The organism is Polyangium sorediatum, from assembly GCF_029946465.1.
Classification (GTDB): Bacteria; Myxococcota_A; Polyangia; order Polyangiales; family Polyangiaceae; genus Polyangium; species Polyangium fumosum.
On sequence record NZ_JARZHI010000073.1, the window covers coordinates 1 to 54,729 of the forward strand.

Sequence of the window (54,729 nt, forward strand, 5' to 3'; positions counted from 1 at the left end):
GGGGGGTTGGCCCCCCCCGGGCCCGGGGGGGGGGGGGGGGGGGGGGGGGGGGGGGGGGGGGGGGGGGGGGGGGGACCCGTTGTCTGAGCGAGCCACGCCCTACCTCCCGGAAACCCCACGCCCCATCCGTCACCCACGTGACCTAGCCGGTGGGCGACATCCATCCCCTCCCGGGTCTTGCCAAAACCTCGACCCCCTTCCACTCCGTCCGGCGTGGCTCGCGAGTTCGGGGGGGGCCCCCAGCCCCCCCGACCTCACGCCGCCCGGCGCCCCCTCCGCGCCCCCCGCGCACACTCCCACCTCGACAAAACCTCTCCCCCATCGAATCGTAATCCCCATGCCTCCGCTTCCCGTTCCCCAGCCTCGCCCCCAGCGTCCCCTCCTCCTCTCTGGACTCATGGGATCTGGCAAGTCCACCATTGGGCCCCTCGTCGCGGCCCAAGCGGCTGTCCCCTTCCTCGACCTCGACGCCGTCATCACGCAGACCACCGGCCGCTCCGTACCGGCCCTCTTTGCGGAGCCTGGCGGCGAACCGGCCTTCCGCGCCCTCGAAGCCGACACCCTTCGTCGACTCCTCGCCTCCTCGGAACCTCGCATCATCTCGCTCGGCGGCGGCACCCTCCTCGACCCGGACCTCCGCGCGTTTGCCCTTGCCCACGCGCACGTCGTCACCCTCACGGCGCGACCCGACACCCTCGCCGCGCGCACGGCGGCTCCTGGTCGACCCCTCCTCGACGAAGCCCCCGACCGCCTCCAGCGCCTCCGCGGCCTCCTCGCCTCCCGCGCGGCCGTCTACGCCGAGGCCCATGCCCACATTCGCACCGACGATCGCTCCCCCGATGACGTCGCCGATGCCGTCCTCCGCGCTTGGCTCGACCCCACCCTCGTCGTCCCGCTCGGCGCTCGGTCCTACCCGGTCCGCCTGACCCAGGACGCCCCGCGCACCCTCGCCGAGGTCGCGCGGAACCTTGCGCCTTCCGCCGTCTTCGTCGTCACGGATGAGAACGTCGCGCCGCTCGCGCTCGAACCGGTCCTCGCGTCCCTCCGTACCGCGGGCCTTCGCGTCCCGGCCACGGTCGTCCTTCCGCCCGGCGAACCGCACAAGCAGCTCCCGGCGGTCGAGCGCATCCTCGCGGCCCTCGTCGAGTCGGGCGCGGACCGGGAGTGCCTCGTCGTTGCCCTCGGCGGCGGGGTCGTCTCCGATGTCGCCGGGTTTGCCGCATCCCTTTTGCTTCGGGGCGTCCGGTGGGTCGCGATGCCCACGACCTTGCTCTCGATGGTCGATGCTGCCGTTGGGGGAAAGACCGGCGTCGACCTCGGGGTCGCCAAGAATGCCGTTGGCACGTTCCACCAGCCCTCGGCCGTGCTCATCGACCCGGCGCGCGTGCAGAGCGAGTCCCCCCGGGCCTACGTCTCCGGCTTGGCCGAGGTCGTCAAGGCGGCGGCCATCGCCGACCTCTCCCTCTTCGACCTCGTCGGCCGAGAGCGCACGCGTGTCCTCGCGCGTGACCTCGACCTCGTTCGGGAGATGGTCCTCGGCGCGGTCCGGGTGAAGACGGAGATCGTCACCCGTGACGAGCGAGAGGCCGGCGATCGGGTGCTGCTCAACTTCGGCCACACGATCGGGCATGGCCTGGAGGCGGCTGGCGCGTACACCCGACTTACACACGGCGAAGCCGTCGCGCTCGGCATGGTCGCCATCTTGCGGGTTGGCCGCGCCCTCGGCGTCACCGACCCCGAGGCAGCGGCGCGTATCGAGCGTCTCCTCGTCGACCTCGGCTTGCCCACCGACCTCTCGCGCGAGCCCCTCGACGAGGCCATCCGCCTGGCCGCGCTCGACAAGAAGCGCACTGTGGCGGGCATTCGTGTCGTCCTCCTCGAAGGCCTCGGGCGACCTCGCATCGAGCTCCTTTCGCTCGACGCGCTGGGGCGCCTCCTTCATGCGGGCATGCAGAGCGCTTCCGTCTGAACCCTGCGGATCTTTGCCGGCGTGGCGCCTTTCCCGATACACTGACGGTTGACCTCAGGCGTCGAGGGAGGCTCCTCCACCATGAAGATCCAGCGAAGGCATGTCGGCAGTGTAGCCGCGCTTCTGGCGTTCGGCGGTTTGCTCGGTGGGGGGTGCGCGGAGAACCGCAGCAGCCTCTTCGTCCGTGGCGCGCTTGCGGTTCCCCTCGAGAGCTGCGAGGTCTCAAACGAGCCTTCGTCTCCGATGACCTTCCGTGGCACCCTCGATGTGGCGTTCGCGACCGAGTACAGCGTGCCGCTCCTCGTGGGCAACCAGTTGGTCCGGCGGGGCAATGCGGCCACGCTTCGCACCGAGACCTCTCGGGTGGTCTTTGAGAGCGTCGATGTCCACACGTTCGACTCGTCGGGCAACGAGCTTGGCGCCTTCACCGCTCCGGCGACCGGGTTCGCCGACCCGTCAACGGGCGTCGAGCCGGGGTATGGAATCGTGCACGTCGTGATGGTCGACTCGGGCACCTCCGCCTTGGCCGTTGGTGGCGCGATGGGGGGGCGTGCCTCCCCCGTCGAAGTGACGGCCAGCGTGATCATCCGAGGGCGGACTCTGGGTGGAGAGGAGATCGCTACCGGCGAGTGGCAGTTCCCCGTCGACGTGTGCCGCGGCTGCCTCGTGTACTACGCGCCAGAGGCTGACGATCCGCTCACGGTCGAGCGGGATTGCTCCCTCACGGCCGACGCGCCGGCCGGCCTTTGTCGACCCGGGCTCGACAACCCGGTGGACTGCCGGCTCTGCTCGAAGATTGAGCCGATCTGTGATGATCCGAGCTTTTGAGCTTCCGCCCGCGCCCTCCTGCGGGTGAGGGTCGACCGCCCCCAACGTTTCACGTGAAACATCCCCCCGGACCCGTCACCGCACGGGTCTCGTATCCCGCGACCCTCCGCGCACCGCGTTGAAGAGGAGCTGGAACGGCAAGCTCAACGCCACCAGGTCGAGCTGCGCGCCGATGACGATCGAGGTTTCCCGCGAGGGGCCGAGCCCATACCGGAACTGCGCGAGCAGCCCGAAGGCCATGACGTACGAGGCGTGGAAGTTGTAGCTGCGGCTCCCCCAGAACAGCGCCCCCGCCACCCCCGGTTCGAGCCCCTGCATCGGCGCGTACCGCCCGTACCCGCCCACCGAGGCCACGAGGGGCAGCGCTTGCAGCACGGGGAACAACGTCGACACCCCAGCGCCAAACTGCACCTCGTCGAAGGCGTGCGTCATCACCTCGGCATAGGGTCCTACGCCGAAGTCGGTCACCTTGCTCCGACCGAACAACACGTCCCCCCGCAGCCCCAGGTGGAAGACTGTCTGGTCCCAAATCTTTCGATCGAGCCCTCGCCCGGCTGCACCGATCGTCAGCCCGACCGTCCCTTGTGGCTCGGCACGCGCCTCCGCCCCGACCGCCAGGCACCCCGCCAGCACGGCCCCACCCACCAGCGCCCTACCCAACCCAAACCCTCGCAAGCACGCCCGCCTGCTTTCCATCTTCTTCCCATCGCCCACCCTCCCCCACCCCGTCAAGCAAGCCCCCACGTTTCACGTGAAACATCCCCTCCCCCTCTCCACAAGGATCGACGCACGAGGGAGTTCGGCGGGGGTGGCCACCCGGAGGGGCACGAAAGAGAACCGAGCGAGGTACCTTCACCTACAAGCCTCGCGAGGCGGTCTGGTGCCAGGGGCCACCCCGCCTCCGGACGCCCCTACCCGAGCGAGACGTGCGGGCGCCCTCCCGCAAAAAACCCCACCCGTCCAAATCCAACCAGAACATCCCCGAGTGCCCCTCCGGGTGGCCACCCCCGCCGAGCTCCCTCCCCGCCTCGCATCCTGGCCCCCCTCATGGTACCGTCCCCCCGCCATGGGTGGCCGTCAGGTCCAGCTCCGCATCAGCGGTCAGACATACCGGGTCGTCACCTCCGCGTCCGACGACGAGCTTCACCGCCTCACCCTCATGGTGGAGGAGAAGCTCACCCAGGTCGCTGGTCCGGGTCGCATGGTCAACCCCCAGGCCCTCCTCCTTGCCGCCCTCGCTCTTGCTCACGACCTCGAAGAGGAGCGCGCTCGGCATACCGACCAGATGGCCCGCACCCGCATTGCGTTCGGTCGCATGCTCGAACGTGTGGATGCTGCCCTCGGCGCCCTCGAACCCGGCGCCGATACCCCCGACGAGGACGACCGATGACGGACCTCGGCGCCCTTCGCCATCTCGCGGCGGAGATCACGGCGCTCGAACAGGCTGGACTGCTCCGCAAGCCGAGCGCGCCTCCGCCCGCGGGATGCCTCGTCCTCTGCTCGAACGACTATCTCGGGTACGGCACCGATCCCTGGCCTGCGCCCGTGGAGGCGCCTTCCGGTGCTGGGGCGTCACGCCTCGTCAGCGGGCACCATGCCGAGCATGCGCTCGCCGAGCAGACGATCGCCACCTGGCTCGGCTTTGAAGCCGCGCTCCTCTTCTCGTCCGGGTATGCGGCGAACGTGGGTACCCTCTCGGCCCTCGCTCGGCCCGGGGACGTCATCGTCTCGGATGCGTTGAACCACGCCTCCATCATTGATGGCTGCCGCCTCTCCGGGGCCAAGGTCGTCGTCGTTCCTCATCGGGACGTGGCTGCCGCCGAGGCTGCGCTCGAGCAGGCGCAGGGGGCGCCACGACGGTGGCTCGTGACCGAATCGTACTTCAGCATGGATGGCGATTCGCCCGACCTCGTGCGGCTCCGGGCTGCGTGTGACCGGTGGGATGCGGCGCTCATCGTGGATGAGGCCCACGCGGTCGGGAGCCTCGGACCTGAAGGGCGCGGGCTCGCGGCGCGGGCTGGGGTTCGACCGGATGTCCTCGTGGGGGCGCTCGGGAAGGCGCTCGGGCTTCAGGGTGCGTTCGTGGCCGGGCCGATGGTCCTTCGCACCTGGCTCTGGAATCGTGCTCGCAGCTTCGTGTTCTCGACGGGCATCAGCCCTGCGCTCGCCGCGGCCATCCGGCATCGGGTCCTCCGCGTCGCGGCCGATGACGAAGCGCGGGCTCGACTCGACCGGGTTACCAGCCGCTTGCGTGCCGACCTCACCTCCGTCGTCGGGGATGCGCTCCTCCCCTCGCATGGACCCATCCTCCCTTGTTTCGTGGGTCCTCCCGAGGAGGCCATTCGGATCTCCCTCCGCCTCCGCGAGCGCGGAATTCTCGTGCAGGCCATTCGCCCGCCGACTGTGCCGCCGGGCACCTCGCGCCTTCGCGTCACCGCCCACGCGCGCCTCACCGACGCGGACCTCTCTCGGGTCGTCGCTGCCTTCGCGGAGAGCTGGAAGCCATGAGCCGCATCGTCGTCATCGGAACCGGCACCGGGGTCGGCAAGACCCATGCGGGTGTCGCCCTCGTCTCAGCCCTCGCCTCGGCCCGCGTCTCGGTCGCGGGCCTCAAGCCCATCGAGTCCGGCGTCCCTGCCACGCCCTCGCCCGCGATCACGACCGACGCCTCCGCGCTTGCCGCGTTCAGCACGTTTCACGTGAAACATCCCCCGCCCTACGCGCTGCCGGATCCGGTCTCGCCGCATCTCGCCGCGCGCCGGTTGGGGATGGGCATCGACCTGGGGCGCGTGACCGAGTGGGTCGACGCGCATGCGTGCGCGGAGGTGCTGGTCATCGAGACGGCGGGGGCGTTGCTGTCGCCGCTCGGGTCGGGGCTCTTCAACCTGGACCTCGCGCGCGCGCTGCGACCCGACCACCTCCTGCTCGTGGCTTCGGATCGGCTGGGCGTGCTCCATGATGTCGCGGTCACACTGCACGCGATGCGCACGATGGCCCCGGACCCGCCGGCGCCGCTCCTCGTGCTCCAGCCGCCGGCCGTGGCGGATGCGTCCACCGGGACGAATGCGGAGGAGCTCGTGGAGTTGAAGATCGTTCCAGGGCTGGTCGTGTTCCCCCGGGCCGAACCGACGGCCGAGGAGACGAGGGCGGCGGCGAAGCTGGTGCTCTCGACGCTCGCCCTCCAAGGCGAGACTCAAAAGGCGTAGAGCACGCTGCCGCCGAACCCGGGTCCCCCCGAGGTCGACCTTCGCGCCTGGTAGCCGCCGCGAAGCTGCACCGAGAACCCACGCCCGAGCGCGATGCCCACCTCGCCGAGCAGACGCACGCCGTAGGATTCCGCGTTGGGCATGTCCGTCACCTCGACGATCGGCGAGACCAGCACGCGGTCGCCGGCGACCAGGTCGAGCCGGCTGTAGAACCGGTTCCCAAACGGAGCGCTGTCACCGAGGCCGATCGACTCGAACCCGAGGATGAGCTTCGAGCCGTACGGGTCGCCGATCAACGTCGACGCCCCGAAGCCGACCGAGAAGCCGATCTCCGTGACGCTCGTCAGGAGCTCCGTCTCCAGGTGCCAGAGGTCGAGCAGCCGGAAGCGGATCCGGGCCGAGCCGAAGTTCAGGCCGACCTTGTACCGCTCCTCGTTGAACTCCGAGAGCGACACGAGCGACCAACCGCGCACGAGGCCCAGCCGGAACCCGAACTCCGACACCGTGCGCAGCGGCCGGTACGTGTAGCTCGCCTCCACCCGGTAGTACTGCTCGTCGACCGACGGCAACACCTCTTCGCCTGCTTGGCAGGTCGGTTGGCCCGCCGCGCATGGGATCGGTGTCGTGCCCGTCGTGTTGCCGAAGCCCACGTATTCGCCCGACACCGCGACGACCGATCGACGCCCGCCGAGCCGGCTCAACGCCGCGCGCTCCTTTGCGTCGGTCCGGTCCTCGATCACGCTGACCGGGTGGAGCTGCTTCCGGGAGGCGAACGCCGAGACCCGCGTCCCGTTCGTCTGCTCGACCTCGATCGTGTAGCCGATGCCCGGCGCCTTCATCGCCTCGCCTGGGATGACGGCGATGTAGCCTCGTTCGCCGCCTCGTTGGAACGGCACGGCCTTCATCTCGCCGAGCGACGTCTGGTAGACGACGAGCACGTTCCGGATGAGCTCCGCGTGCTCGAACGACGCCTCCAGCACGAGCTTCGTGCCCGGCTCCGCGCTGGCGATCGGCGCGTGATGGATGCGCGGTGTCGTGGGTTTCGGCGCCTCGCCGGCCGGAATGTCCGCGGCTTGTTGGGCCGCAGCGTCGCGCGGCGTGAGCGACAGGGACAACGTGGCCGCGCTCAGCACGGCCAGGGTCTTCGCGAAGGTTCGCGTCACCATTCGTACCCCACGGCTCCGCCGAAGCCCGGCCCTGCATGGTTGATGGTTCGGCCCTGGAACGACACCCGCGCCGCGACGACCAGCCCAGGCGTGAGCCGGTAGCCCACCTGCACGATCCCACGTGCGCCGACCTCGCCTTCCTGGGTCGACTCCGTCGGCTGCCCGTTCTCGCTCGGGGGCCTGAAGCGGCTCGATCCGGCTGGCTGGTTCGTCACCTCGGTCCGGACCAGGATGGGCACCCGCTTGAAGGTGTTCAGCTCGAGCTGGGTGAAGCCACGCAGACCCACGCCGCCGAGCAGCTCGCCGCCGAGGACCAGGTTCGTCTCGCGGTCGTTGCCGATGCGGAAGAGGATCTGCCCGCCGCCCGAGATGCCGTCGTCGAGCAGCCCGATCGCCACCCTGCCGATCACGCCGAACAGCCGGTGGAAGCCGACCTCCGTTTCGAGGTACCCGTAGGTCAGCCCCACGGGCCGGCCCGAGAGGTTCAACGTGTCGAGGTCGTTCAGCGACCCGCCGACGCCGCGGTAGACGCCGAACCCCGAGCGCAGCGCGCGCACGCCCGTGTCGCCGTACCGAAGGCCAAACGTGCCTTCGGTTTGCCAGACCCGATCGTTGCCCTTGAGCCCGTTGTAATCGGCGAAGTCCGTGAGCAACATCGCTGATGCGATACGCTTTTCCGGTTTCGCGATCTTAGGCGCGTCCTGGATCTGGATCCGCTCGGGCGAACCGGGCATGCCGACGACGGCCTTCGCGTCGCCGTTCGCCATCGTCGCCTCGATGAAGTACTCGATCTCCGAGGACACGAGCCGGTCGCCGGGCACGGTCGCGGCCCAGTATCCGAGGCCAGCGCTCGCCATGACGAGTGGCGTGTACGTCTGTTTCCCTCGCGTCCGTACGTGCAGGATCGCGCCCGTGGCCAGGTCGTCGAGCTCCACCGCGAGTTCGAGCGGGGTGCCTTCGACGGCCGCCGTCGGGGGTTTGAAGCTCACGAGGGAGGGCTCGGTCCGCGTCCTCTGGCCTTTCGCGGGTGCTTTTGCGCTGGGTTTGCCCTCGGCTTCGAGCAGCCGGCGCAGCGACGCGGCTTCTTCGTAGAGCACGCGCGCATACCGGCCGTTCGGTTTCTCCCGGACGTAATCCTCGTAGGCTTTGATGCGTGTCACGAGGTCGGCGCCCTTGAGCTTGTCGAACATCGTGGCGATCACGACGGCCTCGGGGTCGGCGCTTGGCGCGTCGCCTTGGCCGCCGGGCTTGTCCGGCGCTTCGGTCGGGCCTCCGGCGTCGGGCTTCGTGGGGGCCGCGGGCGCGGGTTTGCCGGGGGCCGAGGCGGCTTTGCGCAGGATCACGAGATCGCCCTTTTCGGGGGTCCGTGTGAGCGTGCCGGTCGCCTTGGCGATCGACATCGAGGGCCGCACCTGCCCAAGCGCCAGCGTTCCGATCCGGAATCGATCGGAAATCACCTTGCCGGTCACGGGGTGTTTGAGCTTCAGCGGGCGCCAGATTTCGACCGTCGCCCCCTCCGTCGCTCCTTGGCTGCCACCGAGGTCCAGGATCAGCTCCTCGCCTTCCTCTTCGAGCGCGAGCACCGTCCCCGTGACCTCGATGGGCGCTGCGTCCGAGGCAGACGTCTTCGTCTGCGCCCCGGCGCCCGTCGCGATTCCGAGAAAGCAGAGCGCGGCCAGCACCGCAACGAGGCGCGCCCCCGTGCTCCCCCGGTTCAATACAGTTTCTGGATCGAACACGCTGCGATCGATCCTTATCGAATCAAATCAAAAAAGAAAAGCAAATACCGGCCGACGGAAATTCGACACACCGTGGACGTTCGTGGGTTTCGCGCGAATATGAATTCGCGTTCATGGTCACCGCGCATTCGCGGCGACGACCCATTGCGTCTTTTTTGCGACAGTGCCTCAACCGGTCACTGCTTCGACCACGCGACCCCGATCGAGCACGAGGCGCGCGCCGGCCCGCTCGCGGAAGAGCTCTGGCTCGTGCGAGACGACGACCACGGCCGCGCCCCGCGCGACCTCCTCGTCCACCACCGCGAGCAGGCGCGAGACGCCCGCCTTGTCGAGGCCCGTCGTCGGTTCGTCGAGCAGGACCAGCGAAGGCTCGTGCGTGAGCGCCCGCGCGAGCGCGATACGTTGCCGCTGCCCACGCGAGTACGTTCGCACCGGCCGCTCGGCAAAGGGCCCAAGCTCGAACCGCGTCGCCGCCCGCTTCCACGCCTCGTCCGCGTCGAGCCCCACGAGCCGCGCCGCGAGCTCGACGTTCTTCCGCCCCGACAGGTCCGGATACGCCATCGTCTCGTGCGACACCCAGCCGATTTCGGCGCGCACCGCGAGCAGGTCGTCCCCGAGCGGTTCGTACACGACCGTGCCCGCCGTCGGCTTGATCACGGTGCCGAGGATGCCGAGCAGCGTGGACTTGCCCGATCCGTTCGCGCCCTCGATGACGAGCAGCTTGCCGAGATCGATCGTGAGGCTGACGCCCCGCAAAGCCACGGTGGGGCCATAGGACTTGATGAGGCCCTTGCCGACGATCCGCGAGAGGCGTGGGGTTCGGCTCATCCGACGCGACCTTCGCCGCTCACGACCCCTTCCCGGGTACGGGCGGCGCCGGGAACGGGCGCACGAGCGTCGGCCGGTCGTCGGAGACCGAGGGCCGGTCGCGGTCGTCGTTGAACGTGGGCGGGTCGACGAGCGTGCGCTCCTCGTCGTCGGCGTCGGTCACGGGACGCGCCGGCGGGACCGGGCGCGGCGGAGGCGGCGGCAAGGGAGCCGCGGCATGGACCGGGATGGGCACCGGCGCAGGCAGCGGCGGCGGCGCGGAGGGCGGCGGCAGCGGCGCGGGCGGAGGCGGCAGCCACGCCTGACGACCGCTGCCCACGCCCATGCTGGCGAGCTGCCCCGCCGGCATGGTCGACGGCGGGCCCCCCGAGGCGCTGGACGCTTGGGAGGCTTGCTGCGCGGAAGGGTGCGCCGGCGGCGGCAGCGGCGCCGGCGGCGGCGGCAAGGGAGGCGGCAGCGGCGCCGGGACGTGCGGTGCGGTGACGGTCGTGGGCGGGGCTGCGCGGCTCGACGGCGGGCCTGCGTTTCCGGTGCCCTGGCGCGACGAGCGCGGCGGCGCCATGGGCAGGCCGAGGTCCTTGCGCGAGAACGAGAGCACCATCGTCTCGTCGTCCTCGTCCTCGGAGAACGACATCCTCGCCGGCGGCAGCGGCGCGCGGCGCGAGGGCGGCGGCGCTTCGGGCTCGAGGGCGCGGCGCATGCTGTCCTGGAACTCGGCGGCGTTCTGGTAGCGGTCCTCGCGCATCTTCGCGAGCGCCTTGTCGACGACACGCTCGAGCCCGCGCGTCACGCCGGGACGCACCTCGGCGACCGCGCGGTGCTTCGAGGTCAGAATCTGCACGAGCAGCGCGTTGTAGTTTCGTGCGACGAACGGGCGCCGGCCCGTGAGCGACTCGTAGAGGATCACGCCCGCGGCCCACAGGTCGACGCGGTGGTCGAGCCCGCGGTCGCCGCGCGCCTGCTCGGGCGCCATGTAGTACGGCGTGCCCATGACGATGCCGGGCATCGTGAGCTCGGTGGATGTGTCCTCGTCGATCGTCTTGGAGATGCCGAAGTCGAGGAGCTTGGCGATGGGCGGTGTGCCGGCCTTGCGGACGAGGAACACGTTCTCCGGCTTGAGGTCGCGATGGATGATGGCTTTCGCGTGCGCGGCCATGAGCGCGGAGAGGACCTGGTGCATCACGTCCGCGACGTCACGCTCGGGCAGCGCGCCGTCGCGCTTGATGCGCTGGTCGAGCGTCTCGCCGATGAGCCGCTCCATCACGAGGTAGGGCGTGCCGTCTTCGAGGCGGCCGAGGTCGTGAATCTCGCAGATGTTCGGGTGCCCGATCGAGCCGGCGATGCGCGCCTCGTGCCGCAGCCGCGCGACCGAGTCGGACTGCTGCGCGTGCTTCGGGTGCAGCACCTTCACCGCGACGATGCGGCCGATGGCCAGGTGCTCGGCCTCGTAGACCGCGCCCATGCCGCCCTCGCCGAGCAGCGCCTTGACGCGGTACTTGTCGCCGATGACGTGGCCCACGAAGTCGCGCCGCTCGCTCCTGCGCGCGCCTTGCGAGGGGGGACCGTCCTTGCGGCTCGGGACGGCGCCGGGGGGCGCCGGGCGAGCGGGCGCGGCGGGCGTGGCGACGGGCACGCGCGGCGACGGGATGCCCATCGGCCGCGGGATGCTCGGCGCGGGTGGGATGAACGAACGCGGCGTGTGCATCGCCTGGCGCGGCGGCAGGCTCGAACCTGGCCCGATGGCGAGCCCCGTCGCCGGGCAGATCACGAGTCGTTCGTCGTGCCGGATGCCGCAGTGGCGGCAACGGAGTTCGCTCATCGCGAGAGCCCTACGTTCGGCCATTCCGACGCGGGGGGCCACTGCAAAATCGCTCGGCGATCGCGTTTTCGTTCCCACGACGGAAGCTCACGCCGAACGCGGCACGCACGACCGTGTTCGATCCGCGCGCCGTCTGTCGGGCGAGGCCACGGCGCATACACCCGAGCGGGGGCAAGCTGGGGATAACTTCCGGTGATCCCAGGGTCAGGCTTGGGGACAGAACCGGGCTCGGCCGCCCACCCCTAAAGATCTCCCCGACCCGACCCCGAAGTTTCCCCGAACCTTCCACAGGGGGGTGGCACCGTAAGTCATCGAAATGATGGACCGATCCAGAGTTTTCCCCATCGTCCACAGGCCCTACGATGACGACCTGATCTAGATCTAAAGATCTTCCCTAGATCGGAGGGGAACGCGTGAGCCTGGTCACGTTTGCCTCGGTCCTCTTTTCGACCTTCGCCCCGCCGATAACCCTGCTAAGAGGGACCGACCCGCTGCCTTGAGCCGCGGCGGAGTTGAAGGGCCATGGACCTCGTCATCGCGAAGAAAGATCTGCTGCGCCTCGTCGACCGCTGCCAGGGCGTCGCCGACAAGAAGAGCGCCATGCCGGTGCTCGCCAACGTGCTGCTCGCCGCCGACGGCAACGCGCTGCGCGTCGCCGCGACCGACCTCTACCTCGCGGTGAGTGGTCAGACGGCGGCCGAAATCGTGAGCGCAGGCTCCGTGGCCGTTCCGGCGAAGGACCTGCTCGACCGCGTGAAGGCCATGCCCGACGGGCCCATCCAGGTGACCGCGCGCGAGGGCGCGCAGACCGTCATCAAGGCCGTCGGCTCGCCCCGCCGCTACACGCTGCACGGCATGCCCGGCAGCGAGTTCCCCGCCCTGCCCAAGGCCGCGCCCGACGCGCCCTCGCTCGAGCTGCCGGTCGAGCTGCTCTCGCGGCTCATCGAGCGCACGCACTTCAGCATCTCGACCGACGAGACGCGCGCGCACGTGAACAGCGCGCTCTTCGAGTGGGCCGGCCACCGCGTCCGCATGGTCACGACGGACGGTCACCGGCTGTCCAAGATGGAGGTCACGCTGGAGGGCACGAGCGCGACAGCGACGATGCTCATCCCGCTGAAGGCCATCCACGAGCTGCGTCGGCTCACGAGCGGCGTCGACAAGGAGACGCCCACGGTGCACATCACGCAGAGCGGCCCGAACGCGTTCTTCGGCGTCGGTGGCATGACCTTCTCGGTGAAGCTCGTCGACGCGCAGTTCCCGCCCTACCAGCAGGTCATCCCGAACGTGAGCGACCGGAGCATCCGCGCGCCGCGCGCCCCGCTCGCCGAGGCCCTGCGCGCCGTCTCGCTCGCCGCGAGCGACCGCACGGGCGGCGTGAAGCTCACGGTCACGCAGCGCGCGCTGCGCATCACGAGCGAGAGCCCCGAGAGCGGCAACGGCTTCGACGAGGTGCCGATCGACTACGAGGGCGGCGAGGTGACGATCGGCTTCAACGCGAAGTACTTCCTCGACGTGCTCGCGGGCATCAACGACGACGAGGTCGTCCTCGGCGTGTCGGGCGAGCTCGACCCGGCGGTCATCCGTCCCGCGACGGAGTCGGCGGCCGAGAGTTACGTTTCGGTCATCATGCCGATGCGGATTTGAAACGCGGCCGCGACATGGGGCGCGGGTGCGCACCCGCGCCGTGGCCGAACCTCCCTCACCCCCGACCCCTCTCTCGCTGGGAGAGGGGTGAATCTCGATGAATCGCCTGGAGCTCGAACGGCTCAGCGTGCGCGGCCTGCGCGTCCTCTCGCGGGTGGACATGGAGCCCGCGCCGCGGCTCAACGTCGTGTGGGGCAACAACGGGCACGGCAAGACGAGCGTGCTCGAGGCGATTTACTTCGCGGCGACCTCGAAGAGCTTTCGGGCCTCGCGCGTGGGCGAGCTCGTGCGGCACGGCGAGCAGGCGGCGAGCGTGAAGGCGCGCTTCGTCGAGCGCGGCGGCGCGCTGCCGGCGCTCGCGCGCGAGCAGACGGCCGCGGTGCAGGGCAAGCGCGTCGCCGTGCACATCGATGGCAATCGTCCGCGCTCGCTCGTCGAGTACGCGACGCGCTCGCCCGTCGTCGTGTTTCATCCCGAGGAGCTGACGCTGTCGAGCGGACCCGCGCAGGGCCGGCGCACGTTGCTCGACCGGCTCGCGCTCTTCACGCGGCCCGAGAGCGCGGACGCGCGCGCGCGGTATGCGCATGCGCTCAAAGCGAGGCACGAGCTTTTGCGGCGCGGCGCGGACATGCCTTCGAGTGATACCCGTGAACTCGACGCGTTCGAGGCGCTCTGCGCCGAGCATGGCGCGGCCCTCACGCGGGCGCGCGCGGCGGCGGCCGAGGCGCTCGTGGTCGAGCTCGCGGGGGCGTTCGCGCAAATCGCCGCGCCGGACCTGCGGCTCGAAGCGCGATACGCGCCGGGAGGCTCGGCCGACGTGGAGACCGCGCGCGCCGAGCTCGAGCGGGGCCGAAAGCGGGATGCGTTTCGGGCGTCGGCGGGGTTCGGCCCGCATCGCGACGAGCTCGAGCTACGGCTGGGCGGGCATCCGGCGCGGATCGTCGCGTCGCAGGGGCAACATCGCGCGCTCACGCTCGCGCTGAAGGCGGCCGAGACGGCGACGATCGCCAAAGAGCGGGGCATCGAGCCCTTGCTCTTGCTCGACGATGTTTCGAGCGAGCTCGATCCGGAGCGCACCGGCGCGCTCTTTTCATTCCTCGCGCTCCATCGTGGTCAGATTTTCCTGACGACCACGCGCCCCGAGCTCATCCGCGCCGAAGACATACCGGCCGAGGGACGTCGTGACTTCCGGGTGTTTCGGGGCGAGCTCGACGAGGGCGCGGGCTGACCTCCGGCCGCTACGGAGCGCCTCGGGAGCGAGCATGAGAAACGGGCACCAATCGGGCGTGATTTCCTCACGAAAAGGGCCCCACTTCGCTTGCCCAAGAGGCACAAAAAGGCTAGATTTCCGCGACTCCAAACGGCCCCCGCGCGCGTGACCGGAAAGCGTCCGCGCTCGGCCCGAGGAACCTCTCGACCCGCGCGAACGTGCGGGTCGGAACGAACCGATCGGCCCGACGCTCGGGAGCCGAAAGCACGAGACCGATGACGACCGAACCGACGAGCATCCAGCAAACCGAATCCAAGACGACCGCGGGCCAGGCTTACGACGCGAACAGCATCACGGCGCTCGAAGGCCTCGAAGCTGTCCGCAAGCGCCCGGGAATGTACATCGGTGACGTGCACGACGGCTCGGGGCTGCACCACCTCGTCTGGGAGGCCGTGGACAACGCGGTCGACGAGCACCTCGCGGGGCACTGCACCGAGATTCGCGTCACGGTGCACTTCGACGGCTCGATATCCGTGGAGGACAACGGCCGCGGCATTCCGGTCGGCATGCACGCGAGGGGCGTCTCCGCGGCCGAGGTCGTGATGACCGTGCTCCACGCGGGCGGCAAGTTCGACAACGCGAGTTACAAGGTCAGCGCGGGCCTGCACGGCGTGGGCGTCTCCGCGGTGAACGCCGTCTCCGAGTGGCTGAAGCTCGAGATCAAGCGCGAGGGCAAGGTCTGGTACCAGGAGTACGAGCGCGGCGTTCCGCGCAAGCCCCTGAAGGCCCTCGGCGAGACGGACCGGATGGGCACGAAGGTGTCGTTCAAACCGGACGTGCAGATCTTTTCGGTGACGGAGTTCAATTACAACATCCTCGCCAATCGCCTGCGCGAGCTCGCGTTCTTGAACGCCGGCCTGATCATCAACCTCGAAGACCAGCGCCCGAACGGCCGCAGCGAGGTATTCCACTACAAGGGCGGCATCGCCGAGTTCGTCGCGCTCCTGAACCAGGCGCAGGAGGCGATTCACGACGATGTCATCGCGTTCGTCGTCGAGGGGCAGGCGGAGGCGGCGGGCAACGGCGGCTCGAAGCCCGTGCCGCCCATCACGGTCGAGGTCGCGATGCAGTGGAGCGGCTCGTATACCGAGCAGATCTATTGCTACACCAACAACGTCCACAACAAGGACGGCGGCACGCACCTCGCCGGCATGCGCTCGGCGCTGACGAAGACGATCAATCAGTACGGCAAGGCGCAAAACCTGTTCAAGGAGCTCAAGCAGGAGCTCGCGGGCGAGGACATCCGCGAGGGCCTCACTTGCGTGCTCAGCGTGAAGCACCCGGACCCTTCGTTCGACTCGCAGACGAAGTCGAAGCTCGTGTCGAGCGAGGTGAAGGGCATCGTCGAGCGCGCCGTCACCGACAAGCTCGGCCAGTATTTCGAGGAGCACCCGCAGGGCGCGAGGAAGATCATCGAAAAAGCCGTGCTCGCGGCGCGCGCGCGGGAAGCTGCGCGCAAGGCGCGTGAGGTCATCCGCAAGGGCTCGCTCGACATCACCTCGCTCTCGGGCAAGCTCGCCGATTGCCAGTCGAAGGATCCCGAGAAGAGCGAGGTTTACATCGTCGAGGGCGACAGCGCCGGCGGCAGCGCCAAGATGGGGCGCGACCGCCATTTCCAGGCGATCCTGCCGCTCCGTGGCAAGATCCTGAACGTCGAGCGCGCGCGGCTCGACCGCATGTTGAGCTCGGCCGAGATTGGCACGATCATCACGGCGCTCGGCTGCGGCATCAGCGGCGTGCGGATGGCGCGCGGCGAGGGTGAGGACAAGGATGAAGACGGGATCGAGCTGACCAAGCTCAAGTACCACAAGATCATCCTGATGACCGACGCCGATGTGGACGGGTCGCACATTCGCACGCTGCTGCTCACGTTCTTCTTCCGGCAGATGCGCGAGGTCATCGAGCAAGGCCACCTCTACATTGCGCAGCCGCCGCTCTACCGCGCGCGCAAGGGCAAGAAGGACGTCTACCTCAAGGATCAGGCGGCGCTCGACGAGTACCTCGGCAGCAATGCGGTCGAGGAACTCGCCCTGTCGTCGGAGGGCCGCGCGCCGGTGCCGCCCGCGGTGCTGCCGAGCCTCGCGAAGCGGCTCAAGCAATTCAAGATTGTCCTCGGCAACCTCGACAAACGGTGCGACGCGCGCATCGTGGCCTCGCTCATCCGCGCGACGGGCCTCGCGCAGGAGGACCTGCGCGACGAGGCGAAGGTCGCGTCGGCGCGGGAGAAGCTCCAGGCGTACCTGGAGCGGCGTTATCCCGACATGATGCCGTTCAAGGTCGTCTCGACGTTCGACACGGAGCACGGCGCGTACCGCATCACGGTGACGCCGCGGCCGGGCACGGCGAGCCGCGTGGCCGTGATCGATTGGCAGCTCCTCGGCCTGCCCGAGTACAAGGACGCGCTCGACGTCGAGCGCATGCTCGTGGAGACCGCGGGCCCGGCGCCCTGGACCGCCGTGTCGAAGGGCGGCGCCGAGACCAAGCTCGAGACGAGCGAGGCGCTCATCGAATACCTCGAAGAGCGCGGCAAGAAGGGCATCACGCTCGGCCGCTACAAGGGCCTCGGCGAGATGAACGCGGAAGAGCTCTGGGAGACGACGATGAACCCGGACGTCCGCACGTTGCGCCAGGTGAAGATCGACGACGAGACCGAGGCCGCGCGGCTCTTCGCGATTCTGATGGGAGAGCAGGTCGACGAGCGCCGGCGCTTCATCGAGGTGAATGCGCTGAACGTGAAGAACCTCGACATCTGACGGGGGCAAACCCCCCGAGCACAAAGCCCCCCTCGGCGTTGTTCGAGGGGGGCTTCGTTTTTCGAGGGGTTTTACTTCTTCAGCATGTTGTTCGGGCCGCCCTTGGCCCGGTCCTTGGGCACGGGCCTCTGCCACGACGTGCCGTCGACGTTCATCCACGAGACGACCACCTCGATGGTGACATCGGCCTTCCCGGCGGCCTTGTCGAAGGGACCGACCGTGATCTCGGCGTCCTTCCCGGCCTCGAGCCCTTTCGGGAACTTGCCGCTGATCCTCTCGACGAGCTTATCGTCCTTGCCGTACGCGAACGCGTCGTACTCGAGCATCTTGATGCCTTGCTCGCTCGTGTTCTTCAGCTTGCCGCTGAAGCCCTTGTCGGCGACGGCGCCCTGCTCGAACTTCACCGCATCAGCGATGCCCTCGAGCGCCTCCTTGTCGAGCTTCTTCGGCTCGGCCTTGGCCGGCTCCGCCTCTTTCTTGGGCGCGGCGGTGGCGTCGGCGCCCTTGGCGCTCGCCTCGGCGGCGGGTTTGTCTTGATTGGTTTCGGTCTTGGACTGCCCGCAGCCGGCGAGCAGCAACGCACCGAGGACAACCGGAACAACGAGATGGTTCGTCTTCATTGCGCGGGACTGTAGGCCGGCATCCGCCCGCTTGTCCAGTTTGTCCGATCGCCTCGGGCGTCGCGTCGTCGTGAAAACCGGCTAACCTGTCAGTTCGGTCCGCCCTCACAAACGCCGCTGCCTTGCGCGACGTTGTTGTCGGTCCGGCATTCGTGCCATGCGTGCGGCGGCGATTGATCGTCGACGATCACGAAGATCTTCTTCGACCCGTCGAGCACGCCGGGCGGCGGCGTGGGCAGCGGCAGGCTCACGTCCTCGGCTTCGGCCGGGTACAGCACCTTTGTGGTCATGACGGGGCTGCCCGGTAGCGCCACGCCGCCGTTCGCCGGGTCGTCCAGGTAAAACCCGATGTTCACGCCCGCCGGCACGCTCGCCTCGCCGATGTTGCGCACGCGCGCGATGAGCCCGTACTCCGGTGCGCCGCAGACCGGGAACACCGTGGCAACGAGGTCCGGCGCGGAGAACTCGCCCGAGGGCTGCACGTTTTGCCGGAAGTTGTTGAGCTTCGGTTGCTTGTAGTTCGGCAGCTCCACCTGGGGGATCGTCCCGTCCTCCTCCACGTTCGTCACGTGATAGCCGTGCTGGTTCCACACCCGTCGCGTGCGCACCCAGTTGCCATTCTTATCGCCGAAGATCCGCACGCCCGCCGTCTTCGTGCCGTCCGCGCAGGTGAAGCTCGAATACGAGTTCGACACGACCACGATGTCGGCCTGCCCGTCGCTGTCGACGTCCGCGACCAGCGGATACTCGTAGAGCGTCCCGTTCGTGTTGCACGTCTCGTAGAGCACCGCCCCGTCGGTCCCCGAATAGACGTGGATCATCTTCTCGTCGGCGTAGACGACCTCGGCCTTGCCGTCGCCCTGGAAATCGAAGACCGAGCTGCCCGTCGACGCGGACGAGCAATCCTGCGTTTGTCGGATCCAGAGCAGCGTCTCGGCGTTCGGCACGGCCGGGTCCATGAGCTTCTTGCCGTCGAAGACCGCATATCCGACGCCGCCGGCCATGGCCACGTCGGGCACGCCGTCGCCATTGAAGTCCGCCACCGTGGGCGGGCCGCCGCCTTGCGTGAAGCCCGTGCTGTTCGCGGGGCAGAGCGCGGGGTTCAGCGTGCCGTTGATGTCGACGCCCGTGCGCACGATCTTGAAGCCGCCGGGCTCGTTCGGGTCGACGCGCCAGATCCGCAGCTCGTGGCTGCTATTGTAGATGGCGATGACCTCGGGAATGCCGTCCTTGTCGAGGTCGCCGACGGCGGGGAAGCTCGCGACGAGGCCGGTATCGACGAGCAGCGTGCCGTCGCTCTTGTAAATGCGCCTCGCGCCGACGATGTCGAGCTTGCCGTCGGCGTCCATGTCGGAGACCACGACGTTCGAGGTATTCGCCGGGTTGAACGTGGCGACCGTGGCGCCGGTCTTCCCGTCGAGGATCTGCGAGTCCACGACGACCTCGACGTCGCCGTCCTGATCGAGGTCCGCGAGCGAGGGCATGGTGCACGTCCCGGCCGCGCTGAGCCACAGCTCGGTGCCGGTCGCCGAATAGGCGCGCGCGCGGCCGTCGATCGTGCAGATCACGATCTCGTTGCCCGGCACGCCGTCGATGTTGCCCGCGGCGATCGAGCGGCCCGGGTGGTTCGGGCTCGTCGCGCCCGCGTTCGCGGTCCACTTCTCGACGACCTGGCCATCGACGATCGAAATGGCGTGGAGCGTGCCATTTTCGTTGTACTTGTTCGTCTGGAACGTGGAGAAGACGATCTCCGGGATGTCGCGCTCGTCGACGACGCCGTCGCACGTGTCATCGTCGAGCTGGATCACCACGGGCGCCATCATCACGCTGTCCTGCGTGTTTGGCGCGGCCGGGTTTCCCCAGGTATACTTGAGCACGGGCTCGAACTGGCCGACGGGCGGCTTGTACTCGCATTTCGCGAGGCACGTGATCGGGTCGTTCGGGCCGGGCTCCATGCCGGGCGCGCACTCCGGAGGCTGCGGCAAGCATTTGCCCGTGGCCGGCGTCACGCCGCCCTGGCACGAGCCGCCCCCGCCGCCGCCGGGCATGCCCGGCTCGCCGAGCGCATATTCGCAGTAGGAGTTCTGCGGGCATTCGGTGGCGTCGATGCACGTCGCGCCCGGCGTCACGCATTGCTGGAACGAGCACACCTCCGCGCCGCCGCAACACGCCGTCCCGCAGGCCTTGTCCTGCGTGCAGCACACGTCGCCGACCGTACAGACGCCGCCGTCGCCGCAGGCCTCGCCCGGCGTGCATCCGTTCGTGCCGCTGTCGCCGAAGAGGTCGCCGCCCTCGCCGCCGCCACCCGTGGCGCCGCCGGCCTGGCCGCCCTGGCCGCCGCTGCCGGTCGAGGACGCGCCTGCCGACGCGCCGCTGCCCGTGGTTCCGTCACCACCGCTGCACGAGGCGAGGGCGACCGCGAGGGATGGGACGGCGAGTGCCGTGAAAGCGAGGAAAGAGAGCCGATGTTTTCGCATAAGGGCGCATCTTCGCCGAGGGCGCCCGTCCATGTCGATCGCGAAGAACCCGAAAAGGACCCCCGAGCGTGTGGTCGCTTCGTCGACTTGGCAAGGGCCTTGCTTACCTGGGATCCGGCCTTAGTTTCGGTCGTGCCATGCGGATCGATAGAATGACGACCAAGGCCCAGGAAGCGGTTCGCACCGCCGTCGACCTCGCGAGCCGTCGCGGGAACCCGGAGCTCTATCCGGAGCACCTTTTGCGAGCGATCCTCGCTCAGGAGGATGGGATCGGGGCGCCGCTCCTGGAAAAGGCCGGCGTCGACACGGGGCGCGTTTTGCAGGCCCTCGACGCCAAGATCGATAGCTACCCCCGCGTCAGCGGCGGCGCCGAGCCGAGCTTGTCGCGGCGCGCGCTCGGCCTGCTCCAGCGGGCCGAAGACGAGATGAAGGGCCTCAAGGACGACTTCATCTCCACCGAGCACCTCCTGCTCGCCGCGCTGAAGGGCGACAAGGACACGTCGCAGCTCCTCGAGCGCGCGGGGCTGAACCACGACAAACTGCTCGCGGCCCTCACGCAGGTGCGCGGCAATCAGCGCGTCACCGATCGCGACCCGGAGGGCAAGTTCCAGGCGCTCGACAAGTACACGCGGGACCTCACGGACCTCGCGCGGCGCGGGAAGATGGACCCGGTCATCGGCCGCGACGAGGAGATTCGTCGCACCATCCAGGTGCTCTCGCGCCGGTCGAAGAACAACCCCGTGCTCATCGGCGAGCCGGGCGTCGGCAAGACGGCGATCGTCGAGGGCATCGCGCAGCGCATCGTGGCCGGCGACGTGCCCGAGTCGCTGAAAGACAAGCGGCTCGCGGCGCTCGACCTCGCGGCGATGGTCGCGGGCTCGAAGTTCCGCGGCGAGTTCGAGGACCGGCTCAAGGCCGTCTTGAAGGAGATCGAGGGCGCGCAGGGGGGAATCATCCTGTTCATCGACGAGCTGCACACGCTCGTCGGCGCCGGCGCGGCCGAGGGCGCGATGGATGCGGCGAACATGCTGAAGCCCGCGCTCGCGCGCGGGGAGCTGCGCTGCATCGGCGCGACCACGCTCGACGAGTATCGAAAGCGAATCGAGAAGGACGCGGCGCTCGAGCGCAGGTTCCAGCCCGTCCTCGTGGGTGAGCCGAGCGTCGAGGATACGATCGCGATCCTGCGCGGGCTCAAGGAGCGGTACGAGATTCACCACGGCATCCGCATCCAGGACGCGGCGCTCGTGGCCGCGGCCATGCTCTCGAACCGCTACATCACCGAGCGATTCCTGCCGGACAAGGCGATCGACCTCGTCGACGAGGCCGCGAGCCGCATCCGCATGGAAATCGAGAGCCTGCCGACGCCCATCGACAACGTCGAGCGGCAGCTCGTCAAGCTCGGCATGGAGGAGCAAGCGCTGCAGCGCGAGCCGGACAAGGCGAGCAAGGCGCGGCTCGAGGACCTCAAGCGCGAGATCGCCGAGCTTCAGTCCAAACGCGACGCGATGCGGGCGCAATGGATGCGCGAGAAGGAGCTGCTCACCGACATCAAGAAGACGAAGGAGACGATCGAGCAGCTCCGCCTCGACGAGGAGCGCGAGAAGCGCCGCGGCGACCTCGGCAAGGCGGCCGAGATCCATTACGGCAAGATCCCCGAGGTCGAGAAGAAGCTCGAAGGGCTGCGCGAATCGCTCTCCAAGCTCCAGGAGAAGGGCAGTTACCTCAAGGAGGAGGTCACCGACGAGGACATCGCGGCCATCGTGTCGAAATGGACCGGCATTCCGGTCTCGAAGATGCTCGAGAGCGAGATGCAGAAGCTCCTCCGCCTCGAAGACGAGCTGCGCAGGCGCGTCGTCGGGCAGGACCACGCGCTCGTGTCGGTGGCGAACGCCATCCGCCGCTCGCGCGCGGGGCTCGGCGAGGAGAAGCGGCCCATCGGCTCGTTCATGTTCCTCGGGCCGACGGGCGTCGGCAAAACGGAGCTCGCGCGTGCGCTCGCCGAGTTCCTCTTCGACGACGAGAAGGCGATGGTGCGCATCGACATGAGCGAGTACGGCGAGCGGCACACGGTCGCGCGGCTCATCGGCGCGCCGCCCGGATACGTCGGTTACGAGGAGGGCGGTCAGCTCACGGAGCCCGTGCGGCGCAGGCCGTACACGGTGGTGCTCTTCGACGAGATCGAGAAGGCGCACCCGGACGTGTGGAACGTGCTCTTGCAGGTGCTCGACGACGGCCGATTGACCGACGGTCAGGGGCATACGGTCGACTTCAAGAACACGATCCTCATCCTGACCTCGAACATCGGCACGCCCGCGGCGATGGCCATCGAGGAGCGCGAGGGGCTCGACCCGCGGGACAAGGCCGAGCTCGTGCGGCGCGTGGTGCTCGAAGAGGTGCGCAAGCACTTCCGGCCGGAGTTCTTGAACCGGCTCGACGACATCATCGTGTTCCGGAGGCTCGAGCACGGGGAGATGGAGAAGATCGTCGACATCCAGCTCGCGCAGTTCGAGAAGCGCCTCGCGCGGCGCGGGATCACGATGACGGTGGCGCCCGCGGCGAAGGCCTTCCTCATCGAGCACGGCTGGGATCCGCAGTACGGCGCGCGGCCGCTGAAGCGGGCCATCCAGCGCTACATCGAGGACGAGCTGGCCAAGCGGCTGCTCGGCGGCGAGTTCAAGCCGGGCGATACCATCGCGATTGGACGGTCGGGCGAAGGCCTGACCTTCTCGAAAGTGACGTACAACTAGCGAGCGAGTAGCTGACAGCGGCGGAGGTCTCGGCTAAACCCGGCCCCATGCTGGACCTCCGCCACGTCGTCGATCACATGGACGACGTCCGCGCCGCCTTGGCGCGGCGCTCGCCCGCGGCTGCGGCCGCCCTCGCCCCCATCGCCGAGCTCGGCCAGAAGCGGCGCGAGCTCATCGCGCTCTCCGAGTCCAAGGCTGCCGCGCGCAACCAGGCCAACGAGCAGATGGCCAAGGCGGACAAGAAGTCCGCCGAGTTCGCCGAGCAACGCGAGGCCCTGAAGCGCCTGTCCACGGAGATCAAGGACGCGGAGCAGGCGCTGAAGGACGTCGAGGCGAAGATCCAGGAGCAGCTCGCCCTCGTCCCGAACCTGCCCGACGCGTCGGTCCCCGACGGCAAGGACGAGAACGACAACGTCGTCGTCCGGACCTGGGGCGACAAGCCGTCGTACACGTTCACGCCCAAGTCGCACTGGGACATCGGCGAGGGCCTCGGCGTCCTCGACTTCGCGCGCGGCGCCAAGCTCTCGGGCTCGCGTTTCACCGTGCTCTGGGGCGCGGCGGCGCGGCTCGAACGCGCGCTCATCAACTTCATGCTCGACCTGCACACGCGCGAGCAGGGGTATACCGAGGTTCTCCCGCCCTTTCTGGTGAAGGACTCGGCGCTCTTCGGCACGGGGCAGCTCCCCAAGTTCGCCGACGACCTCTTCAAGACGCACAAGAGCGACCCCGAGCGCGCGTACGACCTGTATCTGATCCCGACGGCGGAGGTGCCCGTCACGAACCTCCACGCCGACGAGATCCTCGAAGCGGACAAGCTGCCGCTCGCCTACACCGCGTACACGCCCTGCTTCCGCGCCGAGGCGGGCAGCCACGGCAAGGACGTGCGTGGGCTCATCCGGCAGCACCAGTTCGACAAGGTCGAGCTCGTTCGTTTCTCGACGCCCGAGACCTCGCCCGAGAACCACGAGACGCTCACGCGGCACGCGGAGGAGGTCCTCAAGCGGCTGAAGCTCCATTACCGCGTGTCGCTGCTCTGCGCGGGCGACATGGGCGGCTCTTCGCAGAAGACGTACGACCTCGAAGTGTGGCTTCCCGGGCAGGGCCTCTATCGCGAGATTTCGAGCTGCTCGAACTTCGGCGACTACCAGGCGCGGCGCGCGGCGATCCGCTACCGGCCCGAGCCCAAGGCGAAGCCGCGGCTCCTGCACACGCAGAACGGCTCTGCGCTCGCGGTCGGTCGGACGGTGATCGCGATCCTGGAGCAGTACCAGCAGGCCGACGGCAGCGTGGTCGTGCCCGAGGTGCTGCGGCCGTTCATGGGGTGCGAGGTCATCAAGGGGGTCTGAGCATCGAGCTCGTTCGAGGAGGCGCGGCGCGCGACGGGTTGTACACACGTCGCGCGCGGCTGAATCGTTGGTAGGCAAAGGAAGAGGCGCGGGGCGGGGCGGCGCTCGCAGTAAGGGCGAGCATTACGCGACGCACAAACGCGGACTTGTTTCGGGAGAGGCAGTACACCGCGGAAGACCGGTGGTTCCTGTTCGGCTGTCTTGCCCCATGCTCATCCGTGTAGACTAAAGAAGGCGAACAGGAACCATGGCGACCGCGGAGCAGCTCAAGGCCCTGCTGAAGAGCTACAGCGAGGGCGACGAAGATCGCTTCTATGCGGTGGCGATGCAGGTCGCTGCGCACGCTGCTCGGCAGGGACATGGCAAACTCGCTCAGGAACTGCGCGAGCTGATCGACGCCGCGAAGGCGAAAGGTCCGTCCTCACGAGGCGCGCGGGCGCCCGTACCGGTCGTGCAGCCACGCGGCGAGCTCGCCGGGCTGCTTGGAGTCAGCTACCCGAAGACGCGTTTGTCGGACATGGTGCTCGAGCCGAGTCTCCGCACGCGGCTCGACCGCATCCTTCTCGAGCAGCGACAATGCGAGAAGCTGCTCGCGCACGGGCTCTCGCCGCGGCGAAAGATCCTCCTCGTCGGGCCGCCTGGAACAGGGAAAACCCTCACGGCCCGCGCGCTCGCGGGGGAGCTTTCGCAGCCGCTTTTCGCCATCCTGCTCGACGGTGTCATCACGAAGTACATGGGCGAGACAGCGGCGAAGCTGCGCCTCGTCTTCGACGCTCTCCAGCGCACGCGCGGCGTTTACCTCTTCGATGAGTTCGACGCGCTCGGGAGCCATCGGACCTCGCCGAACGACGTCGGCGAGATACGTCGTGTGCTCAACTCGTTCCTCCAGTTCCTCGAGCAAGACGAGTCCGAGAGCCTCATCATCGCCGCGACGAACCACCCCGAGCTCCTCGATCGGGCGCTCTTTCGACGCTTCGACGATGTGCTCGAGTACAGCCTCCCGGACGATGCCCTTGCAGAGCGGATGCTTCGCTCGCGGCTCGCGCTGTTTGATACCAACCTCGTGGACTGGAGGCAGGTGGTGAACGCCGCGCGCGGCTCGAGCTACGCGGAGATCGTCAGGACGTGCGAGGATGCGGCCAAGGATGCGGTCCTTTGCGATCGCTCTGAGGTCACGACGCAAGCTGTGTTGGACGCTCTTGCAGCGCGGCACGCGAGTCGGCGGTGAAGCGAAGGGGGGATCGAGGAGGATGGCCCAGCCGCGAAAGAAGCTGCGACATCTGCTCGTGCCGAACACATCTGTGGCTGAGCCCTATGCCTCGCCCGTGATGGGCGGAGGCAAACCACGTCTCCCGCCTGTTGAACGAGCGCGACACGGTGAGCAGTTGCTCGAGCAACTCGAGCGCGCACGTCAGGAGCTTCAGTCACGCGACGCCGATCGTGATGTCCTCGCGTTCGAGGCGCGCCGGGGTCTCTATCTCGAGTTTGCCAGTGCCCCTGGGTTTGAACTCGCCCTCGATCGGCTCGACCTCCCGAGCGCCGGCATCGAGCTGGTAGCAAAACGCGACGTCGGTCCCGTCACCTATGCGGCAGTCTATGTGCCGGAAGGCCAATTTGCGCAGTTTACGAAGAGGGTCGAGGAATACACGTCCGAGGATAGCAAAAGCGGAAAGCCCAAACATCAGCCCTTGGTCGAGAGTATCCACGAGATCCGACTCGCCGTACTCGAGGGCTTCTGGACCGACGACCCCGCGCTTTTTCCACCGACAAAGACGGCGATCTGGTGGGAAGTCTGGCTCCGTGATGATCGCAGCGGCACCACCCTGGAGCGATTCAATGGGTTCGCCGGCATGTCGAACATTCGAGTCGGAGAGCGACACCTGCGTTTTCCAGAACGGATCGTCGTGCTCGCGTGGGGAACCCGGGAACAGATGGCAGGTTCGGTCGAGATCCTCGACGTCATTGCTGAACTGAGGCTCGCCAAAGAGGTCCCTGCATCATTCGCTGAAATGCCTGCACCCGAGCAGGCAGCCTGGGTGAAAGATCTCTCGCGCCGAATCACGCCTCCCCCGCCGGATGGCCCTGCTGTCTGCATCTTGGATACGGGCGTCAATCGTGGGCACCCCCTTCTCGCCCTCGCGCTGGCAGAAGGGAACCTTCATGCGTACAACCGTGAGTGGGGGCTTTCAGATCATCACGGACACGGCACGGAGATGGCTGGAATCGCACTCTATGGCGATCTCGCCCAGATCCTGCCATCGTCCACTCCAGTCCGCCTGACGCATCAGCTCGAGTCCGTGAAAATCCTTCCGCCCCTAGGGCGAAACGATCCGGATCTCTATGGGGTCGTTACGGCTGAGAGCGTCGCCCGCGTGGAGGTCGCTGCTCCCACCCGGAACCGGGCGTTCTCGATGGCGGTTGCGACGACCGAGTTCCGTGATCGCGGGCAGCCATCGTCTTGGTCGGCGGAGATTGATAAACTCAGCTCAGGAGCCGACGACGAACCGCGTCGGCTTTTTCTGATCTGTGCCGGCAACCGGACAGGGAACAACATCGGTCTTTCGTTCCGCAGTGGCAACGAGACCGAAGGGATCCACGACCCCGGACAATCGTGGAATGCCATCACCGTGGGTGCGTACACCGAGCGCTTTCAGATCGATGACCCTTCGCTCGCGGGATGGACACCCGTTGCTGCTCCCGGGGATTTATCCCCGAGCAGCACGACCTCGTGCATCTGGAAAGGACAGTGGCCACGAAAGCCGGACATCGTGATGGAAGGGGGCAACATGGCGTTGAGCCCCAATCGGAAAGAGGCTTATCAGGTCGATTCGCTCGCGTTACTTACAACGCACTCCAGGCCACAGGAGAAGCTACTCGCCACCACGGATGGCACGAGCGCCGCCACCGCCGGTGCTGCACGCCTCGCGGCAGCAATCTGGGCGGAGTATCCGTCGTTCTGGCCTGAGACGATCCGGGCGCTGCTTGTCCACTCGGCGCAGTGGACAGAAGCGATGAAGAAGGAGCTGCGCGAAGCCAAGAAGAAAAAGGGCCATGAGTTCGAGCACCTTCTTCGATGTTATGGCTTCGGAGTTCCCAATCGTGAGCGTGCGCTCTGGAGCGCGAAGAACGCGGCCACGCTTGTGATTCAGGATCAGCTCCAGCCGTTTGAGCGCGATTCAACCAAGGAGATGCACCTCCACACGCTCCCCTGGCCAAAGGAGGCCCTCGCAGACCTTGGCGAAGAAAGAATCCAGCTCTGTATAACCCTATCCTATTTCATTGAACCGAACCCAGCGCGCCGTGGTTGGGTGCGTCGCCATCGATATGCTTCGCACGGGCTCCGCTTCGCTGTCAGCAAACCGACCGAATCCAAGGATGAATTCCGCAAGCGTGTGAACAAAGCGGCACGCGCAGAAGAGGACGGGAAGATCAGCACGAGTGATCGCGGCTGGTTTCTTGGGACGGACTTGCGTAACAAAGGGTCGCTTCACCAAGATTACTGGCTCGGTACGGCCGCAGATCTTGCACGTCGCGACATTCTGGCGGTGTATCCGGTCACCGGATGGTGGCGAGAACGCCCTCATCTGGAGCGCTGGTCGCAGGCAGCACGGTATGCACTCGTGGTGAGTATTCGCACCCGCGCGCAAACCGTAGATATCTATGAGCCTATCGCGAACCAGGTAGAGGTCAAAACGGGTATTCCGGTCTGACACCGGCAGCGTGGGAAACGTTCTGCTGCAAAGGCCCCGCGGCGTTCGTTCGGGTGCGCGGTTCGGCCCCCCGGGCCCCGTCCCACGTGCTTCGTGGTCACCCTCACCGTGTACCCGCCCCGCATGAGGATGGAAAGGTTCGCTCGGGAGCCCGGCGCAAAACTTGGCCGACCTCCCACGAACCCTGTACGAGCGCCCTAGTCACGCCGAGCGTCTGCCTGTCGCCCCAACCCGCGGGGCCTGCGGATGCCTGCGTTTGTCGGGAAGGGGCGTCTCATGCAGGCGTCGTGTGCGTCGTCGTCCATCAAAAGCAGGAGCCCGGAAGACACCATCCCGTCCGTCTTCCAGCCGCGCTCGTCCATGCTCCCGCCCCCCGCGGCGAACGAGGTCGAGACGCAGCCGGCCCCGTTTGCGCGCGAGAGCCACCCGACGATCCCCTACGAGCGCGCGAATCCCAAGTCCTGGTTCGCCAACCACAAGAAGCGCCGCAGGCTCGCGCGGCTCGACCTCGATGAGGAGAGCACCGAGAACGGCCGGCCCATGCCCGAGTGGTGCGTCGAGCACGGCGCCGGCCTGCGGGCCATGACCACGTTCGAGCTCTGGATGGCCCTCGCCAGGGGCGAGATCGAGGCCGACACCTCGGTCTGGCGCGACGGAATGGAGGGCTGGACCCGCATCGAGCAGATCCCCGAGCTCGCGTATGCGCTCGCCGATTCGGTCTCGTTCGACCCGCTCCTCGTGACGCCCGCGCCTCTGCCGGACGTCGCGCTCACGCCGGCGCGTGGCGACGCGAAGACGCCTTTGACCTTCAGCGGGGCCATCGCGCAGACGGGGGATCCGCCGCATGTACGGTCTTTGGAGGGGGACGAGACCCGCTCGGAGCCCATTTCGCTCCCTGTCCGGGCATGGCCCTTCGGTCGCAAAGGTGGGTCCCGACGGTCTCTGGCAGGGCAAGGAGGGTTCTCCTTCCTGCTCGGGTGTGTCGTGGCGGTGACGGCCGTGGGTATCGCGCTCGTGCATCGAGGGATCGCGCCCGTGGTCCTGTCCGGGCAAGCCCCGGGTACGGACCCTCCCGCGCTCGTGGCCGGAGCCTCCGAGCTCGTGTCGAAGGTGGGGCAGAGGACGGCCGCGACCGTGCGGCAGACGGAGGCGACCCCCGTGGCGCCCCCTCCACCCTCGGCGCGCCACCATACCGACCCTGGTCAGAAACGGTCACGACGGGGCGCGCGACGGTAGCGACCCTCGCTCGGGACCCTCGCGACCCTCCTTGGAGAGGGTAACGACCCTCCCCGGAGGGGGGAACGACCCTCCCTGGAGACGGGAGCAACCCTCCCGGAGACCGTAGCGACCACCTTCGCGGCGCGTGCGAAGCGCAAAGAGTCGCGCTATCGTCCCGCCCCTCTGACGCTCCGGGCACGCCCGGGGCTCACTCCGGCGTCGTCTAAGGGCAGGACGGGGGACTTTGAATCCCCTAATCATGGTTCGAATCCATGCGCCGGAACCAGGTCCGCGGGGGGCACGCAGGCGGGCCGCCGGGCCCGTCCGGACCGCGAAGACGACGGGCACGCGAGACAGACTCTAGCGCTGCGCGTGCGAGGGCGTTTACGGTAGCTGCCGAGGGAGCAGCCGGGCGTGACGAGCGACGACGAGACCGAGGAGGCCAGGTTCGTCGCGCGTCTCGTGGCGCGGGACGAGGCAGCCTTCAACGAGCTCGTCGTCGCGTACGAGCGGCGCGTGTTCGCGCTCGTGTTCCGGATGATCGGGCGACGCGAGGAGGCCGAGGACCTCGCGCAAGAGGTCTTCGTCCAGGTCTTCAAGGCGATCGATCAGTTCCGCGGAGAGTCGAAGCTCTCCACGTGGATCTTCCGGATCGCCGTGAACCTCTGCAAGAACAAGGCGAAGTACCTCTCGCGGCGCAAGGTGGGCGAGCAAGAGGACGTCCACGAGATCGCCGATCGCGTGGACGGCGACGCGGGCAAGGGCGTCACGGTGAGCGGGGCGATCAACCGCCCGGACGAGATTCTGGAGGGGATGCAGCTCGAGCGCATCGTGAAGCGCGCGATCGAGCAAGTCGACGCGGACTTCCGTGAGGTGTTGATCCTGCGCGACGTGGAGGACATGTCCTACGACGAGATCGCGGAGGTGACGGGCTTGCCGGAAGGCACGGTGAAGAGCCGCATTTTCCGCGCCCGCGCGCAGCTTCGCGCCCTGGTCGAAAAGGCGCTCGGCGACAAGCTGAGGAGCGAGAAGAAGGCATGAGCGGCGACGCGAAGCGAAAGCCAGAGGCGGACGCGCCGGCCGACGATCGGGATGAGGATCAGCTCGGCGCGGAGGGCGACGTCAGCGACGAGGAGGCCGAGCGCCTCGCGGCCGAAGCAGAGCGCTGGCTCGAAGCCGAAGAGAAGGCCGAGGCGAAGGACGAGACGCGCGGCGCGAAGAAGCACGACGAGGACGAGGACGAAGCGCCGCTCGACGAGGTCGAGGTGCGCGAACTCTTGCGCCGCGCGCTGCGTCCGCCGCCGGGCTCGGTGGCACCGAGCCTGCTCGGAGGCGTGCAGAAGAAGCTGCGCACGCGCTCGCGAGGAAAATTCTACGGCGATGGATGGAGCACGTCGCGCTCGCCGCGCTCGACGTACCTCGTGACGAGCATCCTGATGCTCGTGCTCGTCGCGTTCGTATTTCTGGTGCTCGTTCCGTGGGGCAGCGGCGCGTTGCCTTGAGGATCAGGTAATCTGACAAGCCTTCCAGGAGGGCTTGTCATGTCCAAAGACGACGACGTTCGCATCAACGAGACCATGAAGCAGATCATGGTGCTCTTTCCTGCGGAGGGGCGTGGGCTGAAGGATGCGATCCAGAACGCGCTGATGACGCAGTTCGCAGCCGGACCCGCGCGCGCGAGCCTCAGCAAGGCGTTGTCGATCGGAGGACTTCACTTCGGTGGTGCGCAGCGCCGGCACGTCGAGCGGATCTACCTGCTCGCGGAGCGCGTCGTCGGGAAGAAGACGGACGTGCAGATGGCGACGTGCAAGCAGATCGCCGACTCGCTGACGGAAGTGCAGCTCCGAGGCCTCGTCGTCGGATTGGCCCAGGCCGTCGCCGCCACGCCGCCCGCAGGCACGGTGCAGATCGCCGAGTCGTTCAACTACGGCCCCGCGGACGCAGCGCGGCGCGCGGAAGCAGCCGTCACGAAGGCCAAGCGGATCCTCGGCGACATGTACCAGGGCATCAACGCGGCGAAGGCCGACGCCAAGGAGCGAGCGCGCTTCGAGAAGTGGTTTGGCCCGATGGAAGCGACGCGCTACGACGCGGTACGAAGGAACGTCGAGATGATGTTCCGCGATGTCACGACGCGCCCGCTCAAGCTGTATTACCGAGGCGCGGGCGTCAGCAACAAGCTGGATGATCAGCCGGGCTCCAACTACCACAACATCCACGTCAAGCTGCGCGAGGACCCGAACAACTACGGCTGTTTCATCCCCGGTTGGCCGAACGGCGGGGCCGAGCGCGACCGCACGCACATCCTCCTCGGTGGAGCGTTCTTCACGAGTTGCCAGGACGTCTCCCACCCGACCGACGTGACGAAGATGAGCGGGGCCGGCGTGATCGTCCACGAGCTGTCGCACGCGGTGTGCGCCACGAACGACGAGAAAAACGCGAGCGGCCAGGTCCTCTACGGCCCGCGCAAGTGCCTCGCGGTCGCGGTCGAGGCCCCGGCGAAGGCCGTGACGAACGCCGATTCCTACCGGTTGTTCTCCGACGAGTACGACAGCGCTTCGGTCTGATCCGGCGTCGATACGCCCGCGGCGGGTAGGTGAATCAGAAACCGCGTGCCGCCGGCCTCGCGGCCGAGGCAACGGATCGTGCCGCCGTGCGCCTCGACGATGTCACGCGTGACCGCGAGGCCGAGGCCCGTGCCGCGTTGCTTCGTGGTGAAGAAGGGATCGAAGATCGACGCGCGTAGCTCCTCGGGCACGCCCGAGCCCGTGTCGTCGACCGCGAGGTCGATGCCGCCGTCCTCGGTCTTGTGGATCGAGACGACGAGCTCGCCGCCTTTCGCCATGGCCTCGCGCGCGTTGCGCACGAGGTTCAAAAGCGCCTGACGGAACTGCGATTCGTCGAGGCGCGCGTCAGGCAGATCGTCGTCGGCGTCGACGCGGCTCGCCACGCCGCCGCGGTCGAGCTCGGGCCGCACGAAGGCGACGAGCTCGCGCGCGAGGTCCTCGACGCGCTCGCGTTCGAGCCGCGGGCGAGGCCTGCGCGAGATGCTGAGGTACTGCTCGGCGATACGCGAGAGCCGCTCGACCTCGGCCTTGATGGCGACGACGAGCTGCGAGGCCTCCTTGTTGTCCGACGAGGCGACCTCCTCTTCGAGCAGCTCGAGGTTCAGCCCGATCGACGAGAGCGGGTTGCGAATCTCGTGCGTGACGTGCGCGGCCATCTTGCCGATGGCGGCGAGGCGCTCGGCGTTCACGAGCTCGCTGCGGGCGCGCTGGATGGCGGCGACCATGCCCTCGAACGTCGTCGCGAGCTCGCCGATCTCGTCGTTCGTGGCCATGACCTCGCGCGGCGTGAGGTCACCGCGCGCGACGGCCTTCGCGCGCTCGGTGACGGCCGTGAGCGGCGCGAGGACGCGGCGCGCGTAGAGCGAGATGACCACGCCGACGAGGAGCGTGAGCACGAAGAGGCCGACGAGGAGCTGGATCGAGCGGGCCTCGCGTCGCTTCGCCTCGGCCGTGAGGCTCTCCATCCGCTCCTCGACGCGCAGCTTGATGGCGCGGAGGCGCTGCGCGCCCTCGGCCTCGCGCTTGAGCAGCTCGTCCCGTGCCCGCTCCGCGGCCTCGCGGTCGCTCACCGCGAGCGCCTGGAAGAGCTGCCCGAAGCGCTCGGGGTCCGCGCCGAGGAGCTTTTCGATGGCCGCGGCCTCGCGGACGATCTCCTCCTGGAACTTCGCGACGGAGGGGTCTTCGTCGACGAGCCCTTTCTCCGCGGCCTCGCGCACGTGCGCGAACGTGAGCGGGCGCGTGCGGCGCGCGGTCTCGATCCACTCGCGCACGTCGCCGGGGTTTTTCGCCGCGGTGATGTGGTTGAGCTGCGCGTTGAAGACGTTCTGCGCGGCGAGCGCCTCGCCCACGCGGAGCAGGAGCGGCGCGTAGCCGCTGCGCAAGAGCTCCGCGCCTTGGGACGTGTCGCGGAGCGCGCGGAAGCTCCAGGTCACGGTGAGCGCGAAGGCGGCGAGCACGAGGACGTAGCTCGCGAGGAGCCTGCTCGAGACGGTCCGCCTGCGGCGAGGAACTTTCGGGGTCGTCATGCGCGCGCGGGAGTCAGGGTGCGAGCGCCCGGGCGAGCAGGCTGACGAGGTCCTCGGCCTCTTCGCCGCGGCTCCGGAAGCGCCGCAGGCTCGACGCGCACGCGGTCACGAGAAGGCCGCCGCCGCGCGCCTTGTGCTCCGCGATGCGCGCGTCCGCGATGGCCTCGCTCGTGCGCGGTCGTGTTACGGGCAAGAGCCCGCCCGCGCCGCTGCACTCGCCGTGCTCGCGGTCGCGCTGGAACGTCGCGGGCTCCTTGCCGCTCATCTTCGCGAGCAGGGCGCGCGGCTCGTCGTACCGGCCGAGCCCACGCCCGAGCTGACACGGCGAATGCCACCGCACGGTCGTGCCTTCGAGCTCGGGGAGTACGCGGAGGCGGTCCTGCGCGGCGTGCGCGAGGTCGAGCAAGAGCTCGGGCTCGCGGGGCAGGGTGACGCCCACGCGCGCGTGCTCGACCCGCGTGGCGCGCGCGCAGCCCGGGTCCACGACGACGAGGCGCGGGACCTCGGAGACCTCGGCGGCGAGGCGCTCGGCCGCCACACGGAAGCCTTCCCGGTCGCCCGCGTGGAGCGAGGGGAGGCCGCAGCAGCTTCGAATCGCGCGCACCGGGCCGCCGACGAGCTTCGCCGCGGCCATGAGCGCGTCCTTCGCCACGGAAGGGTTTTTGCGCGCGTACGAGCAGCCGACGAGCACGCCGGCCGCGACAGGCCCGCGCGGAAGCGCTTCGGCTTCGATCGCATCGAGCGCCGCGGCCGTCTCGCTCGCGCGTTCTTGTGTCCGCGTGACGACGTCGACGGCGCCTTTCGGCGCGGCCCCGCGCGCAAAGAAGTCCGCGCGTGACTCGACGAGCACCGTCGCGGGCTCGTTCCGGTGGTCGCACTTCTCGCGGCACGCGTGGCAGCCCGTGCAGGCCCACGCCGGCGCGGTGTGCTCTGCCTCGACCGGCACGTCGCCGCGGCCCGCGAAGTACGTGAGGCTCATCTTGCCCCAGGGCGTCACCGTCTCGCTCGCCTCCGCGTTCGAGACGGGGCACGCGGCGCGGCAGAGCTTCGGGCAGTACACGCACGTCTCCAGTGCGCGTTTGTGCGTGGCGACGATGGGCAGACGGAGCACGTCCGGAGTGTCTTCCCCCGGGACGATGAGCGCAAGGGATCCGCGGATCCTACGGCTCTATCCGGTTCGTCCCGCCGGCTGACCGGGGTTGCTCGTGCGGCCGCTGCGTCGGCTCGGCGGCGCGTCGTCGCCGGGCTGGCTCGCTCGTGACGTCTTGGTCGATCGGCTCGCGTCGGTCTCGTCGGCGGCCGGCGCTTGCGGCGAGCGCGCCGTCGACGCGGCGGAGGCCGGCGTGGCGTTCGGCGGATGCACGAGCGGCAGTCCCGTCGCCTCGTCACCACGCGCGCCGGACGCCGGCGGCGGAGCTTGCGGCGGCGCGGCCGGGGCCGGCGGCGCGATCGTCGCCATCATCGGCGTCTCTTGCGGGATCCGGATCGTGAAGGTCGTTCCGCGCTCGGACGACTCGACCTCGATCGCGCCCCCGTGCTCGTCGACGATCTTCTTCACGATGGCGAGGCCGAGGCCCGTGCCGCCGCGTTTGCCGCTCGTCACGAACGAGTGGAACAGCCGCTCGCGGATCTCGGGCGGGATGCCGCGCCCCGTGTCCGACACGCTCAGCACGAAGTCCGCGCCTTGCCGTAGCGCGCGCAGCACGACCTTGCCGCCGCCGTGTGGCTCCATCGCTTCGACCGCGTTGCGCACGAGGTTGTGCACGACGCGCGTCATCTTCGTCTCGTCGAAGCGCGCGGTGCCGCGGTCGTCGAGCTCCATCACGAGCGTGACGCGGTTGCCCGCGAGGTCGAGCTGGAGCTGCTTCTCCAGGTCGCCGAAGAACTTCGTCAGGTAGACCTTGCGCACGAGGATGCTGCGCTCGCCGCGCGCGAACTCGAGCAGCTCGCGCTGCATCGCGCTGATGGCGTCGAACTGCTTGAGGATGAGCCGCGCGTGCTCGCCGCGCACCGAGGGCTCGCTCGCGGTCGCCATGAGCTGCACGTAGCCGCTGATCACCGTGAGCGGCGTGCGCATGTCGTGCATGACGCCGGAGAGCAGCCGCCCGATCGCCGTGAGCCGTTCGCTCTTCTCGCGCTCGGTGCGCGAGCGGAAGAGGCGCACCGCGGTCGACGCGTTCGCCGACACGAGCCGGAGGAGCGAGCGATCGTCCTGCGTGAAGCCGAGCGCGTTCTTCGCGTTGTAGAGGCCGAGCGCGCCGAGCGAGGTGTCCTCTTCGCCTTCGAGCGGCACGACGATCGCGCTCTCGATGTCCAGATCGAGCGAGGGATGCATGTGCGCGAGCGCGGCCTCAGCGATCGGACCGATGGGAGGATCCTTTGGGCCGAGGTGGACCGACTCGTTGTGCGTCATGGCCCAGCCGAGCAGGCCCTCGCCGCGCTTGACGGGCAGGCGCTTGACGTCGACGTCGCGCACCGAGACGCCGGGCGCCGACGCGTCGACGAAGTACAGGAACACGCCGGCCTCGCCCTCGTCGACGAGCAGGCCGCCGGCGCGCGCCTCGCACGCCTTCGAGGCCTCGGCGATGACGGCGCGGCTCAGCTCTTCGAGCGAGGAGGCCCCGCTCATCGCCGTTTCGAGTTCGAAGAGCAGCTTCAGGTCGGCGACGCGGTGCTCGAGCTGCTCCTTCGTCTCGACGAGCTGCATGTTCTTCTGGATGACCGAGAGGAACAGGCGCGAGTTGTCGATGGAGATGGCCGCCTGCGTGGCGAGCGCCGAGAGCAGCTCCTCGTCGTGCTGGGAGAACTCGCCTTTGCCGCCGTGCTTGTTCAAGACCTGCACGACGCCGATCGTGCGGCCGACGTGGTTGCGCATGGGCGCGGCGAGGATCGAGCGCGTCCGGTAGCCCGTGAGCTCGTCCCACGTGCGCTGGAAGCGTTTGTCCCTGTACGCGTCCTTCACGCGGGCGATTTTGCCGTGCTTGGCGACGTGGCCGGCGATGCCTTCGCCCACGGGCAGCTCGATCGAGCGCACCTCGCCGCCGAGGATCACCCGCGAGAGCAGCATCTTTCGCTGCTCGTCGAGCAGGTAGAGCGTGGCCCGGTCGGCTTCGAGCAGCTCCGTGATCTTGCCGAGGATGAGCTCGAGGAGCTGGTCGAGGTCGAGCGTGGAGCCGAGCGCGAGCCCCACGTCGCGCAGGGCGCGGACGGTCTTCTCTGAGCGTTCGAGGCTGGCCTCAAGTTCTTCGACTCGGGCCGTGAGCTCTCGCAGGCGGTCCGCCTTACCGGTCACCATACGACGCTAACACGCCTCCGGCCGCCACTACAGCGCTCCCGTAAATTCGCGATGGATCGAGCGGTTTGCCCGAGTAACGGGCAGGGAAGGGGAGGGTGGATGGGGGAGGGGAGGGGGCACGAGGAGGCCCCCCGTGGTCCCGGGGGTTTGGGGGCACAGCGTCGCGCAGCGAAGCGGAGCCCCCAAGCGGTTATTGATTCATCGATTCGAGGAACTCCTGGTTCGTCTCGGTGCGGCTCACCTTGTCGAGCAGGAATTCCATCGAGTCGATGACGTTGAGCGGGTGCAGGAGCCCGCGGAGCAGCCACACGCGCTGGAGGATCCACTCGGGCAGGAGCAGCTCTTCCTTGCGCGTCGCGCTCTTGTTGATGTCGAGGCAGGGGAAGATCCGCTTCTCCATGAGCTTGCGGTCGAGGTGGATCTCGCTGTTGCCCGTGCCCTTGAACTCCTCGAAGATCACCTCGTCCATACGCGAGCCCGTGTCGACGAGCGCGGTCGCGATGATCGTGAGCGAGCCGCCCTCCTCGATGGAGCGGGCCGCGCCGAAGAAGCGCTTCGGCTTGTGGAGGGCGTTCGAGTCGACGCCGCCGGAGAGGATCTTGCCGCTCGGGGGGACGACGGTGTTGTAAGCGCGGGCGAGGCGCGTGATCGAGTCGAGAAGGATGACCACGTCGTGCTTCTGCTCGACGAGGCGCTTGGCCTTCTCGATGACCATCTCCGCGACCTGCACGTGGCGCGTCGCCGGCTCATCGAAGGTCGAGCTGATCACCTCGCCCTTGATGTTGCGCTGCATGTCCGTGACCTCTTCGGGCCGCTCGTCGATGAGCAGCACGATGAGCGTGGTGTCCGGATGGTTCGTGCTGATCGCGTTGGCGATGTTCTGGAGGAGCACCGTCTTGCCGGCGCGGGGCGGCGAGACGATCAGACAGCGCTGGCCCTTCCCGATCGGGCAGAGCATGTCGATGATGCGCGTCGAGAAGCCCTTCGTGCCGTTCTCGATGTTGAACTTCTGCTGCGGGTAGAGCGGCGTGAGGTTGTCGAAGAGGATCTTGTCGCGCGCGACCTCGGGCGAGACGCCGTTGATCTTGTCGACCTTGAGCAGGGCGAAGTACGCCTCGCGCTCCTTCGGGGGCCGGATGGGGCCGCTCACCGCGTCGCCCGTGCGCAGGTTGAAGCGCCGGATCTGCGACGGGGAGACGTAGATGTCGTCCGGACCCGGCAGGTAGTTGTAGTCGGGCGCCCGCAGGAAGCCGAAACCGTCGGGCAGGCACTCGAGCACGCCCTCGCCGTAGACAGGCTGGTCTTGCGCGGCCAGGGCCTGGAGGAGCGCGAAGATGAGCTCCTGCTTGCGCAGGCCCGCGGCTCCTTCGATGTTGAGGCCCTTGGCCATCTGCACCAGATCGGCCATCGATTTCTGCTTCAGTTCACGCAGGTGCATCGATCGAAAACTCCACGGCGGGGCGTCGGCCGGTCGACGGCGCGTTCCCCGAGGTCGGTAGGGTTGTAGGAAGGTCGAGCTTCGAGTCGGCCGTTGGGCCGGCTCTCGTGGATGCCCGCCCCTGGGAAGGGCGGGTTTTCGGACTGTGACGAGGCGTCCCCAGCGAAGGGGCGCGGCCGGGCGTGTGGCTCGGCGGGCGGGGACTCTATCAAGCGATGCTGCCCTGTCAATCGGCCGTGTTGCCTCACAGGTTCGCTCCTTCAGGGGCGGATCGTTCCAGCGAGGTGTCCGCGCCGCGGGCCGACGAGGTTGCCTCGGCCCTTGCGTGCGGCTAGGAATCGAGCGGTCCGATGGGGCTGAAACAAGTGCATCTGCACGTGACAGGACGCGTCCAGGGCGTCTACTTCCGGGCCTCGACGCAGCGCGAAGCCAAGCGCCTCGGCCTCTGTGGCTGGGTCAAAAACCGCGCGGACGGAGGCGTCGAAATTTTCGCCGAGGGCGAAGAAGACGGCCTGAAGGAGCTCATCGCCTGGGCCCAGAAGGGACCCAGCGCGGCGCGCGTCGAGCGCGTCGATGTTCGTTGGCGCGGATTCCAAGGCGATTTTTCGGACTTCCGCATCGTCGAGTGATCCGCCCTGGAAGGGGCGCGCGCTCGCCCGTCGTTCTCGGGGGCACCGTGAATCACGTCTCGAAGCTCGCTTCGTCGTTCGTTCTGGTCTCTACGCTCGCGCTCGTGCCGCTGCACGTGCACGCCGCGGGCGAGATCACGCAATCCTCGTCGTCGGCCGCCGCCGCGCCGGCCGCGCCCGCTTCTTTGCCAGAGCTGCCCAAGCTCCAGCCGATCGTGCTGCAAGAGCCCGACGCCGCCGCGCTGCAAGAGCTCGACCGCGTGCTCGAGCGGCTCACGACGGGCGACGCGCGGGCGAAGGAGACGGCACGTACGGCCGTCGCGGAGGTGACGCCCTCGGTCGTGCCCGCGGTGCGCGCGCGTGTGCAGGAGCTGCGCGCCGGGCTCGACCGCAAGGAGGCGCAAGGCCTGCTCGACGACGCGCGCAAAGCCGGGCGCAAGTCGCTGCGCGACAAGGAAAAGGCGGAGAAGGCGGGCAAGGAGAAGGACAAAGCGGGCACTGGCAAGGACGAGAAGGTTGGCAAGGACGAGAAGGCCAGCAAGGACACGAAGGCGCCCAAGAAGAGCAAGGACGACAAGGACAAGGACGCGGAGGACGAGGGCGACTGGCTCGAGTTTGTCCTGGCCTCGCCCAAGCCGAAAAACGATACGTGGCGGGATCTCGTCCGCCTGCTCGCGATGGAGAGGATGCTGACGGCCGCAGGCACGACGGCCGCGACGCGCGAGCTTCTGCAGATGTACTCGTACTTCGGCGAGTTCTTGCGCGTCGATCTACAGCGGCAGATCGCAAAGCTACGCGACCGCGCCGTGCCCGCGCTCATCGAGGGCCGTCAGCACGACGCAAAGATCGTCCAGCGTTTCGCGAGCAAGCAGCTCGATCTGCTCGGCCGCGCCATCCCCGGCGAGGCAGTCGGCGTGACGGATCCGCAGGCCCTCGCCGACATCCTGCGTGCCTACGGCCGCACGCGCGACGTCGACGCCGTCCGCGTGATCCTTTCGTTCAGCAACAGCGACCGGATCCAGCTCCGCGAGGCCGCGCGCGAGGCCATCGCAGCGATCGGCGAGCCCGGCATCTGGCAGCTCCGCGACGCCTACCTGAACCAGACGGGCAACAAGGCCCCCCGCGAGTTCACGTGGGACCGCATCGCGCGGGAGCTCTTCGGCATGTACGACCGCGCGCGGCTCGCCGAGGTCTACAAGCTGATGGACGAGGGCGCGGCGCACGCGGCCGCGAGCCGCTGGGTCGAGGCGACGAGCGCGTTCGACAAGGTGCTCGCGCGCTCGCCGGTGTTCGAGCGTCGCAAGGAGATGGCGCCGGCGTACGTGGCGCACGCGAAGACGCTCGAAGAGAAGGAACCAGCGGCCGCGCTGGAGATGCTCCGCAAGGCGCTGCGGCTCGACCCGAAGGGCGAGGGCGCGCGCAAGGTCGAGGCGGAGATCGCGTACCTGGAAGGCGTGACGCTCATCGCGCGAGGCACGCCGGACAAGTTTCCGCTGACGAAGGCGATCGAGCTCGACCCGAGCAACGAGCGCGCAAAGCAGGCGCTCGCGTTGCTGGAGCAGGAGCGCATCGAGCCACAAAAGAGCTCGCTGCATCGCTACGTGGCGGCGGGCGGCGTGGGGCTCTTCGCGCTGATCGCGATGATCTTTCTGGCGAGGCGCAAGCCCGACGCGGGTCGCGATGCGGAAGGGCCGCCGGCGGGAGGCAATCCGCCCGGACCGCCCGGACCGCCCGCGCCGGATGCGCCTGCGCCCGTCGCCGGCGCGGATTGAGGGGGCCGCGGAGCACGCGCTCCAGACAAACGAAAACACGGGCACCTTTCGGTACCCGTGTTCGTGTTTCCCTTGCAAACCCGCGAACGGCGGCGATCGGTCACCCGATCCGTCGTCCACGGGCTTTCGTGGGAGCGCTTTACTCGTTCGACGCGGTCTCGCCGGAGCTCGCCGTCGAGGCGGACTCGGACGAAGCCGACGCGGCCGACGTGGGCTCGGCCGTCACCGCCGCAGCCGGCTCCTCGGGAGCCTGCTTGTCGCTCACCGCGGCAGCATCGATGAACTCGATGTAGACCATCGGCGCATTGTCGCCGCGGCGATTGCCGAGCTTGATGATGCGCGTGTAACCACCGGGCCGGCCCTCGAAGCGCTTCGAGAGGTCGAGCATCACCTTCTCGACGACGTCGACCTTGGTGCCGTCAGCTTTCACGCCGAAGCGCGGCACGTAGGCCGCGACGAGGCGCTCGGCGTGGAGCCGGCGCGCCTTGTCGGCCGCCGACAGCTCGCTCTGCGCGGTATAGGCGACCTTGCCGAGGCGCATGGCCTTGCTGATGAGCCGCTCCGCGACGCGACGGAGCTCCTTGGCCTTCGCGTCCGTCGTCTCGATGCGCTCGTGGGTGATCAGGTTCGCCGTCAAGTTGCGCAGCATCGCGCGCCGGCTCGACGTGTCCCGACCAAACTGCCTCCCCGCCTTCTTATGACGCATATCGCACCCTCTAGGCTTGCGCCTGCTGCGCCTTCCAGCGCTCGAGCAGCTGCGGCCAGTTGTCGATCTTCATACCGAGCGAAAGTCCCATGTTCGCGAGGATCTCTTTGATCTCCTTCAGGGACTTCCGACCGAAGTTCTTGGTCTTGAGCATGTCCTGCTCGGTCCGCTGCACGAGCTCGCCGATCAGGGTGATGTTCGCGTTCTGGAGGCAGTTGGCGCTGCGCACGCTGAGCTCGAGCTCCTCGACCGAACGGAAGAGGTTCTCGTTCAGCGGCTCCTCGTCGCCCGGCACCGTCTGGTAGCTCGTCTCCTCCGACTCCTCGAAGTTGACCCAGATCGAGAGCTGCTCCTTCAGGATCTTCGCAGCGAACGCGACCGCGTCCTGAGGCAGCACCGAACCGTTCGTCCAGACCTCAAGCGTCAGCTTGTCGTAATCGGTCACCTGACCGACGCGCGCGTTCTGGATCGTGTAGTTGACCTTGCGGATGGGCGAGAACAGCGCGTCGATGGGGATCGTTCCGATCGCCATCGTCGGCGTCTTGTTGCGCTCCGCGGGCACGTAGCCACGGCCGACGTTCACCGTCAGCTCCATCGCGAGCGGGCCCTTCTTGTCGAGCACCGCGATGAGGTGGTCGGGGTTCAGCACGCTGAGCCCGTCGACGAGCTGGATATCGCGCGCGTACACCGGCCCCGGGCCCTCTTTGTCGACGCGGACCGTGTAGGTACGCGCGGCGGCCGCCTTGAAGACGACCTCCTTGAGGTTGAGGATGATGTCGCTGACGTCCTCGACGACGTCGGGCACCGTGGTGAACTCGTGCAGCGCCCCCTCGATGCGGACGGCGGTGATCGCTGCGCCCTGCAGCGACGAGAGGAGCACGCGACGGAGCGAGTTGCCGATCGTGATCCCGAAGCCGCGCTCAAGAGGCTCGCAGGTGAACTTCGCGTAGAAGTTGTTCGACGACTCGGTGTCGATCGAGATGCCCTTCGGCCGGATCAGATCGCGCCAATTTCGCGCGATCATCGTCATGCTTCCGCTGGTTTGCATCGTCATCAGCGTCCTCTTTCTTCGAGGGGTTCGCGCGGAGATCTCGCTGCCGTCACCGCACTCGGTGCGCGGAAGCCGTCTCCTGCCCGCGTCGCGCCAGTTGGCGCTTTTTTCCTGCAATCAAAAAGCGATCGGGGCCGCGCTCCATCGCACGCCCCCGATCAGCTTTCCGAAACGTTCACCGCAAAACCACCGACCTGCGAACGGAAATCAGCGCGAGTAATACTCGACGACGAGCTGCTCGCGGATCTCCGGCTCGTTGAGGTCCTCGCGCACCGGGGTCGACTTGACCGAGCCCGAGAACGCTCCACGGTCGGCATCGAGCCACGAGGCGATCGGGCGCTTGTCCGCGCCGGCCACGGCGGCCGCCACGAACTTGAACTTCTTCGCGCCCTCGGTGAGGTCCACGCGATCGCCCACCCGAACCACGAAGCTCGGGATGTCGAGGCGCTTGCCGTTCACCTTCACGTGACCGTGGCGCACGAGCTGACGCGCCTCGGAGCGCGACGCCGCATAACCGAGCCGGTGCACGACGTTGTCGAGGCGACGCTCGAGGAGCGCCAGCATCTCTTCACCCGTGCGGCCCTTGCGGCGGCTCGCCTCCTGGAAGTAGCCGTGGAACTGGCTCTCGAGAACGCCATAGATGCGACGCACCTTTTGCTTCTCGCGGAGCCGGACGGCGTACTCGCTGAGCTTGATACGACCCTGACCATGCTGGCCGGGCGGGTAAGGACGCCGCGTGTAGGCGCATTTCTCCGAATAGCAGCGCTCACCCTTGAGGTAGAGCTTCATGCCTTCGCGGCGGCAGAGCTTGCAGACAGGACCAACGTAGCGAGCCATGTTCGTAACCTCGAGCGGACTCCCGCGCGCGCTGCCTCAGACCCGGCGCCGCTTGGGCGGCCGGCAACCATTGTGCGGAATGGGCGTGACGTCGCGGATCAACGTCACCTTGAAGCCGGCCGTCTGCAACGCACGGAGCGCGCTCTCGCGCCCGGCGCCAGGGCCCTTCACGAATACGGCCACCGACCGCATTCCGTGCTCCTGCGCCCGCCGCGCCGCCTCTTCGGCAGCGAGCTGCGCAGCGAAGGGCGTCGACTTGCGCGACCCCTTGAACCCGCGCGCACCGGCCGACGACCACGCCACGGCATTGCCGTTGATGTCCGTGATCGTCACGACCGTGTTGTTGAACGTCGACTGGATGTGCGCAATCCCAGCCGCGATGTTCTTCTTGACCTTCTTCTTCTGCTTGGCCTTGGTGGCCGCCGTCTTCGGACTCGCCATAGCGTCCTCTTCCTAACGTCCCGTCACGCCTTCGTCGCCGGGCGACGCTGCAGCATGCCCTTGCGGGGGCCCTTGCGCGTACGCGCATTCGTGTGCGTGCGCTGGCCATTCACCGGCAGACCACGGCGATGCCGAAGACCGCGGTAGCAGCCGAGATCCATCAGCCGCTTGATGTTGAGCTGAACCTCACGACGGAGATCACCCTCCACCTTGTACTCGGCGTCGAGGATCTCGCGAATCGTCCTGACCTCTGCGTCGCTCAGCTCCTCCACCCTCTTGTTCTCGGGGATCTTGGCTTTCGCGCAGATCTGCTTCGCGAGCGCACGTCCGATACCATAGAGGTACGGAAGCGCATACGCGAGATGCTTACGACGCGGGAGATCGACGCCAGCAATACGTGCCATGGTTGCTCCAGCTCAGCCCTGACGCTGCTTGTGGCGAGGGTTCTCGCAGATCACGCGCACGACGCCGCGACGGCGTACCACCTTGCACTTGTCGCAGATTTTCTTGACGCTCGGTCGCACCTTCATGTCGCGGCTCCGTTCCCTGTCCTCGCTCCGCTACTTGGGCTGCTTGGTCTACTTGTGACGATACGTGATCCGGCCACGCGTCGGGTCGTAGGGCGAAACCTCAACCGTAACGCGATCGCCGGGCAAAATCTTGATGTAGTACTGACGCATCCGGCCGCTGATGGTCGCGAGCACGCCGAGACCATTGTCGGCCTTCACTCGAAACATCGCGTTCGGAAGAGCTTCCTGAACGACACCATCGAACTCGAGCTTGTCGCCCTTCGGTTCTTTCGCGGGTTTCGAGCTTTGGTTCGATCGCCTCATGACTCTTCCGACTGCACTCGGCCAAGGGCCTCTAGCACCCTCGCCGTGACCTCCTCGGGTTTGCCGACACCATCGACACGCCGGAGGAGACCTTTTGCTTCGTAGTAGGGCAGGAGCGCCGCCGTCATCGCCTCGTACGCGTCGAGACGCTTTCCGACGGCCTCCTGCCGATCGTCCGCCCGATGCTCTAGCTCGGCATCCGGGGGCGGCGGATTATAGACGAGATGGTAGATCTGTCCAGACCTTTTGTCGGTCCGACGGTGGATCAAGCGCTCCTCCAGGAGCGATCGCGCCACATCAAGCTGCAAAACAGCATCGATCGTGAAGCCCCGACCCGCAAGCAGACGCTCGAGCGCCTCAGCCTGGGGCACCGTCCGCGGAAAACCGTCGAGCAAGAAGCCCTTCTTGCAGTCCGCGTCGTCGATGCGCTTGTCGATGAGCTCGATCATCGCCTCGTCCGGAACGAGGCCACCCGCGTCCATGATCGCGCGGTAACGAGGATCGAGCGTACCGGCCGCCTTGGCCGCACGAAGCATGTCCCCCGTCGAGATCTGCGGGATCCCAAACTTGCCGCAGAGCACCTTCGCCTGCGTGCCTTTGCCCGAGCCGGGCGGACCAACCAAGATCGCGATCATCCGAAGATCCCCCTTCTCATCCCTCGGGGAGGCGCCGCGCACGAATGCGGCTCGCCCCAGGGCCGGTGAGCCCTTCGTAGCTGCGCGTGATGAGCTGCGCCTCGATCTGGTTGACCGTATCCAGCGCAACACCCACGACGATCATCAAGGACGTCCCGCCAAACGTGATCTGCACGCGCAGGAGGTCGCCGACCACCGACGGCAAGACACACACGGCTGCGACGTACATCGCCCCGCCAAACGTGATGCGGTTCATCACGCCCTGGATGTAGTCCGCCGTCTGCTTGCCAGGGCGGATCCCGGGGATGTTCGCTTGCTGCTTCTTGAGGTTCTCCGCCACGTCGACCGGCTGGAACGTGACGCTCGTGTAGAAGTAGCAGAAGAACACGATCAAGAGCGCGTAGCCGGTGTTGAACACCCAGCCGCCGCCGCTGATGATCGACTGAAGCTTGTCCGCGCCCGGCACGTTCATGTTCGCCAGCGTCGCGGGGAACATGAGCAGCGAGGAGGCGAAGATCGGCGGGATCGTACCCGCCGTGTTCACCTTGAGCGGCAGGTGCGCGTTCTGCGCGCCGTACACGCGCCGCCCCACCTGCCGGCGCGAGTACACGATCGGGATCTGCCGGCGCCCGTTCTCGAAGAACGCGATCACCGCGATCGCCGCCACGACGAACGCACCCACCGCAGAGATCGTGAGCGGCTGGATGTTGCCCGCGTTCGTCGCGAGATAACTACCCACCCAGCCCGGCACGCCCGTCACGATACCCGCGAAGATCAGGAGCGAGATGCCGTTGCCGATCCCGCGCTCCGTGATCTGCTCGCCGATCCACATGAGGAACGCCGTCCCCGTGGTCAGCGTGATCATCGTCATGAGCTGGAAGCCAAGGCCCGGGTGCGTGACGATGCCCGCGCCCGAGTCCGAGGCCGACCAGCCCTCGACGAGCTTGGCGCTGCCGTACGCCTGGAAGAGCGACAGCGCGACCGTGCCGTAGCGCGTGTACTGGTCGATCTTGCGGCGCCCCTGCTCTCCCTCTTTGCGCAGCTCGTCGATGGGCTTGTAGACCATGCCCATCAACTGGATGATGATCGATGCCGAGATGTACGGCATGATCCCGAGCGCAAAGAGGGAGAAGTTCTCCAGCGCGCCGCCGGAGAACATGTTGAAGAAATTCAGCAGCCCGCCCGACTGCTTCGCCATGTACTTCGACATGGCGGCGCGATCGACGCCGGGGACCGTGACGAAGACCCCGATGCGGTACACGGCCAGCATCACGAGGGTGAAGATCACCCTGCGCCGGAGCTCCGGGACCTTGTGGAAGTTCGCAATTCCCGCGAGTGTGGCCATGGTACGTCGGTGTGCTGCCTTGGAGGGGCTCGAGCCGGAGGGACGTTAGGCTTGCGCCGAAGCCTTGCCGAGCGCAAGCACGATCGCCTTGCCGCCCGCCGCCTCGATCTTGGCGATGGCGCTCTTCGAGAACCGGTGCGCCGTCACGGTGAGCTTCTTCGTGAGCTCGCCGTCGCCGAGCACCTTGATGAGGTCGTAACGACCCTGGAGCAGGCGCTTGCCCTCCAGCGCATCCTGGTTCACGTCCGCGCCGGCCTCGAAGATCTCGAGGTCGCCGACGTTCACGTTCGCGACGATCGCCGCGAGCGGGTTCCGGAAGCCGCGCTTCGGGAGGCGACGCTGGATCGGGGTCTGGCCGCCCTGGAAGTGCTTCTTGCCGATGTTGCCCGTCGACCGGGCCTTCTGGCCCTTCTGGCCACGGCCCGCGGTCTTGCCGAGGCCGGAGCCCACGCCGCGGCCGACGCGGGTCTCCTTCTTGTTGGCGCCTTCCGGCGCCTGAAGCTTCGAGAGGATGTCCATGCTGCTACGCTTCCTTACTTCGACGCCTGCGCGCCGTTGCCGTCGACTTCCTCGACCGAAACGAGGTGGATCACCTTCTTGACCATGCCACGGAACGAGGGCGTGTTCGCCACGAGCACCTCATTGCCCGGCTTGCGGAGGCCGAGGCCCCGCAAAACCTTGCGCGTGTGCTCCGTCTGGTTCGTCACGCTGCCCGTCTGCCGCACGCGGAGATGGCTCTTCACGGCGTACCTCCTTCACCCCCCTCACGCGGGTTGCGTGCCGGGGGAATCTGGCTCGCACGGCGGCGGTTCGTCGCGCCGCCCGTCGCGCTGCCACCCTTGCGCTGCCAACCCACGTCGTCCGCCTGCATCGAGCGCCGGCCCGCGACCTGCTCCACGCTCTTCAGCGCCTTGAGCGCCGCGACCGTCGCGTGAACGACGTTGTGCGGGTTGCTCGTGCCGAGCGACTTCGAGAGAACGTCGTGGATGCCCGCGGACTCGACGACCGCGCGCACCGCGCCGCCCGCGATGACGCCCGTTCCAGGGCTCGCCGGCTTCAAGAGCACCTTGCCCGCGCCGACATGCCCGAACGCGTCGTGCGGGATCGTCGCCCCGTCGAGCGGGATGCGGAAGATGTTCTTGCGGGCCTGGTCGTTGCCCTTCCGGATCGCCTCCGGAACCTCGTTGGCCTTGCCCAGGCCGACGCCCACATGTCCCGACTCGTCGCCCACAACGACGAGCGCCGAGAAGCTGAAGCGCCGCCCGCCCTTCACGACCTTGGCGACGCGGTTGATGTGGATCACCCGCTCCTTGAGCTTTTCTTCGTCGACCTGATCGAACGCCATACCGTGCCTTCTTCGTCGTCCGTGAAGTCTTCGCTATCGCCCGAGACGTTTGCCCGAGGCCCCCGCGGGCCCGGCGCCTTCGGGGCTAGAACTCGAGCCCCGCCTCCCGCGCGGCCTGAGCGAGGGCGCTCACGCGCCCGTGATAGAGGTAGCCGTTCCGATCGAACACGACACGGTCGATCTTCTTCGACTTGCAGATCTTGGCGATGAGCGCCCCGACCTTCTTGGCCGCGTCGACCTTGTTGTCGTTGTCGAGCGTGCCCTTCAGGTCCTTCGACAGCGTCGACGCGTGCGCGACGGTCTGACCCGTCGTGTCGTCGATCACCTGCGCGTAGATGTGCTTCGCGCTGCGGAAGACGGTGAGGCGCGGGCGAGCGGGCGAGCCGTTCACCTTCTTGCGAATACGGAGCTTGCGGCGCTCCCGTCCGACGATCTTCATAGCCATGGTCGTAACCCCGTACCTGTAGGGGCGACACGAGGTCGCCCCGCTCGGTTACTTCTTGCCGCCCTTACCGCCAGCCTTGCCGGCCTTCTCGCGAACGCGCTCGCCACGATAACGAACGCCTTTGCCACCGTAGGGCTCCGGCGGGCGGAAGCCGCGGATCGTCGCGGCCGTCTGCCCGATGAGCTCCTTGTCGGCGCCCGTCAGAACGAGGACCGTGCCCTTCGAATCCGCCGGGATCGTCGCCGTGAGGCCCTTCGGCACGTTGAACACGACCGGGTGCGAATACCCGAGCGCGAACGTGAGCGTCGTGCCCTTCAGGTCGACACGGTAACCGGTGCCCTTCAGCTCGAGCACACGCTCGTAGCCGTCGGCCGCGCCCTTCACCATGCTGGCGAGCAGCGCCCGCACGAGCCCCTGCAGCCGCGAGCCATCACGCCCGGGGGCCGTCGAGGTCACGTGCAGCTTCGTACCCTCGACCTTCACGTCGACCGTCGAGGGCAGCTCGCGAGCGAGCTGGCCCTTGGCGCCCTTGATCTCGACCTTGCGTCCCTGCATCGACACGGTGACACCCTTGGGGACGTCCACCGGTCGCTTGCCGACGCGCGAGGTCTTGGAGGCCTCGCCATTTTGCGTCGTAGCCGTCTGCATCACCACACCTCGCAGATGAGCTCGCCTCCGAGCTTGTTTTTGCGGGCGTCGCGGTCGCTCATCAGGCCGTGCGAAGTGCTCAGGATCGAGATCCCGAGCCCGGAGAGCACGCGGGGGATGCGGTCGTGCTTGACGTACACGCGTCGCCCCGGACGGCTCACCCGACGGACTCCGTCGAGCGCGCTCGAGCGATCACGCCCGTACTTCAGCACGATCGTGAGCTTCGCAGGGTTGCCATCGCTCGGCCGCACGTCCGCGATATACCCCTCGGACTTGAGGATCTCGGCAACGGCCTGCTTCATTTTGCTTGCAGGAACCTCGGTCCGATCGTGCCGCGCGAGCGCGGCGTTCCGGATCCGGGTCAGCATGTCGGCGACAGGATCGGTCATCATGGCATCACCAGCTCGCCTTGATCACGCCCGGCAGCTCGCCTCGGAGCGCGAACGTACGAAGACAGATGCGGCAGAGCTCGAAGTCGCGGTAATAAGCCCGCGAACGGCCGCACACCTTGCAACGATTCCGGTGCCGCACGGCGAACTTGGGCGGCCGGTTCAGCTTGGCGAATTCTTTTGCACGGGCCATCGAACGTTCCTCAATGCCTGAACGGGATCCCAAGCTCCGTGAGAAGGGCTCGTCCCTCCTCGTCGGTGCGCGCGGTCGTCACGAACGAGATGTTCATTCCCTTCACGACGTCGACCTTGTCGTAGTCGACCTCAGGGAAGATGATCTGCTCGCGCAGACCCATCGTGAAATTGCCCTTGCCGTCGAAGCCCTTCGGGCTCACGCCCTTGAAGTCACGCACGCGCGGCAGGGAGAAGCTGATCAGGCGATCGACGAACTCCCACATCCGCTCTCCGCGCAGCGTCACCATCACGCCGATCGGGAGGTTCTCGCGGAGCTTGAACGTCGCGATCGACTTGCGAGCGCGCGTCACGACCGGCTTCTGGCCCGAGATCGCCCGCATGTCCTCGACAGCGGAGTCGATGATCTTCGGGTTCCCGACGGCAGCGCCGAGGCCCATGTTGATCACGACCTTCTCGAGGCGCGGCACCATCATCGGGTTCTTGTACCCGAAGCGCTTCGAAAGCGCGGGCCCGACGGCCTCACGGTACTTCGCGCGCAGGCGCGGCGCGTAGCTCGGATCGCGCGGAACGTCAGCGACTTCGGCTTGCGGCGTGGCTTTCGCCTCGCCCTTGCCCTTGCCGCCCTTCCCGGCCTCCTTGCCACTCTTGCCGGCCGCAGCCGCCTGCGGCTTCGCAGCCGCCGGCTTGGCGTCCTTGGGCTTTTCGCCCTTGCCCTTGCCCTTTTCTTCCTTCTTGTCCGCCATGGCTCAGCCTGCCGCGATCACGGCGCCGCTCTTCGCGGTGCGCTGCTTCTTGCCATCGACGATCGTAGACTTCACCCGCGTGGGCTTGCCCGTCGTCGGATCCACCGGCATCACCTTGGAGGCATAAAGCGGCGCCTCCTTCGTGATCTTGCCGCCTTGCTGGTTGCGCGGCGTCGGGCGCTGGTGCCGCGTCACCACGTTGATCCCCTCGACGACGACCTTGTCGTCCTCCGCGAGGACCTTCGTCACGCGACCCTGCTTGCCCTTGTCTTTTCCGCTGATGACCTGCACGAGGTCACCGACTCGGAGCCGTCGCATCAGAGCACCTCCGGCGCGAGCGAGATGATCTTCATGAACTTCTTCGCGCGGAGCTCGCGAGCCACCGGCCCGAAGATACGGGTCCCGATCGGCTCCTTCTCCTTGTTGATCAACACCGCGCTGTTGGTGTCGAACTTGATGTAGGTGCCGTCCGAGCGCTGATACTCACGCGCCGTGCGCACCACCACCGCCCGCGCCGTGTCGCCCTTCTTCACCTTGGTGCCCGGCATGGCTTCCTTGATGGACACGACGATCACATCGCCGAGCCCCGCGTACTTACGACGCGAGCCACCGAGAACCTTGATGCACTTGACGACCCGAGCCCCGGAGTTGTCAGCCACTTCGAGATGCGTCGTGACCTGAATCATGGCTACTCCTCCACCGGGCGGGAAATGAGCTTCGTCACGATCCAGCGTTTCTCGCGCGAGATCGGGCGATGCTCCTGGATCTCCACGCGGTCACCGACCTTGTACTCGTTCTTCTCGTCGTGCGCCTTGTAGCGCTCGCGAGCCCGGACGTACTTCTTGTAGACCGGATCCGGCGAGTTGCGCACGACCTCGACCACGACGGTCTTGTCCTGCTTGTTGCTCTTCACGCGCCCGACGAGCTTGCGGCGGAAGCCGTGCGGCTTCGCGGTCGTATCGGCCTGAGCCTGCCCGGCGGCGGTCGCGTTCGCCTCGTTCGTTGCCATGGCTCTACTTGTTCCCTTCCGCCGCTGCCGGCTCGCTGGCACGCTGCTGGAGGATCGTCTTGACCCGGGCGAGATCGCGGCGCGCCTTGCGGATCGCCGAGGTGTCGTTCAGCCGGTTCGTGAAGTTCTTGAACTTGGCGTCGAACACCTCACGGCCGAGATTCTTCTCGAGCTCCTGCAGGTGCTCCGTCGTGCGTTCGCGCAGATCCTTCGCCTTCATCTCGAATACCTCACACGATCCCGCGAGCGATGAACTTGCACGCCATCGGGAGCTTGTGCCCGGCGAGGCGGAACGCCTCACGCGCCATCTCCTCGGGCACGCCCGAGATCTCGTACATGACGCGGCCAGGCCGCACCGCCGCGGCCCACTCTTCCGGCGCACCCTTTCCGCCACCCATGCGGACCTCGAGCGGCTTCTTCGTCACCGGTCGGTCCGGGAAGATGCGGATCCAGAGCTTACCCGCGCGCTTGCAGTGACGCTGAATCGCCATACGCGCAGCCTCGATCTGGCGAGACGTGATGCGCGCGGGCTCGAGCGCCTGCAGGCCGAAATCACCGAAGGACACGTCGCTTCCCGTGGTCGCAACCCCGCGAATGCGGCCCTTCTGCATCTTGCGGAACTTCGTTCGCTTGGGAGACAGCATCGGTCTGTCCTACTGAATCCGGCGCGATTTGCGCTGGAGAACCTCACCCTTGAAGATCCACACCTTCACGCCGATGATGCCGACCTTCGTCCTCGCCTCGGCGAGGCCGAACTCGATGTCGGCGCGCAGCGTGTGGAGCGGAACCCGACCCTCGCGGTACGTCTCGACCCGGCTCATCTCGCTGCCGCCGAGCCGGCCCGCGCACCGAACGCGGATGCCCTTCGCGCCGAACTTCATCGCCGTCGCCACGGCCTTCTTCATGGCGCGGCGGAACGCGATGCGACGCTCGAGCTGCGTCGCGATGTTCTCCGCGACGAGCTGCGCATTCGTCTCCGCCTTCCGGACCTCCTGGACGTCGATGAAGACCTCGTTGTCCGTGAAGGAGGCGACGCCCGGGAACACCGTCTCACCCTTGGTCGCGGTGCCGACGTTGCCGCCCTTCAGCGTCTCGATGCCCTTGCCGCCCTTGCCGATCACCATCCCCGGACGCGCCGTGTAGACGATGACCTTGGCCCGGTTCGCGGCACGCTCGATCTCCACGCTCGCGATGTTCGCGTTGTAGAGGTACTGCTTGATCGCCCGCTTGATGCGGATGTCCTCGTGGAGCCACTTCTGGTACGCGTTACCGTCCTCGTACCATTTGCTGCTCCACGTCTTGATGACGCCGACGCGGAAGCCGTACGGATGGGTCTTCTGTCCCATGGAAGCCGTGTTCCTTTACTTGCGCTCGCTGAGCTCGATCACGATGTGAGAGACGCCCTTCACGACTTTCGTCGCGCGCCCCATCGCACGGGGGCGCCAGCGGCGGTTGAACTTGTTCGGGCCCTTGTCGACCGTCGCCTTGCTGATGAACAAAGCGTCGACGTCGGCGCCACCCTGGCGGGCGTTCGCCACCGCGCTCTCGATGATCTTCTTGATCACCGGCGCGGCTGACTTCTCCGTGAACTGGAGCAGCTGGATCGCATCCGCTGCATCACGTCCGCGGACCAGGTCCGCAATCATGCGCGCCTTTCGCGGGGAAATCCGCGAAAACATCGCACTGGCCTTGCTTAGCATCCGAGAAACCTCGCAGACAGGGGGCCGGTTCGGCCCAGGGCGCCCGGTCGTTGGCCAACCCGGTCGACAAGCTTGCGCCTGTCGAACCGAGCCCTGCCGTCGTACGTTCCGGAACATCAGCCCGACGTCTCGCGACGAGGATCCCTCTTCGCGTCACCGGGGGGTGTCCCACGGCGGCCGAAGAAGCGAGCTGAGACCGAAGCGCCGTTACGGCTTCGGGAGAGACGAACGCCATAGGCGATCGCTCCCAGGAAAACGGAGCGCGGTGTCTAGCAAAGCCCCACGACGCTTGCAAGCCAGATCCGCAGAAAATCTGCGCGCTCCACCGTCCGTGAGGGATCCGGCTGAACGGATCTGCCGCGATCGCTGAACGGGCGTACGGAGCTCGGGTCGGTTTTGAAGGCTCCGCCGGGCTGCTCGTACTACCCTGTCACGTCTTGAAATCGTCCGCGCCGGAGCCCCCCCGGGCCCCCGGCGCCTCCCAACTTCGGAGGACTCGGAACATGCAGTCTCGCGCTACGTTTGCCTTTGTTCTTACTTCCCTCGCGGTCGCGGCCTTCACCAGCGGCTGCGTCATCGTTTCGGACAACACCCCCACCGGCGGCGTCGGCGGCGACGGCGGCGCGGGGGTCGGCGGCAACGGCGGCAGCGGCGGCGTCGGCGGCCAGGGCGGCGAGGCCGGCGCGGGCGTGGGCGGCGGCGGCGGCAGCGGCGGCGAAGGCGGCAGCGGCGGCTCCTCCTGCGTCGGCCCGGACGACAGCACCACCGATGTCGCGGCCTGCGACGCCATGAACATCACGCCCAAGCCGGAAGGCCCCGCGGCGGCTTGCCAGGGCGTCGACGGGAACGGCAACCCCATCGAGTACGACCCCCCCGGCTACGGCACCTGCAAGCGTGGCTTCGAGATCTACACGCGGGGCGCGGCGGGCGTGCTCGAGGACTGCCTCTCGGGCATCGGCGTCGAGCCCTCGAACGCCTGCGACGACAAGCAGGTCGCCGACTGTGTTGGGAAGATGTACGCCGCGGCCTGTCCGTCGGCCGACTCGGCCCTCGCCTGCCAGACCATCGCCACGGATCTCTGCATCAACGGCGAGATCTTCGACACGCAGGGCTGCCAGCTCGAAACGAACCCCTTCAACAGCGCGGCGCTCCAGGAGCTCGCCGACTGCATCACGAACAGCGCCGAGGCCGACTGCAACAAGGCGTACGACGGCTGCTTCGCGCTCGTCACGAGCTACTGATCCGCCCACATCGCGCGCCCGGCGCGGACCATCGTCCCGGGCGCGCCGTTCCTTCGGCGTACGCGCCTCGCACCCCTCCGTCCTCGCGCCATTCCTCCGGATCGCGAGTTCTCCCACGATGGCGGCCGTTCGTTTGGGCGGCCGCTGCTCGCGTCGGGCCTCGTCCGAGTTGAGCCGCACGCGGAAATCTGAGACGATGCTCCGGAAGTCGCTTCGGCCTGCTTGATTCGGAGCGGCACTCCCGGCAGGCGCGCGCTCCGGATCCGACATGAGCGGCGGGTGCTCCACGTGGCCGCACCACCGCTGGTATCGGGCGGCGCCGCGCCGGCGCTTTGCTCCCGGAGGTTTTGCTGATGGCTCGTACCCTTCTCTTTTCCAGCTCGTTGCTCCTGCTCGCGGGCGCCCTCGGTCTCGCGTCGTGCGCGGACGACACACAGGGCGGCGTGGGTGGCAGCGGCGCGACCGGCGGCTCGGGCGGCGCAGGCGCGACCGGCGGGATCGGCGGCACAGGCGGCGGCGGCACGGGGGGCACCGGCGGGATCGGCGGCACAGGCGGCGGCACAGGCGGCACCGGTGGCGTCGGCGGCACCGGCGGGATC

The 54,729-nt window shown here is 67.8% G+C and carries 54 protein-coding genes, 1 tRNA gene and 1 pseudogene; 21 read left to right on the forward strand and 35 right to left on the reverse strand.

Annotated features, from left to right (window positions below; translation table 11 throughout):
• Positions 1–397: 397 nt before the first annotated feature.
• Together aroB and QHF89_RS41710 are read left to right on the forward strand one after the other, a co-directional pair.
• A complete protein-coding gene (gene aroB / locus QHF89_RS41705; protein WP_284721625.1) occupies positions 398–1,969 on the forward strand; it encodes a 3-dehydroquinate synthase in 1,572 nt (523 codons plus the stop codon).
• A 243-nt stretch (positions 1,970–2,212) separates the two neighbouring features.
• Positions 2,213–2,797, forward strand: coding sequence for a hypothetical protein (locus QHF89_RS41710; protein ID WP_136965036.1), 585 nt, complete (start codon positions 2,213–2,215; stop codon positions 2,795–2,797).
• Between the two features lie 75 nt (positions 2,798–2,872).
• Here QHF89_RS41710 and QHF89_RS41715 read toward each other — a convergent pair whose 3' ends face one another.
• Positions 2,873–3,283: a hypothetical protein gene (locus QHF89_RS41715; RefSeq protein ID WP_284721626.1), complete on the reverse strand. Its 411-nt coding sequence runs from the start codon at positions 3,281–3,283 to the stop codon at positions 2,873–2,875.
• Positions 3,284–3,863: 580 nt separating this feature from the next.
• On the opposite strand from QHF89_RS41715, the gene zapA reads away from it, so the two are divergent.
• Genes zapA through bioD form a run of 3 tightly spaced genes read left to right on the forward strand, consistent with a single transcriptional unit; the run spans position 3,864 to position 6,003 of the window.
• Positions 3,864–4,187 carry a cell division protein ZapA gene (gene zapA, locus QHF89_RS41720; RefSeq protein ID WP_136935297.1) on the forward strand — a complete coding sequence of 108 codons (324 nt, stop codon included), beginning with the start codon at positions 3,864–3,866 and terminating at the stop codon, positions 4,185–4,187.
• On the forward strand, positions 4,184–5,305 hold the full coding sequence (locus QHF89_RS41725; protein WP_136965038.1) for an aminotransferase class I/II-fold pyridoxal phosphate-dependent enzyme: 1,122 nt from the start codon (positions 4,184–4,186) through the stop codon (positions 5,303–5,305). The genes zapA and QHF89_RS41725 overlap by 4 nt, the downstream gene beginning before the upstream one ends.
• A complete protein-coding gene (bioD, locus tag QHF89_RS41730; RefSeq protein ID WP_136965039.1) occupies positions 5,302–6,003 on the forward strand; it encodes an ATP-dependent dethiobiotin synthetase BioD in 702 nt (233 codons plus the stop codon). Before QHF89_RS41725 ends, bioD begins: the two co-directional genes overlap by 4 nt.
• On the opposite strand, the gene QHF89_RS41735 is transcribed toward bioD, so the two are convergent.
• From QHF89_RS41735 to QHF89_RS41750, 4 genes are all read right to left on the reverse strand, one after another.
• On the reverse strand, positions 5,991–7,169 hold the full coding sequence (locus QHF89_RS41735) for a hypothetical protein (protein WP_136965040.1): 1,179 nt from the start codon (positions 7,167–7,169) through the stop codon (positions 5,991–5,993). The two genes, bioD and QHF89_RS41735, sit on opposite strands and share 13 nt — an antisense overlap.
• Complete coding sequence (locus QHF89_RS41740) at positions 7,163–8,908, reverse strand: hypothetical protein (protein ID WP_136965041.1); 1,746 nt, start codon at positions 8,906–8,908, stop codon at positions 7,163–7,165. The genes QHF89_RS41735 and QHF89_RS41740 overlap by 7 nt, the downstream gene beginning before the upstream one ends.
• 168 nt (positions 8,909–9,076) lie before the next feature.
• A complete protein-coding gene (locus QHF89_RS41745) occupies positions 9,077–9,736 on the reverse strand; it encodes an ATP-binding cassette domain-containing protein (protein WP_136965042.1) in 660 nt (219 codons plus the stop codon).
• A 19-nt stretch (positions 9,737–9,755) separates the two neighbouring features.
• Positions 9,756–11,555 carry a serine/threonine-protein kinase gene (locus QHF89_RS41750; protein WP_284721627.1) on the reverse strand — a complete coding sequence of 600 codons (1,800 nt, stop codon included), beginning with the start codon at positions 11,553–11,555 and terminating at the stop codon, positions 9,756–9,758.
• Positions 11,556–12,077: 522 nt separating this feature from the next.
• Between QHF89_RS41750 and dnaN the strand changes: the two genes are divergently transcribed.
• The 3 genes from dnaN to gyrB all read left to right on the forward strand — a co-directional run bounded on the left by dnaN (position 12,078) and on the right by gyrB (position 17,225).
• On the forward strand, positions 12,078–13,202 hold the full coding sequence (dnaN, locus tag QHF89_RS41755; RefSeq protein WP_136935288.1) for a DNA polymerase III subunit beta: 1,125 nt from the start codon (positions 12,078–12,080) through the stop codon (positions 13,200–13,202).
• 97 nt (positions 13,203–13,299) lie between these two features.
• Positions 13,300–14,430 carry a DNA replication/repair protein RecF gene (gene recF, locus QHF89_RS41760; protein ID WP_136965043.1) on the forward strand — a complete coding sequence of 377 codons (1,131 nt, stop codon included), beginning with the start codon at positions 13,300–13,302 and terminating at the stop codon, positions 14,428–14,430.
• Between the two features lie 257 nt (positions 14,431–14,687).
• A complete protein-coding gene (gene gyrB, locus QHF89_RS41765) occupies positions 14,688–17,225 on the forward strand; it encodes a DNA topoisomerase (ATP-hydrolyzing) subunit B (RefSeq protein ID WP_136965044.1) in 2,538 nt (845 codons plus the stop codon).
• A 71-nt stretch (positions 17,226–17,296) separates the two neighbouring features.
• Here the strand turns inward: gyrB and QHF89_RS41770 are convergent, their stop codons facing one another.
• Together QHF89_RS41770 and QHF89_RS41775 are read right to left on the reverse strand one after the other, a co-directional pair.
• Positions 17,297–17,845 carry a hypothetical protein gene (locus tag QHF89_RS41770; protein ID WP_136965045.1) on the reverse strand — a complete coding sequence of 183 codons (549 nt, stop codon included), beginning with the start codon at positions 17,843–17,845 and terminating at the stop codon, positions 17,297–17,299.
• Positions 17,846–17,934: 89 nt separating this feature from the next.
• Positions 17,935–20,322, reverse strand: a complete 2,388-nt coding sequence (locus QHF89_RS41775; RefSeq protein ID WP_136965046.1) for an FG-GAP repeat domain-containing protein — start codon at positions 20,320–20,322, stop codon at positions 17,935–17,937.
• Positions 20,323–20,459: 137 nt separating this feature from the next.
• Here QHF89_RS41775 and clpB point away from each other — a divergent pair, with 137 nt between their 5' ends.
• The 9 genes from clpB (at position 20,460) to QHF89_RS41820 (ending at position 31,907) form a co-directional block, all read left to right on the forward strand.
• Positions 20,460–23,069, forward strand: coding sequence for an ATP-dependent chaperone ClpB (clpB, locus tag QHF89_RS41780; RefSeq protein WP_136965047.1), 2,610 nt, complete (start codon positions 20,460–20,462; stop codon positions 23,067–23,069).
• A gap of 47 nt (positions 23,070–23,116) precedes the next feature.
• Positions 23,117–24,415 (forward strand): serine--tRNA ligase, encoded by a 1,299-nt coding sequence (serS, locus tag QHF89_RS41785; RefSeq protein ID WP_136965048.1) that lies wholly within the window; start codon positions 23,117–23,119, stop codon positions 24,413–24,415.
• A gap of 247 nt (positions 24,416–24,662) precedes the next feature.
• Entirely contained in the window at positions 24,663–25,643 is a 981-nt protein-coding gene (locus QHF89_RS41790) for an AAA family ATPase (RefSeq protein ID WP_136965049.1), read from the forward strand.
• Between the two features lie 22 nt (positions 25,644–25,665).
• On the forward strand, positions 25,666–28,125 hold the full coding sequence (locus QHF89_RS41795; protein WP_284721629.1) for a S8 family peptidase: 2,460 nt from the start codon (positions 25,666–25,668) through the stop codon (positions 28,123–28,125).
• Between the two features lie 360 nt (positions 28,126–28,485).
• Positions 28,486–29,361 carry a DUF4339 domain-containing protein gene (locus QHF89_RS41800; protein ID WP_136965051.1) on the forward strand — a complete coding sequence of 292 codons (876 nt, stop codon included), beginning with the start codon at positions 28,486–28,488 and terminating at the stop codon, positions 29,359–29,361.
• Positions 29,362–29,555: 194 nt separating this feature from the next.
• Positions 29,556–29,629: transfer RNA gene (locus QHF89_RS41805), tRNA-Gln, on the forward strand.
• Between the two features lie 128 nt (positions 29,630–29,757).
• Positions 29,758–30,384: a sigma-70 family RNA polymerase sigma factor gene (locus QHF89_RS41810; RefSeq protein WP_136935278.1), complete on the forward strand. Its 627-nt coding sequence runs from the start codon at positions 29,758–29,760 to the stop codon at positions 30,382–30,384.
• On the forward strand, positions 30,381–30,845 hold the full coding sequence (locus tag QHF89_RS41815) for a hypothetical protein (protein ID WP_211365606.1): 465 nt from the start codon (positions 30,381–30,383) through the stop codon (positions 30,843–30,845). The genes QHF89_RS41810 and QHF89_RS41815 overlap by 4 nt, the downstream gene beginning before the upstream one ends.
• Positions 30,846–30,884: 39 nt before the next feature.
• On the forward strand, positions 30,885–31,907 hold the full coding sequence (locus QHF89_RS41820) for a M35 family metallo-endopeptidase (protein ID WP_136965052.1): 1,023 nt from the start codon (positions 30,885–30,887) through the stop codon (positions 31,905–31,907).
• On the opposite strand, the gene QHF89_RS41825 is transcribed toward QHF89_RS41820, so the two are convergent.
• The 4 genes from QHF89_RS41825 to rho form a co-directional block, all read right to left on the reverse strand.
• Positions 31,865–33,433, reverse strand: coding sequence for a sensor histidine kinase (locus tag QHF89_RS41825; protein WP_136935276.1), 1,569 nt, complete (start codon positions 33,431–33,433; stop codon positions 31,865–31,867). The two genes, QHF89_RS41820 and QHF89_RS41825, sit on opposite strands and share 43 nt — an antisense overlap.
• Before the next feature lie 13 nt (positions 33,434–33,446).
• Positions 33,447–34,544, reverse strand: a complete 1,098-nt coding sequence (locus QHF89_RS41830) for a (Fe-S)-binding protein (RefSeq protein WP_136965053.1) — start codon at positions 34,542–34,544, stop codon at positions 33,447–33,449.
• 57 nt (positions 34,545–34,601) lie between these two features.
• On the reverse strand, positions 34,602–36,728 hold the full coding sequence (locus QHF89_RS41835; protein ID WP_284721630.1) for a GAF domain-containing protein: 2,127 nt from the start codon (positions 36,726–36,728) through the stop codon (positions 34,602–34,604).
• Between the two features lie 190 nt (positions 36,729–36,918).
• Positions 36,919–38,166, reverse strand: coding sequence for a transcription termination factor Rho (gene rho / locus QHF89_RS41840; protein WP_136935274.1), 1,248 nt, complete (start codon positions 38,164–38,166; stop codon positions 36,919–36,921).
• Between the two features lie 350 nt (positions 38,167–38,516).
• On the opposite strand from rho, the gene QHF89_RS41845 reads away from it, so the two are divergent.
• Positions 38,517–38,795 (forward strand): acylphosphatase, encoded by a 279-nt coding sequence (locus QHF89_RS41845; RefSeq protein WP_136965054.1) that lies wholly within the window; start codon positions 38,517–38,519, stop codon positions 38,793–38,795.
• A 47-nt stretch (positions 38,796–38,842) separates the two neighbouring features.
• On the forward strand, positions 38,843–40,567 hold the full coding sequence (locus QHF89_RS41850; RefSeq protein WP_284721631.1) for a tetratricopeptide repeat protein: 1,725 nt from the start codon (positions 38,843–38,845) through the stop codon (positions 40,565–40,567).
• A gap of 139 nt (positions 40,568–40,706) precedes the next feature.
• Here the strand turns inward: QHF89_RS41850 and rplQ are convergent, their stop codons facing one another.
• The 24 genes from rplQ to rplV all read right to left on the reverse strand — a co-directional run bounded on the left by rplQ (position 40,707) and on the right by rplV (position 52,889).
• Positions 40,707–41,273 (reverse strand): 50S ribosomal protein L17, encoded by a 567-nt coding sequence (gene rplQ / locus QHF89_RS41855; protein ID WP_136965056.1) that lies wholly within the window; start codon positions 41,271–41,273, stop codon positions 40,707–40,709.
• Positions 41,274–41,283: 10 nt separating this feature from the next.
• On the reverse strand, positions 41,284–42,303 hold the full coding sequence (locus QHF89_RS41860) for a DNA-directed RNA polymerase subunit alpha (protein ID WP_425440855.1): 1,020 nt from the start codon (positions 42,301–42,303) through the stop codon (positions 41,284–41,286).
• A gap of 228 nt (positions 42,304–42,531) precedes the next feature.
• Complete coding sequence (gene rpsD / locus QHF89_RS41865) at positions 42,532–43,161, reverse strand: 30S ribosomal protein S4 (RefSeq protein ID WP_136935269.1); 630 nt, start codon at positions 43,159–43,161, stop codon at positions 42,532–42,534.
• Between the two features lie 36 nt (positions 43,162–43,197).
• Positions 43,198–43,602 (reverse strand): 30S ribosomal protein S11, encoded by a 405-nt coding sequence (gene rpsK, locus QHF89_RS41870; RefSeq protein WP_136935268.1) that lies wholly within the window; start codon positions 43,600–43,602, stop codon positions 43,198–43,200.
• Between the two features lie 23 nt (positions 43,603–43,625).
• Positions 43,626–44,006: a 30S ribosomal protein S13 gene (rpsM, locus tag QHF89_RS41875; RefSeq protein WP_136935267.1), complete on the reverse strand. Its 381-nt coding sequence runs from the start codon at positions 44,004–44,006 to the stop codon at positions 43,626–43,628.
• 12 nt (positions 44,007–44,018) lie between these two features.
• Positions 44,019–44,132, reverse strand: a complete 114-nt coding sequence (gene rpmJ, locus QHF89_RS41880; RefSeq protein ID WP_136935266.1) for a 50S ribosomal protein L36 — start codon at positions 44,130–44,132, stop codon at positions 44,019–44,021.
• A 48-nt stretch (positions 44,133–44,180) separates the two neighbouring features.
• Positions 44,181–44,435 (reverse strand): translation initiation factor IF-1, encoded by a 255-nt coding sequence (gene infA / locus QHF89_RS41885; RefSeq protein WP_136921418.1) that lies wholly within the window; start codon positions 44,433–44,435, stop codon positions 44,181–44,183.
• A complete protein-coding gene (locus tag QHF89_RS41890; protein ID WP_136965057.1) occupies positions 44,432–45,070 on the reverse strand; it encodes an adenylate kinase in 639 nt (212 codons plus the stop codon). Before QHF89_RS41890 ends, infA begins: the two co-directional genes overlap by 4 nt.
• 16 nt (positions 45,071–45,086) lie before the next feature.
• Positions 45,087–46,415, reverse strand: coding sequence for a preprotein translocase subunit SecY (gene secY / locus QHF89_RS41895; protein WP_136935264.1), 1,329 nt, complete (start codon positions 46,413–46,415; stop codon positions 45,087–45,089).
• 45 nt (positions 46,416–46,460) lie between these two features.
• A complete protein-coding gene (gene rplO / locus QHF89_RS41900; protein ID WP_136965058.1) occupies positions 46,461–46,934 on the reverse strand; it encodes a 50S ribosomal protein L15 in 474 nt (157 codons plus the stop codon).
• A gap of 14 nt (positions 46,935–46,948) precedes the next feature.
• Positions 46,949–47,158, reverse strand: coding sequence for a 50S ribosomal protein L30 (gene rpmD, locus QHF89_RS41905; protein WP_136935262.1), 210 nt, complete (start codon positions 47,156–47,158; stop codon positions 46,949–46,951).
• Positions 47,155–47,760 carry a 30S ribosomal protein S5 gene (gene rpsE / locus QHF89_RS41910; RefSeq protein ID WP_136935261.1) on the reverse strand — a complete coding sequence of 202 codons (606 nt, stop codon included), beginning with the start codon at positions 47,758–47,760 and terminating at the stop codon, positions 47,155–47,157. The genes rpmD and rpsE overlap by 4 nt, the downstream gene beginning before the upstream one ends.
• A gap of 85 nt (positions 47,761–47,845) precedes the next feature.
• The gene (gene rplR, locus QHF89_RS41915) at positions 47,846–48,205 is read right to left on the reverse strand and encodes a 50S ribosomal protein L18 (protein WP_136935260.1); all 360 of its coding nucleotides are present in this window, start codon (positions 48,203–48,205) and stop codon (positions 47,846–47,848) included.
• A 48-nt stretch (positions 48,206–48,253) separates the two neighbouring features.
• On the reverse strand, positions 48,254–48,853 hold the full coding sequence (rplF, locus tag QHF89_RS41920; protein WP_136965059.1) for a 50S ribosomal protein L6: 600 nt from the start codon (positions 48,851–48,853) through the stop codon (positions 48,254–48,256).
• A complete protein-coding gene (rpsH, locus tag QHF89_RS41925; RefSeq protein ID WP_136935258.1) occupies positions 48,853–49,245 on the reverse strand; it encodes a 30S ribosomal protein S8 in 393 nt (130 codons plus the stop codon). Before rpsH ends, rplF begins: the two co-directional genes overlap by 1 nt.
• 4 nt (positions 49,246–49,249) lie before the next feature.
• Positions 49,250–49,435: a type Z 30S ribosomal protein S14 gene (locus tag QHF89_RS41930; protein ID WP_136935257.1), complete on the reverse strand. Its 186-nt coding sequence runs from the start codon at positions 49,433–49,435 to the stop codon at positions 49,250–49,252.
• A gap of 10 nt (positions 49,436–49,445) precedes the next feature.
• Positions 49,446–49,976, reverse strand: coding sequence for a 50S ribosomal protein L5 (rplE, locus tag QHF89_RS41935; protein ID WP_136965481.1), 531 nt, complete (start codon positions 49,974–49,976; stop codon positions 49,446–49,448).
• A 207-nt stretch (positions 49,977–50,183) separates the two neighbouring features.
• Positions 50,184–50,498: a 50S ribosomal protein L24 gene (rplX, locus tag QHF89_RS41940; RefSeq protein ID WP_136965060.1), complete on the reverse strand. Its 315-nt coding sequence runs from the start codon at positions 50,496–50,498 to the stop codon at positions 50,184–50,186.
• Positions 50,498–50,866 carry a 50S ribosomal protein L14 gene (gene rplN, locus QHF89_RS41945; RefSeq protein WP_136935255.1) on the reverse strand — a complete coding sequence of 123 codons (369 nt, stop codon included), beginning with the start codon at positions 50,864–50,866 and terminating at the stop codon, positions 50,498–50,500. Before rplN ends, rplX begins: the two co-directional genes overlap by 1 nt.
• 2 nt (positions 50,867–50,868) lie before the next feature.
• Positions 50,869–51,189 (reverse strand): 30S ribosomal protein S17, encoded by a 321-nt coding sequence (rpsQ, locus tag QHF89_RS41950; RefSeq protein WP_136935254.1) that lies wholly within the window; start codon positions 51,187–51,189, stop codon positions 50,869–50,871.
• Positions 51,190–51,193: 4 nt separating this feature from the next.
• Positions 51,194–51,409 carry a 50S ribosomal protein L29 gene (rpmC, locus tag QHF89_RS41955; protein ID WP_136935253.1) on the reverse strand — a complete coding sequence of 72 codons (216 nt, stop codon included), beginning with the start codon at positions 51,407–51,409 and terminating at the stop codon, positions 51,194–51,196.
• 10 nt (positions 51,410–51,419) lie between these two features.
• Entirely contained in the window at positions 51,420–51,833 is a 414-nt protein-coding gene (gene rplP / locus QHF89_RS41960) for a 50S ribosomal protein L16 (protein WP_136935252.1), read from the reverse strand.
• A 9-nt stretch (positions 51,834–51,842) separates the two neighbouring features.
• Entirely contained in the window at positions 51,843–52,535 is a 693-nt protein-coding gene (gene rpsC, locus QHF89_RS41965; RefSeq protein ID WP_136935251.1) for a 30S ribosomal protein S3, read from the reverse strand.
• A gap of 15 nt (positions 52,536–52,550) precedes the next feature.
• Positions 52,551–52,889 (reverse strand): 50S ribosomal protein L22, encoded by a 339-nt coding sequence (gene rplV / locus QHF89_RS41970; RefSeq protein WP_136965061.1) that lies wholly within the window; start codon positions 52,887–52,889, stop codon positions 52,551–52,553.
• A gap of 503 nt (positions 52,890–53,392) precedes the next feature.
• Here rplV and QHF89_RS41975 point away from each other — a divergent pair.
• Both QHF89_RS41975 and QHF89_RS41980 read left to right on the forward strand, forming a co-directional pair.
• Positions 53,393–54,130, forward strand: a complete 738-nt coding sequence (locus QHF89_RS41975) for a hypothetical protein (RefSeq protein WP_284721632.1) — start codon at positions 53,393–53,395, stop codon at positions 54,128–54,130.
• Positions 54,131–54,483: 353 nt separating this feature from the next.
• Positions 54,484–54,729: pseudogene (locus QHF89_RS41980) on the forward strand (hypothetical protein); the annotation flags it as partial.

What these genes read in the sequence shown, in the direction of transcription:
- QHF89_RS41860 (WP_425440855.1), bottom strand. Translation starts at nt 42,303, where the DNA reads ATGACGATGATCGCGCGAAATTGGCGCGATCTGATCCGGCCGAAGGGC.
- rplR (WP_136935260.1), bottom strand. Translation starts at nt 48,205, where the DNA reads ATGGCTATGAAGATCGTCGGACGGGAGCGCCGCAAGCTCCGTATTCGC.
- rpsM (WP_136935267.1), bottom strand. Translation starts at nt 44,006, where the DNA reads ATGGCACGTATTGCTGGCGTCGATCTCCCGCGTCGTAAGCATCTCGCG.
- rplO (WP_136965058.1), bottom strand. Translation starts at nt 46,934, where the DNA reads ATGGACATCCTCTCGAAGCTTCAGGCGCCGGAAGGCGCCAACAAGAAG.
- gyrB (WP_136965044.1), top strand. Translation starts at nt 14,688, where the DNA reads ATGACGACCGAACCGACGAGCATCCAGCAAACCGAATCCAAGACGACC.
- rpsK (WP_136935268.1), bottom strand. Translation starts at nt 43,602, where the DNA reads ATGGCGAGTCCGAAGACGGCGGCCACCAAGGCCAAGCAGAAGAAGAAG.
- rpsC (WP_136935251.1), bottom strand. Translation starts at nt 52,535, where the DNA reads ATGGGACAGAAGACCCATCCGTACGGCTTCCGCGTCGGCGTCATCAAG.
- rplQ (WP_136965056.1), bottom strand. Translation starts at nt 41,273, where the DNA reads ATGCGTCATAAGAAGGCGGGGAGGCAGTTTGGTCGGGACACGTCGAGC.
- serS (WP_136965048.1), top strand. Translation starts at nt 23,117, where the DNA reads ATGCTGGACCTCCGCCACGTCGTCGATCACATGGACGACGTCCGCGCC.
- QHF89_RS41820 (WP_136965052.1), top strand. Translation starts at nt 30,885, where the DNA reads ATGTCCAAAGACGACGACGTTCGCATCAACGAGACCATGAAGCAGATC.
- secY (WP_136935264.1), bottom strand. Translation starts at nt 46,415, where the DNA reads ATGGCCACACTCGCGGGAATTGCGAACTTCCACAAGGTCCCGGAGCTC.
- QHF89_RS41815 (WP_211365606.1), top strand. Translation starts at nt 30,381, where the DNA reads ATGAGCGGCGACGCGAAGCGAAAGCCAGAGGCGGACGCGCCGGCCGAC.
- QHF89_RS41825 (WP_136935276.1), bottom strand. Translation starts at nt 33,433, where the DNA reads ATGACGACCCCGAAAGTTCCTCGCCGCAGGCGGACCGTCTCGAGCAGG.
- rpsH (WP_136935258.1), bottom strand. Translation starts at nt 49,245, where the DNA reads ATGATGACCGATCCTGTCGCCGACATGCTGACCCGGATCCGGAACGCC.
- recF (WP_136965043.1), top strand. Translation starts at nt 13,300, where the DNA reads ATGAATCGCCTGGAGCTCGAACGGCTCAGCGTGCGCGGCCTGCGCGTC.
- aroB (WP_284721625.1), top strand. Translation starts at nt 398, where the DNA reads ATGGGATCTGGCAAGTCCACCATTGGGCCCCTCGTCGCGGCCCAAGCG.
- QHF89_RS41770 (WP_136965045.1), bottom strand. Translation starts at nt 17,845, where the DNA reads ATGAAGACGAACCATCTCGTTGTTCCGGTTGTCCTCGGTGCGTTGCTG.
- QHF89_RS41795 (WP_284721629.1), top strand. Translation starts at nt 25,666, where the DNA reads ATGGCCCAGCCGCGAAAGAAGCTGCGACATCTGCTCGTGCCGAACACA.
- QHF89_RS41930 (WP_136935257.1), bottom strand. Translation starts at nt 49,435, where the DNA reads ATGGCCCGTGCAAAAGAATTCGCCAAGCTGAACCGGCCGCCCAAGTTC.
- QHF89_RS41775 (WP_136965046.1), bottom strand. Translation starts at nt 20,322, where the DNA reads ATGCGAAAACATCGGCTCTCTTTCCTCGCTTTCACGGCACTCGCCGTC.
- zapA (WP_136935297.1), top strand. Translation starts at nt 3,864, where the DNA reads ATGGGTGGCCGTCAGGTCCAGCTCCGCATCAGCGGTCAGACATACCGG.
- bioD (WP_136965039.1), top strand. Translation starts at nt 5,302, where the DNA reads ATGAGCCGCATCGTCGTCATCGGAACCGGCACCGGGGTCGGCAAGACC.
- QHF89_RS41745 (WP_136965042.1), bottom strand. Translation starts at nt 9,736, where the DNA reads ATGAGCCGAACCCCACGCCTCTCGCGGATCGTCGGCAAGGGCCTCATC.
- rplN (WP_136935255.1), bottom strand. Translation starts at nt 50,866, where the DNA reads ATGATTCAGGTCACGACGCATCTCGAAGTGGCTGACAACTCCGGGGCT.
- rpmJ (WP_136935266.1), bottom strand. Translation starts at nt 44,132, where the DNA reads ATGAAGGTGCGACCGAGCGTCAAGAAAATCTGCGACAAGTGCAAGGTG.
- rpsQ (WP_136935254.1), bottom strand. Translation starts at nt 51,189, where the DNA reads ATGGCAACGAACGAGGCGAACGCGACCGCCGCCGGGCAGGCTCAGGCC.
- QHF89_RS41975 (WP_284721632.1), top strand. Translation starts at nt 53,393, where the DNA reads ATGCAGTCTCGCGCTACGTTTGCCTTTGTTCTTACTTCCCTCGCGGTC.
- rho (WP_136935274.1), bottom strand. Translation starts at nt 38,166, where the DNA reads ATGCACCTGCGTGAACTGAAGCAGAAATCGATGGCCGATCTGGTGCAG.
- QHF89_RS41710 (WP_136965036.1), top strand. Translation starts at nt 2,213, where the DNA reads ATGACCTTCCGTGGCACCCTCGATGTGGCGTTCGCGACCGAGTACAGC.
- rplV (WP_136965061.1), bottom strand. Translation starts at nt 52,889, where the DNA reads ATGCTAAGCAAGGCCAGTGCGATGTTTTCGCGGATTTCCCCGCGAAAG.
- rplF (WP_136965059.1), bottom strand. Translation starts at nt 48,853, where the DNA reads ATGCAGACGGCTACGACGCAAAATGGCGAGGCCTCCAAGACCTCGCGC.
- rpsD (WP_136935269.1), bottom strand. Translation starts at nt 43,161, where the DNA reads ATGGCTCGCTACGTTGGTCCTGTCTGCAAGCTCTGCCGCCGCGAAGGC.
- dnaN (WP_136935288.1), top strand. Translation starts at nt 12,078, where the DNA reads ATGGACCTCGTCATCGCGAAGAAAGATCTGCTGCGCCTCGTCGACCGC.
- QHF89_RS41725 (WP_136965038.1), top strand. Translation starts at nt 4,184, where the DNA reads ATGACGGACCTCGGCGCCCTTCGCCATCTCGCGGCGGAGATCACGGCG.
- infA (WP_136921418.1), bottom strand. Translation starts at nt 44,435, where the DNA reads ATGAGGCGATCGAACCAAAGCTCGAAACCCGCGAAAGAACCGAAGGGC.
- QHF89_RS41845 (WP_136965054.1), top strand. Translation starts at nt 38,517, where the DNA reads ATGGGGCTGAAACAAGTGCATCTGCACGTGACAGGACGCGTCCAGGGC.
- rplP (WP_136935252.1), bottom strand. Translation starts at nt 51,833, where the DNA reads ATGCTGTCTCCCAAGCGAACGAAGTTCCGCAAGATGCAGAAGGGCCGC.
- QHF89_RS41800 (WP_136965051.1), top strand. Translation starts at nt 28,486, where the DNA reads ATGCTCCCGCCCCCCGCGGCGAACGAGGTCGAGACGCAGCCGGCCCCG.
- rpsE (WP_136935261.1), bottom strand. Translation starts at nt 47,760, where the DNA reads ATGGCGTTCGATCAGGTCGACGAAGAAAAGCTCAAGGAGCGGGTGATC.
- QHF89_RS41835 (WP_284721630.1), bottom strand. Translation starts at nt 36,728, where the DNA reads ATGGTGACCGGTAAGGCGGACCGCCTGCGAGAGCTCACGGCCCGAGTC.
- QHF89_RS41750 (WP_284721627.1), bottom strand. Translation starts at nt 11,555, where the DNA reads ATGAGCGAACTCCGTTGCCGCCACTGCGGCATCCGGCACGACGAACGA.
- rpmC (WP_136935253.1), bottom strand. Translation starts at nt 51,409, where the DNA reads ATGAAGGCGAAGGATCTGCGCGAACGCACGACGGAGCACCTGCAGGAG.
- QHF89_RS41790 (WP_136965049.1), top strand. Translation starts at nt 24,663, where the DNA reads ATGGCGACCGCGGAGCAGCTCAAGGCCCTGCTGAAGAGCTACAGCGAG.
- rplX (WP_136965060.1), bottom strand. Translation starts at nt 50,498, where the DNA reads ATGCGACGGCTCCGAGTCGGTGACCTCGTGCAGGTCATCAGCGGAAAA.
- clpB (WP_136965047.1), top strand. Translation starts at nt 20,460, where the DNA reads ATGCGGATCGATAGAATGACGACCAAGGCCCAGGAAGCGGTTCGCACC.
- QHF89_RS41890 (WP_136965057.1), bottom strand. Translation starts at nt 45,070, where the DNA reads ATGATCGCGATCTTGGTTGGTCCGCCCGGCTCGGGCAAAGGCACGCAG.
- QHF89_RS41735 (WP_136965040.1), bottom strand. Translation starts at nt 7,169, where the DNA reads ATGGTGACGCGAACCTTCGCGAAGACCCTGGCCGTGCTGAGCGCGGCC.